This is a genomic window from Enterobacter sp. 237C8 (genome assembly GCF_034106865.1).
In the GTDB taxonomy this organism is placed as follows: Bacteria; Pseudomonadota; Gammaproteobacteria; order Enterobacterales; family Enterobacteriaceae; genus Enterobacter; species Enterobacter asburiae_B.
Genome location: NZ_JAWNDF010000001.1, coordinates 1,943,786 through 2,000,207, shown reverse-complemented (window position 1 = coordinate 2,000,207; position 56,422 = coordinate 1,943,786). Strand labels below are relative to the sequence as shown.

57 protein-coding genes, 3 tRNA genes and 1 pseudogene (2 of these 61 cut by a window edge) are annotated in these 56,422 nt (G+C 55.0%); 31 read left to right on the top strand and 30 right to left on the bottom strand.

Annotated features, from left to right (window positions below):
* The 3 genes from USF70_RS09695 to USF70_RS09685 form a co-directional block, all read left to right on the top strand.
* Positions 1-57: the 3' portion of a DUF2256 domain-containing protein gene (locus tag USF70_RS09695; protein WP_071789391.1), read on the top strand. The gene continues 90 nt to the left of window position 1, outside the view; 57 of the gene's 147 nt are visible here — the last part of the coding sequence; its start codon lies beyond the left edge, outside the window; its stop codon occupies positions 55-57.
* Positions 54-1,583 carry a cryptochrome/photolyase family protein gene (locus USF70_RS09690; RefSeq protein ID WP_320735574.1) on the top strand — a complete coding sequence of 510 codons (1,530 nt, stop codon included), beginning with the start codon at positions 54-56 and terminating at the stop codon, positions 1,581-1,583. The genes USF70_RS09695 and USF70_RS09690 overlap by 4 nt, the downstream gene beginning before the upstream one ends.
* A 92-nt stretch (positions 1,584-1,675) precedes the next feature.
* Positions 1,676-2,575: a LysR family transcriptional regulator gene (locus USF70_RS09685; protein WP_045142985.1), complete on the top strand. Its 900-nt coding sequence runs from the start codon at positions 1,676-1,678 to the stop codon at positions 2,573-2,575.
* Here USF70_RS09685 and USF70_RS09680 read toward each other — a convergent pair.
* From USF70_RS09680 to USF70_RS09665, 4 genes are all read right to left on the bottom strand, one after another.
* The gene (locus USF70_RS09680; protein WP_320735573.1) at positions 2,550-3,338 is read right to left on the bottom strand and encodes a substrate-binding domain-containing protein; all 789 of its coding nucleotides are present in this window, start codon (positions 3,336-3,338) and stop codon (positions 2,550-2,552) included. The two genes, USF70_RS09685 and USF70_RS09680, sit on opposite strands and share 26 nt — an antisense overlap.
* The gene (locus USF70_RS09675) at positions 3,335-4,648 is read right to left on the bottom strand and encodes an MFS transporter (protein WP_045356692.1); all 1,314 of its coding nucleotides are present in this window, start codon (positions 4,646-4,648) and stop codon (positions 3,335-3,337) included. The genes USF70_RS09680 and USF70_RS09675 overlap by 4 nt, the downstream gene beginning before the upstream one ends.
* A gap of 282 nt (positions 4,649-4,930) precedes the next feature.
* Positions 4,931-6,580, bottom strand: a complete 1,650-nt coding sequence (gene fumA, locus USF70_RS09670; RefSeq protein ID WP_320735572.1) for a class I fumarate hydratase FumA — start codon at positions 6,578-6,580, stop codon at positions 4,931-4,933.
* A 55-nt stretch (positions 6,581-6,635) separates the two neighbouring features.
* Positions 6,636-8,144 carry an anion permease gene (locus tag USF70_RS09665; protein WP_072196639.1) on the bottom strand — a complete coding sequence of 503 codons (1,509 nt, stop codon included), beginning with the start codon at positions 8,142-8,144 and terminating at the stop codon, positions 6,636-6,638.
* A gap of 603 nt (positions 8,145-8,747) precedes the next feature.
* On the opposite strand from USF70_RS09665, the gene USF70_RS09660 reads away from it, so the two are divergent.
* Positions 8,748-11,528: a flavocytochrome c gene (locus tag USF70_RS09660; protein WP_320735571.1), complete on the top strand. Its 2,781-nt coding sequence runs from the start codon at positions 8,748-8,750 to the stop codon at positions 11,526-11,528.
* A gap of 94 nt (positions 11,529-11,622) precedes the next feature.
* Positions 11,623-12,585, top strand: coding sequence for an FAD:protein FMN transferase (locus USF70_RS09655; protein WP_320735570.1), 963 nt, complete (start codon positions 11,623-11,625; stop codon positions 12,583-12,585).
* Here the strand turns inward: USF70_RS09655 and dcuR are convergent.
* Entirely contained in the window at positions 12,566-13,285 is a 720-nt protein-coding gene (gene dcuR, locus USF70_RS09650) for a two-component system response regulator DcuR (protein ID WP_087822818.1), read from the bottom strand. The two genes, USF70_RS09655 and dcuR, sit on opposite strands and share 20 nt — an antisense overlap.
* Positions 13,282-14,898: a sensor histidine kinase gene (locus USF70_RS09645; RefSeq protein ID WP_064672756.1), complete on the bottom strand. Its 1,617-nt coding sequence runs from the start codon at positions 14,896-14,898 to the stop codon at positions 13,282-13,284. The genes dcuR and USF70_RS09645 overlap by 4 nt, the downstream gene beginning before the upstream one ends.
* A gap of 164 nt (positions 14,899-15,062) precedes the next feature.
* On the opposite strand from USF70_RS09645, the gene USF70_RS09640 reads away from it, so the two are divergent.
* Positions 15,063-15,926 (top strand): N-acetylmuramic acid 6-phosphate etherase, encoded by an 864-nt coding sequence (locus USF70_RS09640; RefSeq protein WP_320735569.1) that lies wholly within the window; start codon positions 15,063-15,065, stop codon positions 15,924-15,926.
* A gap of 52 nt (positions 15,927-15,978) precedes the next feature.
* Here USF70_RS09640 and ompC read toward each other — a convergent pair whose 3' ends face one another.
* A complete protein-coding gene (ompC, locus tag USF70_RS09635; protein WP_320735568.1) occupies positions 15,979-17,145 on the bottom strand; it encodes a porin OmpC in 1,167 nt (388 codons plus the stop codon).
* 284 nt (positions 17,146-17,429) lie between these two features.
* Here ompC and USF70_RS09630 point away from each other — a divergent pair, with 284 nt between their 5' ends.
* The 3 genes from USF70_RS09630 to USF70_RS09620 all read left to right on the top strand — a co-directional run bounded on the left by USF70_RS09630 (position 17,430) and on the right by USF70_RS09620 (position 20,080).
* The gene (locus tag USF70_RS09630; protein ID WP_320735567.1) at positions 17,430-18,131 is read left to right on the top strand and encodes a phosphohydrolase; all 702 of its coding nucleotides are present in this window, start codon (positions 17,430-17,432) and stop codon (positions 18,129-18,131) included.
* 61 nt (positions 18,132-18,192) lie between these two features.
* Positions 18,193-19,608 carry a DNA cytosine methyltransferase gene (locus USF70_RS09625; RefSeq protein ID WP_039263788.1) on the top strand — a complete coding sequence of 472 codons (1,416 nt, stop codon included), beginning with the start codon at positions 18,193-18,195 and terminating at the stop codon, positions 19,606-19,608.
* Positions 19,589-20,080, top strand: coding sequence for a very short patch repair endonuclease (locus tag USF70_RS09620; RefSeq protein ID WP_039263787.1), 492 nt, complete (start codon positions 19,589-19,591; stop codon positions 20,078-20,080). The genes USF70_RS09625 and USF70_RS09620 overlap by 20 nt, the downstream gene beginning before the upstream one ends.
* Here the strand turns inward: USF70_RS09620 and yedA are convergent.
* Positions 20,052-20,966, bottom strand: coding sequence for a drug/metabolite exporter YedA (gene yedA, locus USF70_RS09615; RefSeq protein ID WP_033145907.1), 915 nt, complete (start codon positions 20,964-20,966; stop codon positions 20,052-20,054). The genes USF70_RS09620 and yedA overlap by 29 nt on opposite strands.
* A gap of 178 nt (positions 20,967-21,144) precedes the next feature.
* Here yedA and USF70_RS09610 point away from each other — a divergent pair, with 178 nt between their 5' ends.
* The 3 genes from USF70_RS09610 (at position 21,145) to dgcQ (ending at position 24,079) form a co-directional block, all read left to right on the top strand.
* The gene (locus USF70_RS09610) at positions 21,145-22,056 is read left to right on the top strand and encodes a DUF808 domain-containing protein (RefSeq protein WP_032658668.1); all 912 of its coding nucleotides are present in this window, start codon (positions 21,145-21,147) and stop codon (positions 22,054-22,056) included.
* 78 nt (positions 22,057-22,134) lie between these two features.
* Positions 22,135-22,317 (top strand): YodC family protein, encoded by a 183-nt coding sequence (locus USF70_RS09605; protein WP_023312315.1) that lies wholly within the window; start codon positions 22,135-22,137, stop codon positions 22,315-22,317.
* A gap of 73 nt (positions 22,318-22,390) precedes the next feature.
* The gene (dgcQ, locus tag USF70_RS09600; RefSeq protein WP_064672749.1) at positions 22,391-24,079 is read left to right on the top strand and encodes a cellulose biosynthesis regulator diguanylate cyclase DgcQ; all 1,689 of its coding nucleotides are present in this window, start codon (positions 22,391-22,393) and stop codon (positions 24,077-24,079) included.
* Here the strand turns inward: dgcQ and USF70_RS09595 are convergent.
* Together USF70_RS09595 and yodD are read right to left on the bottom strand one after the other, a co-directional pair.
* Positions 24,076-24,876 carry a mannosyl-3-phosphoglycerate phosphatase-related protein gene (locus tag USF70_RS09595; protein ID WP_320735566.1) on the bottom strand — a complete coding sequence of 267 codons (801 nt, stop codon included), beginning with the start codon at positions 24,874-24,876 and terminating at the stop codon, positions 24,076-24,078. The genes dgcQ and USF70_RS09595 overlap by 4 nt on opposite strands.
* 301 nt (positions 24,877-25,177) lie before the next feature.
* Positions 25,178-25,405, bottom strand: a complete 228-nt coding sequence (gene yodD, locus USF70_RS09590) for a YodD family peroxide/acid resistance protein (protein ID WP_008500310.1) — start codon at positions 25,403-25,405, stop codon at positions 25,178-25,180.
* A gap of 129 nt (positions 25,406-25,534) precedes the next feature.
* Between yodD and dsrB the strand changes: the two genes are divergently transcribed.
* A complete protein-coding gene (gene dsrB / locus USF70_RS09585; protein WP_013097741.1) occupies positions 25,535-25,723 on the top strand; it encodes a protein DsrB in 189 nt (62 codons plus the stop codon).
* A gap of 101 nt (positions 25,724-25,824) precedes the next feature.
* On the opposite strand, the gene rcsA is transcribed toward dsrB, so the two are convergent.
* The 14 genes and pseudogenes from rcsA to fliF all read right to left on the bottom strand — a co-directional run bounded on the left by rcsA (position 25,825) and on the right by fliF (position 37,362).
* Positions 25,825-26,448, bottom strand: coding sequence for a transcriptional regulator RcsA (gene rcsA / locus USF70_RS09580; RefSeq protein WP_008500313.1), 624 nt, complete (start codon positions 26,446-26,448; stop codon positions 25,825-25,827).
* 287 nt (positions 26,449-26,735) lie between these two features.
* Positions 26,736-27,528: pseudogene (gene fliR, locus USF70_RS09575) on the bottom strand (flagellar biosynthetic protein FliR); the annotation flags it as partial.
* A 7-nt stretch (positions 27,529-27,535) separates the two neighbouring features.
* Positions 27,536-27,805, bottom strand: a complete 270-nt coding sequence (gene fliQ / locus USF70_RS09570) for a flagellar biosynthesis protein FliQ (RefSeq protein ID WP_008500315.1) — start codon at positions 27,803-27,805, stop codon at positions 27,536-27,538.
* 9 nt (positions 27,806-27,814) lie between these two features.
* Positions 27,815-28,552 (bottom strand): flagellar type III secretion system pore protein FliP, encoded by a 738-nt coding sequence (fliP, locus tag USF70_RS09565; protein ID WP_033145903.1) that lies wholly within the window; start codon positions 28,550-28,552, stop codon positions 27,815-27,817.
* A complete protein-coding gene (gene fliO / locus USF70_RS09560) occupies positions 28,552-28,926 on the bottom strand; it encodes a flagellar biosynthetic protein FliO (RefSeq protein ID WP_023312309.1) in 375 nt (124 codons plus the stop codon). Before fliO ends, fliP begins: the two co-directional genes overlap by 1 nt.
* A 2-nt stretch (positions 28,927-28,928) precedes the next feature.
* Positions 28,929-29,342 carry a flagellar motor switch protein FliN gene (gene fliN / locus USF70_RS09555; protein WP_023312308.1) on the bottom strand — a complete coding sequence of 138 codons (414 nt, stop codon included), beginning with the start codon at positions 29,340-29,342 and terminating at the stop codon, positions 28,929-28,931.
* Positions 29,339-30,343, bottom strand: a complete 1,005-nt coding sequence (fliM, locus tag USF70_RS09550) for a flagellar motor switch protein FliM (protein WP_023336184.1) — start codon at positions 30,341-30,343, stop codon at positions 29,339-29,341. Before fliM ends, fliN begins: the two co-directional genes overlap by 4 nt.
* A gap of 4 nt (positions 30,344-30,347) precedes the next feature.
* The gene (gene fliL, locus USF70_RS09545) at positions 30,348-30,818 is read right to left on the bottom strand and encodes a flagellar basal body-associated protein FliL (protein ID WP_023312306.1); all 471 of its coding nucleotides are present in this window, start codon (positions 30,816-30,818) and stop codon (positions 30,348-30,350) included.
* A gap of 106 nt (positions 30,819-30,924) precedes the next feature.
* A complete protein-coding gene (gene fliK / locus USF70_RS09540) occupies positions 30,925-32,160 on the bottom strand; it encodes a flagellar hook length control protein FliK (protein ID WP_320735565.1) in 1,236 nt (411 codons plus the stop codon).
* Positions 32,157-32,600: a flagellar export protein FliJ gene (gene fliJ, locus USF70_RS09535; RefSeq protein ID WP_023312304.1), complete on the bottom strand. Its 444-nt coding sequence runs from the start codon at positions 32,598-32,600 to the stop codon at positions 32,157-32,159. The genes fliK and fliJ overlap by 4 nt, the downstream gene beginning before the upstream one ends.
* A gap of 21 nt (positions 32,601-32,621) precedes the next feature.
* Complete coding sequence (gene fliI / locus USF70_RS09530) at positions 32,622-33,992, bottom strand: flagellar protein export ATPase FliI (protein WP_320735564.1); 1,371 nt, start codon at positions 33,990-33,992, stop codon at positions 32,622-32,624.
* Entirely contained in the window at positions 33,992-34,699 is a 708-nt protein-coding gene (gene fliH, locus USF70_RS09525; RefSeq protein ID WP_023312302.1) for a flagellar assembly protein FliH, read from the bottom strand. The genes fliI and fliH overlap by 1 nt, the downstream gene beginning before the upstream one ends.
* The gene (gene fliG / locus USF70_RS09520; protein WP_023312301.1) at positions 34,692-35,690 is read right to left on the bottom strand and encodes a flagellar motor switch protein FliG; all 999 of its coding nucleotides are present in this window, start codon (positions 35,688-35,690) and stop codon (positions 34,692-34,694) included. The genes fliH and fliG overlap by 8 nt, the downstream gene beginning before the upstream one ends.
* Complete coding sequence (gene fliF, locus USF70_RS09515; protein WP_101744601.1) at positions 35,683-37,362, bottom strand: flagellar basal-body MS-ring/collar protein FliF; 1,680 nt, start codon at positions 37,360-37,362, stop codon at positions 35,683-35,685. Before fliF ends, fliG begins: the two co-directional genes overlap by 8 nt.
* A gap of 228 nt (positions 37,363-37,590) precedes the next feature.
* Here fliF and fliE point away from each other — a divergent pair, with 228 nt between their 5' ends.
* The gene (fliE, locus tag USF70_RS09510; RefSeq protein ID WP_008500329.1) at positions 37,591-37,905 is read left to right on the top strand and encodes a flagellar hook-basal body complex protein FliE; all 315 of its coding nucleotides are present in this window, start codon (positions 37,591-37,593) and stop codon (positions 37,903-37,905) included.
* 74 nt (positions 37,906-37,979) lie between these two features.
* On the top strand, positions 37,980-38,393 hold the full coding sequence (yedD, locus tag USF70_RS09505; protein WP_047647421.1) for a lipoprotein YedD: 414 nt from the start codon (positions 37,980-37,982) through the stop codon (positions 38,391-38,393).
* 102 nt (positions 38,394-38,495) lie between these two features.
* Here yedD and amyA read toward each other — a convergent pair whose 3' ends face one another.
* Genes amyA through fliD form a run of 4 tightly spaced genes read right to left on the bottom strand, consistent with a single transcriptional unit; the run spans position 38,496 to position 42,265 of the window.
* Complete coding sequence (gene amyA, locus USF70_RS09500) at positions 38,496-39,983, bottom strand: alpha-amylase (RefSeq protein WP_064672953.1); 1,488 nt, start codon at positions 39,981-39,983, stop codon at positions 38,496-38,498.
* Positions 39,984-40,034: 51 nt separating this feature from the next.
* Positions 40,035-40,409, bottom strand: coding sequence for a flagella biosynthesis regulatory protein FliT (gene fliT, locus USF70_RS09495; RefSeq protein ID WP_033145899.1), 375 nt, complete (start codon positions 40,407-40,409; stop codon positions 40,035-40,037).
* 5 nt (positions 40,410-40,414) lie between these two features.
* The gene (gene fliS, locus USF70_RS09490) at positions 40,415-40,819 is read right to left on the bottom strand and encodes a flagellar export chaperone FliS (RefSeq protein ID WP_033145898.1); all 405 of its coding nucleotides are present in this window, start codon (positions 40,817-40,819) and stop codon (positions 40,415-40,417) included.
* Positions 40,820-40,840: 21 nt separating this feature from the next.
* Positions 40,841-42,265, bottom strand: a complete 1,425-nt coding sequence (gene fliD / locus USF70_RS09485; protein ID WP_167818547.1) for a flagellar filament capping protein FliD — start codon at positions 42,263-42,265, stop codon at positions 40,841-40,843.
* Between the two features lie 401 nt (positions 42,266-42,666).
* Between fliD and USF70_RS09480 the strand changes: the two genes are divergently transcribed.
* The 9 genes from USF70_RS09480 to sdiA all read left to right on the top strand — a co-directional run bounded on the left by USF70_RS09480 (position 42,667) and on the right by sdiA (position 50,577).
* Entirely contained in the window at positions 42,667-43,491 is an 825-nt protein-coding gene (locus tag USF70_RS09480; protein ID WP_033145896.1) for a flagellin, read from the top strand.
* A 62-nt stretch (positions 43,492-43,553) separates the two neighbouring features.
* On the top strand, positions 43,554-44,759 hold the full coding sequence (gene fliB / locus USF70_RS09475; protein ID WP_320735563.1) for a flagellin lysine-N-methylase: 1,206 nt from the start codon (positions 43,554-43,556) through the stop codon (positions 44,757-44,759).
* Positions 44,760-44,888: 129 nt separating this feature from the next.
* Positions 44,889-45,608, top strand: a complete 720-nt coding sequence (locus USF70_RS09470; protein ID WP_014170714.1) for an RNA polymerase sigma factor FliA — start codon at positions 44,889-44,891, stop codon at positions 45,606-45,608.
* A 54-nt stretch (positions 45,609-45,662) separates the two neighbouring features.
* A complete protein-coding gene (fliZ, locus tag USF70_RS09465) occupies positions 45,663-46,214 on the top strand; it encodes a flagella biosynthesis regulatory protein FliZ (protein WP_236903278.1) in 552 nt (183 codons plus the stop codon).
* 86 nt (positions 46,215-46,300) lie between these two features.
* A complete protein-coding gene (tcyJ, locus tag USF70_RS09460; protein WP_023336163.1) occupies positions 46,301-47,101 on the top strand; it encodes a cystine ABC transporter substrate-binding protein in 801 nt (266 codons plus the stop codon).
* 106 nt (positions 47,102-47,207) lie between these two features.
* Positions 47,208-48,194 carry a D-cysteine desulfhydrase gene (dcyD, locus tag USF70_RS09455; protein WP_047061119.1) on the top strand — a complete coding sequence of 329 codons (987 nt, stop codon included), beginning with the start codon at positions 47,208-47,210 and terminating at the stop codon, positions 48,192-48,194.
* A gap of 21 nt (positions 48,195-48,215) precedes the next feature.
* Positions 48,216-48,884, top strand: coding sequence for a cystine ABC transporter permease (tcyL, locus tag USF70_RS09450; protein ID WP_014884380.1), 669 nt, complete (start codon positions 48,216-48,218; stop codon positions 48,882-48,884).
* Complete coding sequence (gene tcyN / locus USF70_RS09445) at positions 48,881-49,633, top strand: L-cystine ABC transporter ATP-binding protein TcyN (RefSeq protein ID WP_047061118.1); 753 nt, start codon at positions 48,881-48,883, stop codon at positions 49,631-49,633. The genes tcyL and tcyN overlap by 4 nt, the downstream gene beginning before the upstream one ends.
* Positions 49,634-49,854: 221 nt before the next feature.
* Entirely contained in the window at positions 49,855-50,577 is a 723-nt protein-coding gene (gene sdiA, locus USF70_RS09440) for a transcriptional regulator SdiA (protein WP_320735562.1), read from the top strand.
* A 66-nt stretch (positions 50,578-50,643) separates the two neighbouring features.
* Here the strand turns inward: sdiA and USF70_RS09435 are convergent, their stop codons facing one another.
* Positions 50,644-50,868, bottom strand: coding sequence for a DUF2594 family protein (locus USF70_RS09435; RefSeq protein WP_008500345.1), 225 nt, complete (start codon positions 50,866-50,868; stop codon positions 50,644-50,646).
* Positions 50,869-51,334: 466 nt separating this feature from the next.
* On the opposite strand from USF70_RS09435, the gene uvrY reads away from it, so the two are divergent.
* The 7 genes from uvrY to USF70_RS09400 all read left to right on the top strand — a co-directional run bounded on the left by uvrY (position 51,335) and on the right by USF70_RS09400 (position 55,769).
* The gene (gene uvrY / locus USF70_RS09430; protein WP_013096026.1) at positions 51,335-51,991 is read left to right on the top strand and encodes a UvrY/SirA/GacA family response regulator transcription factor; all 657 of its coding nucleotides are present in this window, start codon (positions 51,335-51,337) and stop codon (positions 51,989-51,991) included.
* Positions 51,988-53,820 (top strand): excinuclease ABC subunit UvrC, encoded by a 1,833-nt coding sequence (gene uvrC / locus USF70_RS09425; RefSeq protein WP_320735561.1) that lies wholly within the window; start codon positions 51,988-51,990, stop codon positions 53,818-53,820. The genes uvrY and uvrC overlap by 4 nt, the downstream gene beginning before the upstream one ends.
* A gap of 56 nt (positions 53,821-53,876) precedes the next feature.
* On the top strand, positions 53,877-54,425 hold the full coding sequence (gene pgsA, locus USF70_RS09420; RefSeq protein WP_028019572.1) for a CDP-diacylglycerol--glycerol-3-phosphate 3-phosphatidyltransferase: 549 nt from the start codon (positions 53,877-53,879) through the stop codon (positions 54,423-54,425).
* Between the two features lie 152 nt (positions 54,426-54,577).
* Positions 54,578-54,653, top strand: a tRNA-Gly gene (locus USF70_RS09415).
* A gap of 46 nt (positions 54,654-54,699) precedes the next feature.
* Positions 54,700-54,773 (top strand) — tRNA-Cys (locus USF70_RS09410).
* Positions 54,774-54,785: 12 nt separating this feature from the next.
* A tRNA-Leu gene (locus tag USF70_RS09405) sits at positions 54,786-54,872 on the top strand.
* Between the two features lie 549 nt (positions 54,873-55,421).
* Entirely contained in the window at positions 55,422-55,769 is a 348-nt protein-coding gene (locus USF70_RS09400; protein ID WP_126327672.1) for a hypothetical protein, read from the top strand.
* A gap of 173 nt (positions 55,770-55,942) precedes the next feature.
* Here USF70_RS09400 and USF70_RS09395 read toward each other — a convergent pair whose 3' ends face one another.
* Positions 55,943-56,422: the 3' portion of an ABC transporter ATP-binding protein gene (locus tag USF70_RS09395; protein ID WP_033145889.1), read on the bottom strand. Its footprint extends 237 nt past the window's final position; only the last 480 of its 717 coding nucleotides appear in the window; its start codon lies beyond the right edge, outside the window; the stop codon is at positions 55,943-55,945.

Below are 56,422 nucleotides of genomic sequence, written 5' to 3'. Positions count from 1 at the left end.
AAATGCTGGGATGAGGTTAAATACTGTTCCGAGCGCTGTCGCAGGAGCCACCGTTGACCGAACTGCGCCTGATCCTGGGCGATCAGCTTAATCCGCACCACAGCTGGTTCGATGCCTGCAATCCAAATGTCATTTACGTGATGCTGGAGCTGCGGGCCGAAACCGCGTACGTGCTTCATCACGCTCAGAAAGTGATCGCCCTTTTTGCGGCCATGCGCGCGTTTGCCTCTGCGTTAAAGGAGAAGGGGCATCGGGTGAGGTATGTCCGGCTCTCTGACGACTCAAACCGCGGCGCGCTGGAAGACAATCTCAACGCGCTTGTCGCGCATTACGGCGCCAACAGGGTGATATGGCAGGAGCCCGACGAATGGCGCCTGGACACGCAGCTGCAGGCGTGGGCGAAAGCTGCGTCCGTCGAAACGGCCTGCGTCAGCAGCGAGCATTTCTTCACCACCCGTGAACAGGTGAGCGCGTTCTTTGCGACGCGCAAAAGCTGGCGAATGGAGTACTTTTACCGGGAAATGCGTCGTCAGCACGGCGTACTGTTAACCTCAGAAGGCGAGCCGGAAGGGGAAAAATGGAATTATGATGCTGAAAATCGCAAGCGCTGGTCCGGTGAGCCGCCCGCGCCGGAGGATTCGCGTCCGCGCCACGATTATTCAGCCTTATGGGCGGAGATCCAGCGCTGCGGCGTAAACACCTTCGGCGAACCGCAGGCCGGGAATTTTCGCTGGCCGCTCAACCGTTCGGAAGCTAAAGCCAGGCTGGATGAATTTATCGCTCACGTGCTCCCGCAGTTCGGCGCCTGGCAGGACGCGATGCACGCTGAGGAGCCTTTTCTGTTCCACTCGTTAATTTCATTCGCGCTGAACACCAAAATGCTTAATCCGCGGGAAGTGGTGGCTGCCGCCCAGCAGGCATGGCGTTCGGGCCATGCGCCGCTGCCAGCCGTTGAAGGGTTTATCCGACAAATTCTCGGCTGGCGGGAGTACGTGCGTGGGATCTACTGGTCGCAGATGCCGGGCTATCGGGAGCTGAATGCCTTAGACCAGCACGCCCCGCTGCCGGACTGGTTCTGGACCGGCAGGACGCAGATGCGCTGCCTGGCGAATGCGATTGGGCAGTCGCTCACCGAGGCTTACGCCCACCATATCCAGCGCCTGATGGTCATCGGGAACTTTAGCCTGCTCAGCGGCCTGTCGCCGCAGGCGGTTCATGAATGGTATCTGGGGGTCTATATTGATGCCTTTGAATGGGTGGAGCTGCCCAATACCCTCGGAATGAGCCAGTTTGGCGATGGCGGATTGCTGGCCAGTAAGCCCTACGTCTCGAGCGCGTCATACATTCATAAGATGAGTAACTACTGTCAGGGGTGCCGGTATCAACACAGCCAGCGTACCGGAGAGCTGGCGTGCCCCTTCAATGCCCTTTACTGGGATTTCTTTGCGCGCAACCAGGCGCGTCTGGGTAACAATCCCCGCCTGGGCATTGTCTTTAAACAGCTTGCGGACATGAAGGAAGGGGAGCGGCAGGCCATTGCCGATCGCGCCGGGTATATTCGCCTGCATCTCAACGAGCTCTGACGTATTTCACCACCGCGCCGGTTGCGGTGGGTCAATAAGACGCTATTATTTTTGACTTTGTTGCGTATTCCCTGACAGGACATCCAGACGCTATGCCCGTGAATTTTGACCTTAACGATCTTTATGCTTTCAGAGCGTTAGTGGAATACGGTAACTTCCGTGTCGCTGCTGAATCTATCTGCTTATCCCAGTCGGCGCTGAGCCGCAGGATTGAAAAGCTGGAAGCCGCGCTGGGAAACCGGCTGTTTGACCGTACCACCCGCCGCGTGTCCTTAACGTTATACGGGCAAAACTTTGCTGAACGCTCCGCGCAGCTGCTCGACAACGTTGAGTCAATGCTGGCGGATGTCGATAAGGTCAGTGAAGAGCGGACGGGGCTGATCACGGTTGCCACGGTGCCGTCCGCGGCCTGTTACTTTATGCCCGATGTGATCCGTCGTTTTCAGTCTCGCTATCCGCGGGTTCGCATTAAGCTCATCGACAGCAGCGCGGGGAATGTGATTGACGCCGTGGCCCGAAGCCAGGCTGATTTTGGTATCTGCTTCGCAGGAAACCTGCCGTCTGACATCGAATTTTTCCCGCTGGTGGAGGATGTCTATGTTGCGGCGTGCCGAAAGGATCACCCCCTGGCGCAGAAGAGTCACCTGACGTGGCAGGCCTTTTACCAGCAGGATTATATCTCCCTCGATAAAACGTCAGGCAACCGTAACCTGCTCGATCGGATGCTGGGGGATATCGTTCCCGAACGCCCCAGCGTCTGCGAAACGCGCCACGTTACCACGATGCTCGGTATGGTAGAGGCGGGGATCGGCATTGCTGCCGTTCCCGCCATGTCGATGCCGACGTCAGAGCACACGCTGCTGACGCATCTGCCGCTGGTGGCGCCGGAAGTGAAACGCACCGTGGGGCTTATCCGGCGCCGGGGGCGCATCCAGTCCTACATTGCGGCTGAACTGGAAAAGCAGATCACCGAGCAGTATCGCCGGACGTAACGGGGATCATCCCGGTCTTCTGGATGACGGCCCTGGAGGGCGGTGAGGCGAGATAGGTCAGCAGCGCTTTCCCCTCCGCGGGATGTTCTGCGTGACGGGTGACCGCACCCGCGAAGCGCGTGATGTACTGCAGATTATCCGGGATTTTCCCGATAAAGGTGACGCCCTGAACCGGCAGCAGCTCGCTGACCTGCTGGAAACCGACGGCGTATTTTCCTTTCGCCACTTCTGAGGCGACAGGGATACGCTGGACCATTGTCGCTTTACCCGCCACTTCTTTTTCAATCCCCATTTTTTTGAACAACGTCTGGCTGACGTACCTGCCGCTGGCGCTGTCAGAGTAGGCGATGGAGCTGGCCTGCAGCAGCGTTTTACGCAAAGCCGCCTCGCTGCTGATATCAGGGACATCCGCCCCTTTTTTTACCACCATGCCGACGGGGGAGTCCGCGAGTTCGGTTCGCGAACCCGGCTGGGTCTGGCCGGCTTTTTCGAGCTTCTCCAGCGCATCGCCCACCATAATCACCACGTCGGCTTTCTCGCCGCGCGCCAGTCGGTTTGGGATCGCCTGCGGCGTAGCGCCCATTGAGGGGCCGGGGATAATCACGATTTTATCCCCGGTCCGGCGTTCATAGTCCGGGGCCAGCTTTTCCAGGGCGGCCTTGAAGCCGCCGGAAATCATGACCTTCACGTCCTGGGCACAGGCATTAACGCTCAGGAGCGTCAGCACCAGCGCGCTGGCGGTAAAGCGATAGGTGCGTTTCATACTGCCCCCTGTGACTTGACGGTGTTTTGCAGCGATACCGCGCGGCGGCGGTAGAGGTAGAGCGTGGCCAGCAGGGCGCACACGGCAGCGAAACTCATCCAGTAGCCAGGCGAGGCTTTGTCACCGGTGTATTCAATCAGCGCGGTGGACATGACAGGGGTAAAGCCGCCAAAGACCGCCGTTGCCAGGCTGTAAGCCAGAGAGAACCCCGCCACGCGCACTTCAGCAGGCATAATCTCCGTCAGGGCCGGGATCATTGCGCCGTTGTACAGGCCGTAGAGGAAGGAGAGCCACAGCAGCACGATCAGCATCATGGAGAAGCTGGGCGCGCTCGCCAGCAGCGTCAGGGCAGGGTAGCTGGTCGCCAGCGCCAGCAGGGCCATGGCAATCAGCACCGGCTTGCGCCCGAAGCGATCCGACAGCGCGCCGCCCACCGGCAGCCAGATGAAGTTAGAAATCGCCACCAGCAGCGTGACCAGCAGGCTGTCCGAGGCGCTGAGCATCAGCACCTTTTTGCCAAACGTGGGGGCGTAGACGGTGATCAGGTAGAACGCGGTGGTGGTCATCGCCACCATCAGCATGCCTGCGACCACCACCTGCCAGTTGCCGAGCAGCGTTTTAAAGACCTGACGCATCTCCAGATGCTGGCGGCGCGCGCTGAACTCTTCCGTCTCCTCCAGCTTGCGGCGCAGGAAAAAGATAAACGGCACGATTAAGCAGCCGAACAGGAACGGGATGCGCCAGCCCCATTCGCGAATGGCGCTCTCCTCCATCAGGGCATTCAGGGCAAAGCCCATCGCCGCGGCGACCATAATGGCGACCTGCTGGCTGCCGGACTGCCAGCTGGTATAAAACCCTTTGCGGCCCGGCGTGGCGATTTCAGCCAGATAAACCGAGACGCCTCCAAGCTCCGCACCGGCGGAGAAGCCCTGCAGCAGACGGCCCGTCAGCACCAGCAGCGGCGCCCACAGACCGATGCTTTGATAAGAGGGGATAAGCACGATCAGGAACGTCCCCGCCGCCATGATGGAAAGAGTGACGATTAGCCCCTTTCTGCGACCTACCTTGTCGATATATGCGCCAAGCACAATGGCACCGATGGGGCGCATCAAAAAGCCCGCGCCGAAGACGGCGAAGGTCATCATCAGCGACGCAAATTCACTGCTCGCCGGGAAGAACGTGTGGGCGATGTAGGTGGCATAGAAGCCGAACAGAAAGAAATCGAACTGCTCAAGAAAATTGCCGGACGTCACGCGGAGTATGGCGCCCGCTTTCGAGCGTACGGTTGCAGGTGAGGTTGAGGAAAACATGGTTATCTCCAGTTTATTGTTGACGTTTTACGCGTCTGTTTTTGAAAACTGGATCAGGATGAGGAAATAGATAAGCGCAAATGCCGCATCGGCTGATGCACGTTTTGCATGAATAGCCTTCGCGGGATCAATACAATTAATGACAACAATAACTTAACAATTAATTGATTTTTTATTCACCACTTTTTGCTAAGTGGCTGATATCACGGTTTTGTGACATGACGCAGGCGCGTGTCTGTCTGCGACTGCCGGGCAGCGTTGCGCCACCCGGCCTGTCTCAACCTAGCGCTGTGAACAACCCGCGCACTGTTTGTTCTGGATCTGCTGGAAGAAATCGTTGCCTTTGTCATCCACCAGGATAAACGCCGGGAAGTTCTCGACTTCAATTTTCCAGATGGCCTCCATTCCCAGCTCCGGATACGCGACGCATTCCAGGCTCTTAATGCTGTTTTGCGCCAGCACCGCCGCAGGGCCGCCAATGCTGCCCAGGTAGAAGCCGCCGTGTTTATGGCAGGCGTCGGTCACCTGCTGGCTGCGGTTGCCTTTCGCCAGCATAATCATGCTCGCGCCGTGGGATTGCAGTAAGTCCACATACGAGTCCATACGTCCCGCCGTGGTCGGGCCGAGTGAGCCAGACGCGTAGCCTTCCGGCGTTTTGGCCGGGCCCGCGTAGTAAATCGGATGATCTTTGACGTACTGCGGCAGTTCTTCACCGTTGTCGAGCAGCTCTTTCAGCTTCGCGTGGGCGATATCGCGCGCCACAATGATGGTACCGTTCAGCGACAGGCGGGTAGAGACCGGGTGCGCGGAAAGCTGTGCCAGGATCTCATTCATCGGCTTGTCCAGATTGATGCTCACCACGTCGCCTTCGCCCTGCTGGCGCAGTGATTCAGGAATATACTGGCCCGGGTTGTGTTCCAGCTTCTCAATCCAGATCCCGTCGCGGTTGATCTTCGCTTTAATGTTGCGGTCTGCGGAGCAGGAGACGCCCATGCCGATTGGGCAGGAGGCGCCGTGGCGCGGCAGGCGGATCACGCGGATATCGTGGGCGAAGTATTTACCGCCGAACTGCGCGCCGAGGCCGAGGTTCTGCGCTTCCTGGAGCAGTTCCTGTTCGAGCTGAACGTCGCGGAACGCCTGGCCGTGTTCGTTACCTTCGGTTGGCAGCGCGTCGTAGTAGCGCGTGGAAGCGAGCTTCACGGTTTTCAGCGTGGCTTCCGCTGACGTTCCGCCAATCACAAACGCGATATGGTAAGGCGGGCAGGCCGCAGTGCCCAGGGTGCGCATCTTCTCAACCAGGTAGTTTTTCAGCTTCGCCGGGGTGATCAGCGCTTTGGTTTCCTGATAGAGGTAGGTTTTGTTGGCAGAACCGCCGCCTTTTGCCATGCACAGGAATTTGTATTCGTCCCCGTCCACGCTGTAGAGATCGATCTGCGCGGGCAGGTTGGTGCCGGTATTCACCTCTTTATACATGTCCAGCGCCGCATTCTGCGAGTAGCGCAGGTTATCTTCAATGTAGGTGTTATACACGCCCTGGCTTAGCGCCGCTTCGTCACCGCCGCCGGTCCAGACGCGCTGGCCTTTTTTACCCATGATGATCGCGGTGCCGGTATCCTGGCAGGTTGGCAGCACGCCTTTTGCGGCAATTTCAGAGTTACGCAGGAACTGCATGGCAACGTATTTGTCGTTCTGGCTGGCTTCCGGGTCGTTGAGAATGGCGGCAACCTGCTTCTGGTGAGAAGGACGCAGCATAAACGCGGCATCGTGGAAGGCCTGCTGCGCCAGCAGGGTCAGGGCTTCCGGCTCCACTTTCAGCACTTCCTGACCGTCGAATTCGGCAACGGAGACGTGCTCTTTGGTCAGCAGGTAGTATTCGGTGTCGTCATGGGAAAGAGGGAAGGGGTTCTGGTAGAAAAACGGTTTATTTGACATAGCGTATTGCTCCACAAAAATAAAACCGCCGGAGGAGAAGTCCGGCGGTCAGGAATCAGAACATCATGGACATCCACGGATAACCAATCAGCAGCAGGGCCGCCAGGAAGATGGCACCGAAGATGGTGCCGAGGCGCCAGTAGTCTTTGGTTGGCAGGTAGCCGCTACCGTAGTAAATCGGGCTTGGGCCAGTACCGTACGGGGTGATGATCCCCATGACGCCCAGCGAAGTTACCATCAGCAGAACGAACACTTCCATATTCATGCCCGGGATGGTGGAGGCGATGGTCAGCATCGCTGGCAGCAGCGCCGTGGTGTGCGCGGTGGTGCTGGCAAACAGGTAGTGCAGCAGGTAGAACGCCAGCAGCAGGACGACGGTCGCCACGCCCGGAGAGATACCGCTCATCAACAGACCGCCTTCTTTACCTAACCAGCTGATAAAGCCAGTAGAGGAGAGGCCATCCGCCAGTGCCACCAGGGTGGCGAACCAGACGAAGGTGTTCCATGCGGCCTTGTTACCGGTGATATCGTTCCATTCCAGCACGCCGGTCCACAGCATCAGACCGACGATGAGCAGGGCTGCCATGGCAGGCTCAATCCACGCGGCGGCGAAGATCCACATCAGCAGCGCACAGCACACGAACACCAGCAGCAGAATTTCATTGCGGGACAGTTTGCCGAGTTTTTCCAGCTCGCGGGTCGCCCACAGCGGCACTTCGTTATTCACTTTGACTTCAGGTGGGTAGAACCAGTAGGCCAGCAGCGGCATGGTCAGAATCAGCAGGATACCCAGCGGCAGGAAGGCGAGGAACCAGGTGCCCCAGGAGATATCAATCCCAACCGTACTTTTCACCAGCGCCAGGGCCAGCAGGTTTGGCGCGAGGGCGGAGAGGAACATTGAGCTGGTGATACAGGCCGCGGTGATCGCCACCCACATCAGGTATGAACCAATCTTACGCGCGCTTGGGTCGTTCGGTTTTGAACCGTACAGCGGCGGCAGGTTAGCGATAATCGGGTAGATAGTCCCGCCGCTGCGCGCGGTGTTGGACGGGGTGAACGGTGCCAGCAGCAGGTCAGCAAACGTGATGGCGTAACCGAGCGTCAGGCTGCGACGGCCGAGGTACTTCACCAGAATCAGCGCCAGACGGCGGCCGAAGCGGGTTTTGTCATAGCCAGCGGCGAACATAAAGGCACCGAAAATCAGCCAGACGGTAGAGTTGCCAAACCCGCTCACCGCCCACTTAAAGGAGGCGCCCGCCAGCTTGAATTTCGGGTCAGCCAGCTGATCGGGGCTGAACAGCACCCACTGGCTGCACAGGGCAATGGCGACCACGCCGGTCAGGCCGATCACCGCACCCGGCAGCGGTTCGAAGATCAGACCGACGATCACGCCGACAAAGATGGCGAAGTAGTGCCATGCGTAAGGCGGCAAGCCTTCAGGAACGGGAACAAACAGCAGCAGTACGGCGACGATGACGGGTAGCGCCATCATCAGCAATCGTTTTGCGTTTCCATTTGATGCCTGGTTCGCCACAGGGGGCGTTACAGCAGTTTTTGTATTCATAGTTTCACGTCTTAAGTTGTCAAAAATTCGGTCGCACTGAAAAAGCACTTTATTTAGTTTCTTTGATTTTTTTAGTTATTAAAGGTGCTTTCTTGTATTTTTAGTAATAGCGATTTAACGCGTTTTCGTGTGCGCTAAATTAAAAAATGATGATGTTTTTATATTGCGCTTTTGAATGCCATAACTATTGATCGCGATCAAAAAAATAGAATTGCAGCGTTATTTTTATGCTTTTATTAATAACCACTCTGGCGTATGTGGGTATTGCCTTATTTTGCGTGTTTTTTATCATTTCTTTAACAAAATAGATTTTGGTTCGATTGTAATGTATTGTTTTTATTAATTTTGTATGTGTTTAGGTGAATTGGTTTTACCATTCATATTTTAACGGTTTTTAAATTATTGTGAATGGCTGAATTACAATCGCTAACACCAATGTGTTATTTGTGTTATCGCAGGGATTAAATAGTTTTTTAACTAATGTAATAACTTTAGAAACTAAAAAAATCATTATATTAATATCATGACATCGGCAAATAACGACGAAATAAAAAATCAATCCGATAACGAATTCTTAATTTTTAAAAGTTTGGAGTTTCTATTATGAGCACTAACGAACGCATTCTTAGCCCCTTCACATTACCGAATGGCACTGAACTGAAAAACCGTTTGTTAATGGCCCCTATGACAACCTGTACCGGCTATTTTGACGGCACCGTCACCAGCGAGCTGGTGGAGTACTATCGGGCCCGTTCCGGCAGCATTGGCACCATCATTGTGGAGTGTTGCTTCGTCGACGATCTCGGTCTCGCCTTCCCGGGTGCCATCGGTATTGATAATGACGAGAAAATTGCCGGGCTGGCGAAAATCGCAGAGGCCATTAAATCCAAAGGATCTAAGGCGCTGCTGCAGATCTACCACGGCGGCCGCATGGTCGATCCAAAACTGATTGGTGGCCGTACCCCGGTTGGCCCGAGCGCCGTAGCCGCGCCGCGTGAAGGTGCCGCAACGCCTGTCGCCCTGACCGCAGAAGAAGTGGAAGGCATGATCGGCAAGTTTGGTGAGGCGGTGCGTCGCGCCATCCAGGCCGGTTTCGACGGCGTGGAAATCCACGGGGCGAATACCTATCTGATTCAGCAGTTCTACTCCCCGAATTCAAACCAGCGCGACGACGAGTGGGGCGGCAGCCGCGATAACCGCGCGAAGTTCCCGCTGGCCGTGCTGGACATTACCCACAAAATGGTGCGCCAGTACGCGGACGACGCGTTTATTATTGGCTACCGCTTCTCCCCTGAAGAGATGGAAGTCCCGGGCATCCGCTTTGACGACACCATGTATCTGCTGGAAAAACTGGCGGCGCGCGGCGTGGACTATCTGCACTTCTCCGTCGGCGCTACCCTGCGTCCTTCCATCGTCGACATCCAGGATCCCACCCCGCTTATCGAAAAATACTGCGCGATGCGTTCTGAAACGCTGGCGCAGGTTCCGGTCATGGGCGTGGGCGGCGTGGTGAATGCTTCTGATGTGAATGAAGCGCTGGACCACGGTTACGACCTGATTGCCGTTGGCCGCGCCACCATCGCTTATCCGGACTGGACAGACCGCATTGCGGCCGGGGAAAGCCTGGAGCTGTTTATGGACAGTACCCAGCGCGAGGCGTTGAGTATTCCTGAACCGCTGTGGCGCTTCTCGCTGGTGGAAGCGATGATCCGCGACATGAGCATGGGCGAATCCAAATTCAAACCGGGTACCTTTGCTGAGAAGGTGCAGGATGACGCTAACGAACTGGTGATTAACGTCAGCCTTGAAACCGACCGCATTGCGGACATCGAACTGGCCTCCGGCCCGAGCGAAGACGTTGAGTTTGTAACCAGCTTTGAAGAGATCCGTACCCGCATTCTGGACGCCAATACCCCGCACGTGGATGCCATCACCGGCGCAACCAGCCAGAGCGAGGCGGTGAAGAAAGCGGTCTCGAAAGCGATGCTGAAATCCAGCAAAGCGCTGGCCGCGGAAGAGGGCGTTGATCCGAACGAAACCCGCAGCGTGGACGTGGTCGTTGTCGGCAGCGGCGGCGCCGGTCTGGCGGCGGCGATTCAGGCTCACGACGAAGGCGCGAGCGTGCTGATTGTCGAGAAAATGCCGACCATCGGCGGGAACACCATTAAAGCCTCTGCCGGTATGAACGCCGCCGAAACCCGCTTCCAGCGCGTGAAGGGCATTCAGGACAGCAAAGAGCTGTTCTATCAGGAAAGCCTGAAAGGCGGCGGCAACAAGAACAACCCGGAACTGCTGCGTCGCTTCGTCGAGAACGCGCCGCAGGCAATTGAGTGGCTGGCCACGCGCGGCATCATGCTGAACGACATCACCACCACCGGCGGGATGAGCATCGACCGTACTCACCGTCCAAAAGACGGTTCGGCGGTGGGCGGCTATCTCATCAGCGGCCTGGTGCGTAACGTTAACAAACGCAACATCGAGGTGATGCTGGATACCTCCGTCAGCGACATCATCTTCGAGAACGGTGAAGTGACCGGCGTACGCCTGACTACCGAAGAGAACGAAACCGTCACCGTGGCAACCAAAAGCGTGATTGTCGCCACTGGCGGCTTCAGCGCCAACAGCCAGATGGTGGTGAAATACCGTCCTGATCTGGAAGGGTTCGTTACCACCAACCACAAAGGGGCAACCGGCGGCGGCATCGCGCTGCTGGAGCGCATCGGGGCGGGTACCGTGGATATGGGCGAAATTCAGATTCACCCAACCGTAGAGCAGAAAACCTCGTACCTGATTTCCGAATCCATTCGCGGCGGCGGGGCGATTCTGGTCAATCAGAAAGGGGAACGCTTCTACAACGAAATGTCGACCCGCGATAAGGTCTCGGCGTCAATCATCGCGCTGCCGGAGAAATACGCATACATCGTCTTTGACGAGCACGTACGTGCCAAAAACAAAGCCGCGGATGAGTACATCGCGAAAGGTTTCGTGACCAGCGCCAGCTCGCCAAAAGCCCTGGCTGAGGCGCTGGGTATGGATCACCACGCTTTTCTCGCGACGCTGGAACGTTACAACGGCTTCGTTGAAAAACAGCACGATGATGATTTTGGCCGTACCACCGCGCTGCGTGCGCCTATCAACGAAGGGCCGTTCTACGCCATTCAGATTGCACCGGGCGTGCACCACACCATGGGCGGCGTGACCATCAACACCGAAACCTGCGTGCTGGACAGCAACCACAACGTGCTGCCAGGGGCGTTTGCGGCCGGTGAAGTGGTAGGCGGGATCCACGGCGGTAACCGTATCGGCGGTAACGCAGTGGCAGATATCATTATTTTTGGTACGCTTGCAGGACATCAGGCGGCTATGCGTTCGAAAAAGCAGTAAGACCCCTGTGTTGTAGGCCGGATACGCCCAGCGCTATCCGGCATTTTCCCCGGCGGCGCGGTGCCTGCCGGGGCTACATCTGAGGAATACAGCCATGCCTGATAGCCATCGCGTTTACAGCTACTCCGCCGTCCTGATGGGCTCACCCATTCTCCTGAAACTCTTCTCCCACGACGAAGCCCTCGCGTCCCGCGTGTTTCGCCTGATCAAACAGTACGAAGATCTGCTCACCGTTAACCGCGCGCACTCGCAGGTGATGGACATCAACCATGCGGCTGGCCAGCATCCGGTTACCGTCAGCCGGCCGGTGTTTGAGCTTATCCGCTGTGCCAAAGCGGCAAGCCTGTTCAGGGACAGCGCCTTTAACCTGGCGATAGGTCCGCTGGTGAAGCGCTGGAAAATTGGCTTTCAGGGGGACAGCGTTCCGCCTGCCGATGAAATCGCGTCGCTGCTGGCGATAACCCGTCCTGAGGATGTCCTTCTTGATGAGGCCAGCAGCAGCGTATTCTTGACCAGAGCGAGGATGGAGATCGATCTGGGGGCCATTGCCAAAGGCTATATCGCCGACAGGGTGCGTGATTACCTGCATAAAGAGGGCGCTGAGCTGGGGCTGATCAACCTCGGCGGAAACATTCAGACGTTAGGCTCGCCGGAAGGGGGCTGGAGCGTGGGGCTGAAAAAACCGTTCGCCGGGGATGCGCTGATCGGCACGATGACCGTAGAGAACCTGTCCGTCGTGACGTCGGGAACCTACGAGCGCTACTTTGAGCAAAACGGCAGGCGCTATCACCATATTCTCGATCCGCGCACCGGGTATCCGCTGGACAACGAGCTGGACAGCGTGACGATTGTTTCGAAGGACTCTATCGACGGCGATATCTGGACCACGCTGATGTACGGCATGGGCGTAGAGAAGGGCTGCGCTGTGCTGCGCTCTCGTCCTGATATCGAAGCGATTTTTGTGACCAAAACAAAAGAAGTGGTGATTTCTTCGATGCACCACTTCCGCTTTACCCTACTGGATAACGACTACCGCGTTACTGACAGTATTGCTTGAGCAGGCCGGTCTGCTCCGGCTGGAGACGATAGCGATACACCGGACGTCCGGTGGCACCGTAGTGAATGCTGGTGAACAGAATGTTGATTTGCGCGAGCCAAATCAGGTATTTACGGCAGGACACGCGGGAGATATTGACCGCGTTGGCCAGGTCATCGGTAGAAAACTCCGTCTCCGGGTGAGCGTCAATCCACTGGCAAATCGTGCGCAGCGTTTGCGGCGTTAACCCCTTCGGCAGCTTTTTACTGTCCGCCAGTTCCGGCGCCCCGCCGTGGATCAGCCGGTCGACGTCGGCCTGCTCATAATACTGGTGCGAACCCATCAGGCTATGCTTTGCCTTCCAGCCGTTCAGCGCCTCTTCAAAGCGCGGGAACTGGAACGGCTTGATCAGATAATCCACCACGCCGTAGTGGATGGAGGTCTGGATCGTGGCGGCGTCGGCAGCCGACGAGATCATAATCACATCGATTGGGCGACCGGATGCGCGAATAACGGGCAGCAGATCCAGCCCGTTATCCTGCTGCATATAGACATCCAGCAGCACCAGATCGACAGGCTGCCCGGGGTTATTAATGATGGCCTCGGCCTGGTTTAGCGTGGAGGCGACGCCGCAGCAGCTAAAACCATCAACACGGTTGACATACAGACGGTTGAGGTCGGCTACCATGGCGTCATCATCGACAATTAATACATTTATCACGCGATATTCCTCTCGCTATCCCAGGGGATGTGAACAAAAAATTGGGTAAATACGCCTGGCTCAGACTCGACGCTGATATCGCCGCCGAGGTTCTGAATTTGCTGGCGAGCAAGGAACAGCCCAACGCCGCGGTTTTCACCTTTTGTTGAGAAGCCCTTTGTAAAAATAGCCTCCAGCTGAGCGGGTTCAATGCCGGGGCCATCGTCGCTGACTTCGCAGCTGAGCCAGCCATTCTGATAATGCAGCAGCAGGCCGATCTCACCTTCCTGCTGTCCTTCCATCGCGTCGAGCGCGTTTTCAATGAGGTTACCCAGCACGGTGATCAGCACCGCGACCTGCTCTTCGCTCGCGGTATCCGGTATCTGGCATTCATCCGCCAGCGTCAGGGTGACGCCCGCTTCTTTCGCCCGATTGATTTTACCCAGCAGGAACCCGGCAATAACCGGGGATTTTACCTTGCTCTGTATCGTACCGATATCCGTCTGGTAATTATGTGCCGTCTGGATGATGTACTCTTCCAGCTTGTCGTAGCGCTTCATGTGCAGCAGGCCCAGGATCACATGCAGTTTATTCATAAACTCGTGCGTGTGGCTGCGCAGGGCGTCGACGTAGTTGACCATGCCATCAATACGCTGCATCAGCTGGCTGATTTCCGTTTTATCACGGAAGGTGGTGATGGCGCCGATTACCCGATCCTGACTTTTAACGGGCACCATGTTGCACAGCAATAGACGCCCGTTACAGCTGATCTCCTGATCCTGGCGCGCGACGCCCGTCTTGGAGACTTCGCGCAGGCTGGCCAGCAGGGGCGCGCTGGCGTTTTCGGTCTGCTTGCCGGAAGGGAGAAGCAATATTTCTCTGGCGGTCTGGTTGATCATCGTCACGCGCCCGTGAATATCGACGGCCAGCACCCCCTCGCGAAGCGACTGCAACATCGCCTGACGCTGTTCGAATAGGGCGGAAATTTCGTAAGGTTCGAGCCCGAACAGGATGCGTTTCAGTACCCGCACCAGACCCCAAATCGCCATGGAGCTCATAAAAATACTGAATAAAATGGTCCAGACGGCGTTGAGCCGCCCGCGAGCGATCTGCTCTTCAACCTTTTTCAGGGAGATACCTACCGCCACCACGCCGATCTGCTCGTGCTGGCCGTCGTAGACTGGGGTGAAGACGCGAAGCGCTTCGGCGAGCGCACCCCGGTTTACCGATACGTTCTCTTTGCCTTCAAGCGCGGGAGTTAAATCGTCACCGATAAAATGCAGCCCCAGCAGCGCCTCGTTCGGGTGAGAGTAGCGGATCCCGCGCATATCGGTGACCACGGTGAACAGCAGATCGTTTCGTTTCGTCACCGCCTGGGCGATGGGCTGAATAATATTCTCCTGCGGTGCCTGCATCAGGCCGCGCTGGATCTCCGGGCTGTTGGCCAGCGTTCTGGCAATACCCAGAGCCGTATCTTTTACATCATCGCGGGTCGCCCGGGTGATTTGTACGGAGTAGAGCGCAAAAACCACCAGCAGCACAGAGGCAATAATCGCGCACACCATCAGCGTGACCAGGGTGTTCAGCTTCATGGGGCGCTTGCGCGTCGGAAGGAAAGGCTGCAAATCGCTCATCAACACTCCGCGATGATTAAGAAAGGGGTAATTATCGCCGATGACGCGCTTTTCTTAAAGCCATGTAAAGGCGTGGATTTGGTCCTCTTTTCGTGACCCCCCTCGCAGGTCATCTATATAAAACACTTTATAGTGTGTGGGTACTCATAATAAGGAGGCTGTTTATGAGCGTTATGCTTACCGGTTCGGTCAAGGAAAGACGGCACGCCAGCACGATGAATATTGATAGATTGTCCACGCTGGACATGCTGAAAGTCATTCACCAGGATGATGCACTCATTTCTGCTGCGATTACCCCCTGTTTAAATATTATTGCCCGCGTGGTGGACAACGCCGCCGCGACGCTCAGCCACGGCGGTCGCCTGATTGTCGTTGGCGCGGGGCCGTCAGGGCGCGTAGCGCAACAGATTGCCGATGAATATGCGCCGGGCAAAACCCCTGTGATGGCCGTTACGGCACAAGAAGGGGAAGGGAGCTACGAGCGCGGCGTTGCCGATCTGCAGGCCATCAAGTTTGGTGAACACGATATGATGCTGGCCGTGACCGTCAGCGGAAAAACGCCGTGGGTCTGGGGGGCAATGCGCCATGCGTGGTCGCTGGGTTCACCGGTCGCTATTGTTACCGGTGATGCGCAAAGCGAAGCCGCGCAGCTGGCGAGCATGGTTATTGCTCCGGAGCTGGGGGCCGACGTCGTCGCAGGCTATATCAACACCAAAGCGGGGATCGCGCAAAAAATGATCCTCTCGATGATTGCCACCGGGCTGGCCGTCCGAACCGGACGGGTTTACAGCAACCTGCGCGTGGATCTTGAGGCAAGCACGAACAAATGGGCTGAACGGCAAATCGCCATTGTGATGGAAGCGGGGGGATGCACACGGGCCGAGGCAAAAGCCGCGCTTGAGAGCTGTAACCATAACTGTAAAACGGCGGTGTTGATGGTGCTGACGGGGCTGGATGCGTGGAAAGCCCATGAACTGCTGGCGCAAAATAACGGGTTTATTCGCGTGGCGCTGCAGGAAGCGCCGTAAGATCTTCAGATAGTAAAAAGGCCGCAATTGCGGCCTTTGGTATTTTGGGGAATTAGAACTGGTAGGTCATGCCTACGCCAACGATGTCATCAGTTGAGATGCCATTGGCTTCGTAGAAGCTTTCATCGTTGTCCAGCAGGTTGATTTTATAATCAACGTAAGTCGAGAAGTTTTTGTTGAAGCTGTAGGTCATACCGAGATCGATATAGTTCACCAGATCCTGATCAACATAGTCGTAATTATTACCTGGGTTGTAATCATTGCCGCCAATGTCTTTACCTTTGGAGTAAACCCATGCCAGAGACGGACGCAGGCCGAAGTCGAACAGGTACTGCGCGACGGCTTCAAAGTTCTGAGTCTGGTTGGCGATACCAACATTACCATATGGCGTCATGTTGCGGGTTTCCGCATACATCATGGCCAGGTAAACACCTTGCGCATCATATTTTGCGCCAATGGTCCAGGCTTCAGCGCGTTCGCCACCTGCATACGGGCTGTAGCGGTTGTAGTTACCTGCACCGTATGCAACCTGTTTGTTCGTGCGGTCGGAAGATGAATATGCCGCACCCAGGCTCAGACCGAAGTCAAAATCATAGGTGGTAGACATACCAAAGCCGTCGCCGTTCTGGAAACGAACATTGTCATGGCCATTTTTCGTGCCTTCCTGACCTTCTGTTGCATCCTGACCTTCATTCGCACCCTGATACTGCAGCGCGAAATTCAGACCCTCAGCCAGACCGAAGAAATCCTGGTTACGATAGGTTACCAGACCGTTAGCACGACCGTTCATAAAGTTATCGGTCCAGGTGTAAGAGTCACCGCCAAATACAGGCAGCATATCGGTCCAGGCTTCAACGTCGTACACGACGCCGTAATTACGGCCATAATCAAATGAACTGTATTCACCATATTTCAGGCCAGCATACGCCAGGCGGTTAAACGATTTGTCACCCGCGCCCTCGGTATTATTAGCGAAGGTTTTATATTCCCACTGGCCGTAACCGATCAGATCGTTAGCGATCTGGGTTTCGCCTTTGAAACCAATCTGCACATAGGTTTCGTCGCCGTCGTCGCCAGGGTTGTCAGAGAAGGTATGACGCGCGTCGACTTTGCCGTACAGGTCAACTTTGTTGCCGTTTTTGTTGTACATTTCAGCCGCATTGGCTGCGCCTGCCATTAATAACGCGGGTACCACAATTGCCAGAACTTTTCTTTTCATTATATATTCCCTTCAAACATAATTTATATGAATATATGTAATCACCCTCCGCAATTACAGGCTTGATACTATTCCAGGAAGTGTTATTTAGTTTCAAAAATAAATGTAATTAAATCCTATGAAATATTGCCAAACATTTCTATTAATCTCTTTATTTTTCTGCTGAATTAATTCATTGAATTTATACGGTGTAATTATTATTAAGTATTTCGTGGCTCTATTTTTAAATTGATTTAATTCGGCTATGTTATAATTGATTCTCTTTTAAACAACAGGATATGACGATGGAACTTGCCCGGTGGCAGCAGCGATTTGAGCGCTGGCTTGAGGAAAACCACAGCACCGACGATACCGCACATGATATTTCGCATTTTCGTCGGGTCTGGATGACGGCGCAAAAAATCATGGCTGATCAGGCGGTGGAGCCGCTGGTGATCCTGACCGCATGCTATTTCCACGATATTGTCAGCCTGCCGAAAAACCATCCCGAACGCGGCCGGTCATCCCAGATGGCAGCGCGCAGGACGTGTGACATTCTGCGCCGCGACTTCCCTGAGTTTCCGCCAGAGCATATTGCCGCCGTTGCGCACGCGATTGAGGCGCACAGCTTCAGCGCCGGGATTGCGCCACAGAGCATGGAAGCCAAAATTGTGCAGGACGCAGACCGGCTGGAAGCGTTAGGCGCGATCGGCCTGGCGCGCGTCTTTGCCGTCTCGGGCGCGCTGGGCGTGCCGCTTTTTGATGCAGACGATCCCTTTGCCGATGCGCGTATCCTTGATGACCGTGCGTTTGCCCTCGACCATTTTCAGACCAAGCTGCTGCGATTGCCTGATACAATGCAAACGGAAATGGGCCGCGAGCTGGCACGTCACAATGCCGATTTCCTGATCCAGTTTATGGCGAAACTCAGTGCCGAATTACACGGCGACTGCATCGGGCTGGATAGCCAGGTGTTGAGCCGCTTCCGTCGCAGTTTGCGCAACTGAACTGTGGTAATCTGTTTCCAGTCTTTACTCTCCGGTTAAAAGAATGCAGGAAAATCGATCAGTGACAGAGCCCGCGCCCGAGCAGGCTGAGAAATCAACGGCAACGGTGCAGGCGTTGCTGCGCCAGCTGTTGGATATCTATGATGCTAAAACGCTGGCCAATCTGCTGGTGGCGCACGGCGAGAGCCACTGGAGCCCGGCGATCCTTAAGCGTCTGCTGACCAGCGAACGCGCAGGGCGTCGCTTGAGCGAAGGCGAGTTTCGTTATCTGCAAAACCTGCTTCCGCGTCCTCCTGCCGCGCACCCGAACTACGCCTTCCGCTTTATCGATCTGTTCGCCGGTATCGGCGGCATCCGGCACGGTTTTGAAGCTATCGGCGGACAGTGCGTGTTTACCAGCGAGTGGAACAAACATGCCGTCCGGACCTACAAGGCCAACTGGTACTGCGATCCGCACGAGCACCAGTTCAACGCGGATATCCGCGATGTCACCCTGAGCCATAAAAGCGGCGTGAGCGATGAACACGCCGCCGAGCACATTCGCCAGACGATCCCGGCGCATGACGTGCTGCTGGCCGGCTTCCCGTGTCAGCCCTTCTCGCTGGCCGGTGTCTCCAAAAAGAATGCCCTTGGACGTGCCCACGGCTTTGCCTGCGATACCCAGGGAACGCTGTTTTTTGATGTGGCGCGCATTATTGACGCCCGTCGCCCGGCCATCTTTGTGCTGGAAAACGTCAAAAATCTAAAGAGCCACGACGGCGGAAAAACCTTCCGCATTATTATGCAGACCCTGGATGAGCTGGGTTATGACGTGGCCGACTCGCAGGACATGGGCGCGGACGATCCTAAAATCATTGATGGGAAACATTTCCTGCCCCAGCATCGCGAACGTATCGTGCTGGTGGGTTTCCGCCGCGACCTCAATCTCAAGGGGGATTTCACCCTTCGTGATATTCCGTCTTTGTATCCCGAGCGTCGTCCTACCGTTGCCGATCTGCTGGAACCTGTCGTTGACGCGAAATTTATCCTTACCCCGGTGCTGTGGAAATACCTCTACCGCTATGCCAAGAAACATCAGGCGAAGGGCAACGGCTTCGGTTTTGGGATGGTAAACCCCAACGATCCGCACAGCGTGACCCGTACGTTGTCCGCTCGCTACTATAAGGATGGGGCAGAGATCCTGATCGACAGAGGCTGGGACAAGGCGCTGGGTGAAAAAGATTTCGACGATCCGCACAACCAGCGTCACCGTCCGCGACGCTTAACGCCGCGGGAATGCGCCCGGTTGATGGGATTTGAGACCCCGCAGGGTTACCGCTTCCGCATTCCGGTTTCGGATACCCAGGCGTACCGCCAGTTTGGTAATTCGGTGGTGGTTCCCGCGTTCGCCGCCGTGGCAAAACTGCTGGCCTCGCGCATCAGACAGGCGGTGGCACTCCGTCAGGGTGAGGCCGTCAATGACGGATGTTCACGATAAGGCCACGCGCAGCAAAAATATGCGTGCCATCGGCACGCGTAACACCGCCATCGAAAAGCGCCTGGCCGGGCTGCTGACGCAGGCGGGGTTTGATTTCCGCGTGCAGGATCCCGCGCTTGCGGGTCGCCCGGATTTCGTCATCGACGCCTGGCAGTGCATCATCTTTACCCACGGCTGTTTCTGGCATCACCACGACTGCTACCTGTTTAAGGTCCCCGCGACGCGCACCGATTTCTGGCTGGATAAAATTGGCAAGAACGTCGAGCGCGACAGACGGGATCTCACCGCGCTGATTGCGCAGGGCTGGCGGGTGCTGATCGTCTGGGAGTGTGCGCTGAGAGGCAGATTAAAACTGAACGATACCGATCTGACCGAGCGGCTGGAGGAGTGGATCTGCGGCGGCGGCCAGACCGCGCAGATCGACACGCAGGGTATTCACCTGCTTACGGTTTCTCCACCTCGCAAGGCGTGACCACCGGTTTTGCGGGCAGTAAATATTTGCCCAGAGTGACCAGCACGACGGCAAAAACAATCACCCCTAATGCCAGCCATTCAACGGAAGAGAGCGTTTCTCCCCCCAATCCCGTCCCGAGCAGCACGGCCACGACCGGGTTGACGTAGGCATAGCTGGTGGCAACTGCCGGCGAGACATTGCGGATCAGGAACATATAGGCGTTAATGGCGATGATGGAACCAAACAGCGCCAGGTAGCCTACCGCCAGAAAGCCCGACAGCGGCGGCAGGGTCGTCAGCTTTTCTCCCGTCAGCGTGGAGGCGAGCAGCAGTACAATCCCGGCGGCGAGCATCTCAATCGCGCCCGCCATCATGCCGGTCGGCAGTTCGATACGCGAACCGTAGACGGAACCAAACGCCCAGCTCATCGAGCCAATCAGGATGATGATTGCGCCCCACGGATTCCCGCTCAGGTTACCGCCGCTGTTCAGCAGAATGATGCCGGCAAGGCCAATACCAATCCCCAGCCATTCCAGCTTGCGGGTGCGGATACCAAAAAGGCGGCTAAAGCAGAGGGTAAACAGCGGTACGGTGGCAACGACCACGGCGGCGATCCCGGACGGTACGTTCTGGTGCTCGGCAATCGTTACAAACCCATTTCCCACCGCCAGCAGCAGCAGGCCGATTAGGGCGGCATTCAGCATCGGGCGCAGCGGGGGAAGCTTATGCCCGCGCAGCAGCAGGAAGGCCAGCAGCAGCACGCCAGCCGAGAGAAAGCGGATGCCCGCCATCATCAGTGGCGGCCAGCTTTCCACGCCGATGCGAATGACAAAGTAGGTTGAGCCCCAGATGATGTACAGTGAAAAGAGTGCCCCAATGAGCGGTAGCAATTGCCGGAAACGCATAATCCCTCACGACGAAATAAAAAGGTCGCTGATAGTAAACGCGAAAACTATCTCGCTGGCGAGCCCTTTAATTGTGTGGCAGATGTGAATTTTTTGTTGACGTGAGGTGGGTGTTTCCGGGTTTGCGCTTTTGCTCCATACTATTCACCTAATTACCAAAAAATGAAGGATTAAGATTTTGGCAGGAAGTAGCTTATTAACATTGCTGGATGATATTGCGACCTTACTGGATGACATTTCAGTGATGGGGAAACTGGCGGCGAAAAAAACCGCAGGCGTGCTGGGAGATGATTTATCGCTTAACGCCCAGCAGGTGAGTGGGGTAAGGGCTAACCGTGAACTGCCGGTGGTGTGGGGCGTGGCAAAAGGCTCCTTCCTGAATAAGGTGATTCTGGTCCCGCTGGCGCTGCTGATCAGCGCGTTTATTCCCTGGGCCATCACGCCGCTGCTGATGATTGGCGGGGCGTTTCTCTGCTTCGAGGGCGTAGAGAAGGTCCTGCACTCCTTTAGCGCGCGCAAGCAGAGCGATACGCCGGAGATGCGCCAGCAGCGTCTTGAAGCGCTGGCCGCTCAGGATCCGAAAACCTTCGAGCGCGATAAGGTCAAAGGCGCTATTCGGACCGACTTTATCCTGTCCGCAGAGATTGTCGCCATTACGCTGGGCATCGTGTCTGACGCGCCGCTCCTGAATCAGGTTCTGATCCTCTCCGGTATCGCCATTCTGGTCACCGTCGGCGTCTACGGCCTGGTGGGACTGATCGTCAAGCTGGATGATATCGGCTACTGGCTGGAGGAGAAATCGAGCGCGGTGGCAAGAGGCATCGGCAAAAGCCTGCTGGTGCTGGCTCCGTGGCTGATGAAGAGTTTGTCGGTGGTGGGCACGCTGGCGATGTTCCTCGTGGGCGGCGGGATCGTGGTGCACGGTATCGCGCCGCTGCACCATGCTATCGAACATTTTTCCTCGGCGCAGGGGGCCGTTGTCGCGGCGATTCTGCCCACGCTGCTGAATCTGGTGCTGGGCTTCATCATTGGCGCTATCGTGGTCGCGGCGGTGAAGCTGGTTGAAAAAATTCGCGGCACGTCGCACTAATTGTTACCCGTTATGGGATGCAAAAAGACCATTCCTCGTCTAAATTGAAACAGTTTCACCCTGATACAGGAGGCAGGTATGGTCTTTTTGGTCAGTGATGAAGTTAAGCCTAAGAAGGGCGGCCCACGTATGATTGTCACCGGGTATTCCAGCGGAATGGTGGAATGTCGGTGGCACGATGGCTATGGCATCAAGCGGGAAGCATTTCGTGAAGATGAGCTTCAGCCGGGGGACGGGCAGCACCAGCGGGACAAGGCTTAATCACATAACGCCCGGCTTTGCCGGGCGTTTTTATCTCCAGTACCGGGTGTAAGGCAGCGATCAGGGAGTGTGTGTGCAGCGCGATACCTTTGTTGTAAGACAATCTTTTTTGCAATGGCTGCATAAGCGTAGCAATCCGGGGTTGATTGTTAATCTCTGTTTTCTGGTTGTTCTGGTATTTTCGACTCTACTGACCTGGCGTGAAGTGGTGGTACTGGAAGAAGCGTACATCTCCAGCCAGCGTAACCATCTGGATACGGTCGCCAGTTCGCTGGACAGGCAGCTGCAGAACAGCGTCGACAGGATGCTGTTGTTCCGTCAGGGCATGCATGATGCGATCCAGACGCCGCTGGCATTTGATGTACTTCAGAATGCGGTGTCACGCTTTAGCTCAGTCCGCATGCTCCCCACCTGGCAGCTTGCCGTTGATAAAAAACGCACCCTTCCCATTAACGGTGTCTCGGATGCCTTCGTCGAGAAAACCACGTTTCTGAATCGTGACGCCGAACGCCTCAGCCACGAGATTTCTGCCACGCTCGAAGTGGGGTATCTGCTCAGGCTGGCGTCGTCGAGAGCGCAAACGGAAGCGCGCGTGATCTACGTCTCCCGCGCCGGGTTTTTCATTTCCACCGATACGCCGGACCAGGCGGGCGACATTACCTCCCGCTATTACCATCTTGTCACGCAGTCCTGGTTTACCCAGCAGTCAGAGCGGAACAATCGCGCTCGCGCGGTGCGCTGGTTCATCTCCACCCCCTCATCCTGGACCAATGATGAACGAATGATCACCGCCAGCGTCCCCATCTATTTCGATCATTACTGGTATGGCGTCGTGGCGATGGATTTTACGTTGGGCACCATGCAGCGCCTGCTGGCCGATGCGACGGAAGACCGAACGGAAGGGGAGTATCAGCTGTACGATACCCGGCTCAATATGATCGCCACCTCTGCCCATACGGAAAACGCGGTTAACCATTTTGACGAACGCGAAACGGCGCAGATTGCGCAGGCGATTGAGCACGCCACCGGCGGCGGGATCCGCCTCGGAAGCCGTTTTGTGAGCTGGGAACGACTCGATCACTTCGACGGCGTTGTCCTGCGGATCCACACCCTGCACGAAGGGGTACAGGACGACTTCGGCAGCATCAGTATCGTGCTGGCGCTGATGTGGGCGCTCTTTACCGCCATGCTGTTGATCTCGTGGCTGGTGATCCGTCGCATGGTGAGTAACATGTACACGCTTCAGCACTCGCTCCAGTGGCAGGCCTGGCATGATCCGCTTACCCGGCTGAATAATCGCGGCGCGCTGTTCGACCGCGCAAAATTGCTGGCGGAAACCTGTCGCCAGCAGTCGCTGCCGTTCTCGGTGATTCAGATCGATCTCGACCATTTTAAAAATATCAACGACCGCTTCGGCCATCAGGCCGGGGATAAAGTGCTCTCCCACACGGCAGGGCTGATTGCCAGCGCGTTACGCAAGAATGATGTGGCAGGGCGCGTAGGCGGGGAAGAGTTTTGCGTCGTCCTGCCGGGGATCGGTCTGGAGGAGGCGAGAAGCGTCGCGGACCGTATTCGCTGCCGGATCAACAGTAAGGAGATCCTGGTGAAGAAGAGCACGACCCTGCGCGTCAGCGCGTCGCTGGGGGTCAGCAGCGCGGATGAAGCGGGTAACTACGAGTTTGAACAGCTGCAGTCCGTGGCGGACGTCCGGCTGTATCAGGCCAAACAGAGCGGGCGTAACCGGGTCGTCTGGCGGGATTAGGAGAGGAAGTGATCCAGCCCCTCCTGCCAGCCCGCCGGGCCGGGCTGCCGGGTGTGATAAACCCGGGCAGGGTTATCGTCCCGTAGCGTGATGCCCTGGCGGTTAATGCCCTTAATCACCACCGCGAAGTCAACGCTGTCGAGCAGCGGCGCATCATTGGGACCGTCGCCGAGCCCCAGCGTGGTGGGTTCAATCTCTTCCAGCTCGCGGTATTGCTCAATCAGCCAGTTCACCGCAACGTCTTTGCCGCAGCGGGCGTCCAGAACATGCCAGAAGCGTGCGCCCTGCAGGCATTTCAGGCCGACATTCACCAGCTCCTCTTCAAACTGGACCAGTTTCTCGTCGGTATCGCGCCAGATGAGCGTGACGGACGCTTCATGCTTGCGGGCAAGCGCCGAACGGTAGCGCGTCAGGCCGGTCCACTCGCTGATAACGTGCTCATCCACGTCGTCAAAGGTAGTGAATTTATAGCCCGTCAGCAGGCGAATTTGTTCGATTCGCGGGCGAATATCCCGGTGCGTCATCCCCCTTATCTGGCGCTGAACCTTATCCCAGCGCACGTCAGGCTGAATCACCGCGCCGTTCTCGGCAATAAAAGGCAAGCCTTCCAGCCCCAGATCCAGCTGGAGATCGAGCATCTCTGCCGCGGTCTTGCTGCTGCAAAGAATAACCGGAACCTGATTATCCAGCAGCCTGTCCAGCCAGGGCATGGCGGGTTGCCACTCATAGGTGTGAATATCCAGCAGTGAACCATCCAGGTCAGAGAAAATCAGCAATGTATCCCGCAGTGAAGGCATAGCGACTCCTGGTAACAGATGCGTCTCGCTCTAAGAAAATTCCTAAAAAATAATGAAGGCGAAAACCGGAGAAAAGAGGAATGCTCCTGGCAAACCCGCATTCGGCGTGTGTTATTGCTCATAACAAAAAGCATTATGTTAAAAATATTATATTCATCGTAAGAATATATGCTTGTCAGCCAAATTCGTTGGGGATAGTGTGGCATGTACATCAGATTTCCTGGTGTAACGAATTTTCAAGTGCTTCTTGCATAAGCAAGTTTTGATCCCGGTCATCCCCATGGCCGGGATTTTTTTCGCCCTACCGATTGGCTTCAGACACGCTAAAATCGTGAATATCAAGCTCGAAGGCCTCCGCCAGCTCGCGATAGGTGTGATAATCCCTTCCGTTGACAATGACGCGGTCCGAATTGTCGTCCGACCGGCGGACTTCTGACTCACTGATCTCATTGATGGCGGCCAGCAGGGCATCGACATCCACCTCGACTTCGCGCTTGATGGTGTCGCTGTACTCTTTATCGGTCTTCATTACGGGGTTCCTCTTTCAGCCGTGTCCAACGGTAAGTATAGACTGTGTATAAAAACGCCAATCACGCCGGGCGGCGATGTGCGTTTTTGCGTTTTGTTCTACACTGGCTCAAAACCAGAGGAGGAATGTATGAAGGTCAACGATCGGGTAACCGTTAAAACGGACGGTGGGCCGCGCCGCCCGGGTGTGGTGCTGGCAATTGAAGAGTTTAGCGAAGGCACAATGTACCTGGTATCGCTTGAAGACTACCCGCTCGGCATCTGGTTTTTTAACGAACTGGGGCATCCGGACGGCATTTTTGTCGAGAAGGCGGAGTAACACGGCGTCGGGTAGCACAGCGCGTGCCCGACAACCTTTCCAGAAGCAAAAATCTCTGGCCAGGCCAGAGATCAAAGGTAGGGTGCACAGGTCTTAAGCGACTAACGCATGTTGACGAAAATCCCGTTCGTCACATTATCGGTCAGGCGTACCACGTGGTAGATCACTTGCTTATTATGCGTTTTAATTTTCCTTTTAATATTTCCTTTGTGTGACGAAACGGTTTTCGCTTTAATATTCATCTGGTCAGAGATCTGAATAGTTCCTTGTCCCGCCATCCACATTCGCAGCATACTTGATTCAGTCCTGCTTAATGATAGGGTGGGTAAGTTAACCGCTCCTACATTTTTAACTTCTTTATTCAAATAATCACCCAGAATGTCATCCAGCGACTCGGGTTTAATCGATTTAGAACTGATCAATAAATTTTTACGGACCAACAAATACTCATCGAAATGGATATTCGCGATCGCCATAAAAACAATAAACAGGGTTTTTGGATGCTGATTAATGATTTGCTTAATGTGCTGACTGTTGGCTGGATCGTGAATGAAACAGTCCTCATTAATAAACACCACGCCTGGTTTTAGTTCGTCACAAGCGGCTGCGAGTTCGTCAACGGTGTGTGCATCGTTGATGTCTCTCTTTCTTACCCCTCTGCTTGCCAGGTACCCGGTTAACCCTAGCCGGGTGTAGCTGCATAAATCCATAATGATCGTTGACATGGCATACCCTCACTCAATGCGTAACGATAATTCACCATCTGCCTGAGAGCTCAAAACAGCCATACGGGATGGAAAAAAATAATAAACCTGTGAGCATGACAAAGACTTTCAGGCGGACTCACTATCCCGTAAAGTTACGTATAATTTGCCAGGAATCTTCTTAAAGTAAAGTAAATATTAAGTATTGTGAGATGGTTAGAAACAATTAAACCGCGTCAGATATATCCTGGAAGATGTTTTACGCGTTTTATTTTAGGAATATCCTCAGAAAGACAATAGCAACAGTGAGGGCTATTATTTACGTGGCAGCTCGCTGACAATATCCGCTAACAGGTTGAATATCTCGCCGAATAAATGTTCACAGAAGGGAGCGATAAGTGGCATCAGTAATGACATTAATAAAATCCCAACCGTCAGCGTCAGCGGAAAACCAATGACAAACACCGAAAGCTGCGGCGCCATTCGGTTGAGTAAACCTAACGCCAGGTTGACGGTCAGCAGCAGGGTGATGATCGGCAGCGCCAGCATCAGCCCGTTGAGGAAAATCAGCCCCGCAGCGCGGGTAAGCGCGAGGAAAGCGTTGCTGTTCACCGGATTTTCGCCAATCGGCAGCGTATGGAACGTATCCACCAGCATGGAGATAAGCCAGAGATGGCCGTTGAACGACAGGAACAGCAGCATGGCGAGCAGATCGATAATACGCGCCAGCACGGGCATGTTGAGATGACTGCCAGGGTCAACAAACGTGGCGAACGATAGCCCCATCTGCAGGCCGATCAGTTCCCCTGCGGTACGCACCGCGGCAAAGGCGAGCTGCATGGTAAAGCCGACGGCGACGCCAATCATCACCTGCTGCAGGGCCACCCACACCGCGTTCGCCGAGAAGATCGGAATATCCACGGGGGGAAGAGAGGGCGCGACGATAATGGAGATGATGATGCCCAGCCCCACCTTGACGCGCTTGGGTATCGATTTCTCACTGAGAATCGGGGCGGTGGATATCAGCGCCATGATGCGCAGCATCGGCCAGAAATAGACGCCGAGCCACTGAACCCACTGGTCGCTGGTGAAGTGCAGCATCGTCAGGTCAGCCGATGATGTACGGCAGATTGGTAAACAGGTTGCGCATATAGTCCAGCAACAGGTTCAGCATCCACGGCCCGGCCACGATAATCGCCACGAACACGGCAATGATTTTCGGGATGAACGACAGCGTCATTTCGTTAATCTGCGTGGCGGCCTGCAGGATACTGATAATCAGACCGGTAACCAGCGCGACAAGCAGCAGCGGCGCGGCAACGGCAATTGCGATTTTCATCGCTTCCGTGCCCATCATCATGACCGATTCGGGTGTCATTGCCGTTCCTTAACTGTAGAAACTCTGCGCCAGCGAACTGACCAGCAGCTGCCAGCCGTCGACCAGTACAAAGAGCATGATCTTAAAGGGCAGGGCAATGGTCGCGGGCGGCACCATCATCATCCCGAGCGCCATCAGGACGCTGGCGATCACCAGGTCGATAATCAGGAACGGAATAAAGATGGTAAAGCCAATCTGGAACGCGGTTTTCAGCTCGCTGGTGACATAGGCAGGCAGAAGAATACGCATTGGCACCGCTTCCGGTCCCTGCATCTCGCCGGTGTTGGACAGGCGGGCAAAGAGGGCAAGGTCGGCTTCGCGCGTCTGGCGTAGCATAAATTCCCGCAGCGGCTGCGCGCCTTTATCCAGCGCCTCCTGCATGGAGATTTTGTCTTCGCTGAACGGCTGGTAAGCGTCGGTATAAATCTTGTCGATAACCGGCGACATAATGAAAAAGGTCAAAAACAGCGCCAGCCCCAGCAGAACCTGGTTTGGCGGCGCGGAAGGGGTTCCCAGCGCGTTTCGCAGCAGACCAAAGACGATGATGATGCGGGTGAAGCTGGTCATCATCAGCAGGATGGCCGGAATAAACGTCAGCGAGGTGATGAACACCAGCGTCTGCACCGGAAGCGACCAGCTTTGTCCGCCGCCCGCGAGAGGGGTGGAGACCAGACCGGGCAGCTGTGCATAGACCGCGGGAGCAAACAGGCCAACGCCCGCAAGCGTCAGGGATAACAAACGGCGCATCAGGATCTCCCGGAACGCTTAAGCAAACTCTTCATGACGGACTGAAAATCCGCAGGGGCGTCTGCGCGCTCGTCCACCACAACAGGGGCGGGCGGCAGCTTATGTAATACGCTGATGTTTGAGGCCGTGACGCCCAGGACCAGGCGCGCATCGTCTACCTCGACGATGACCACGCGCTCGCGTGGTCCCAGCGTGGTGCTGGCGCTGACCTTCAGGCCGCGAGCACCGGCGGTTTTACCCGCCAGGCCAAAGCGCTTCGCCAGCCAGGCGGCGATAAGAATAAAGGCAATAATACCGAACAATGCCCCGCTCACCTGGAGCAGAGGCGAGCCGGGAACGGCAGAAGGCTGTGATATTGTTGCCTGGGTTTTCATGCTTAACGGCTCAGACGACGCATACGTTCAGACGGGGTAATGATGTCGGTGATGCGTACGCCGTATTTATCGGCAACCACCACCACTTCACCCTGGGCAATCAGATAACCGTTGATCAGAATATCCAGCGGCTCGCCGGCCAGACCGTCAAGGGCCACCACGGAACCCTGCGTCAGGCGCAGCAGCTCTTTAATGGTCATGCGGGTGCGTCCCAGCTCAACGGTCAGCTTAACCGGGATATCCATAATCAGGTCGATGTCCTGCAGCGTGCCGCTGACGTCACCGCCGCCGAGCTGCTGGAATACGGCATCCGCTGCACTTTTGGCCGGGGGTGCTTTTTGCTCGTTTAACGCGTCAGCCCACAGATCGTCCAGTGCTCCGCTGTTCTCATCGGACGGATTGTTCATGTCACTCATTTGGGCTGTTCCTCATTCAGCGAATTCAAAATCGGGTTGATCAAGTGCTCAACGCGTAACGCATACTGACCGTTAATCGTGCCGTACTGGCTTGTCAGCACGGGGACACCATCCACATGGGCAATAATGCGGTCGGGTTTTTCTATCGGCAAAACATCGCCGGGTTGTAATTTCAGGATCTGAGATAACCGCAGCGGGATATCGGCGAAGCTCGCCACCAGCTCAAGCTGCGAATGCTGGACCTGGCGGACCAGGTTTTCACGCCAGTTCTGGTCTTCGTTGCGGGAGTTCTCCAGCGGCGGGTTCACCAGCAGCTCGCGCAGCGGTTCGATCATGCTGAACGGCAGGCAGATGTTGAACTCGCCGGTCAGGTTACCGATCTCCACGTGGAACGGCGTGTTAACGACGATATCGTTCGGGGAGGTGGTGATATTGGTAAATTTCACCTGCATCTCAGAACGGACGTACTCCACTTCCAGCGGGTTAATCGCTTTCCACGCGTCGCTGTAAGATTCCAGCGCCAGCTTCAGCATGCGGTTAATGACGCGCTGTTCGGTATGGGTGAATTCACGACCTTCTACTTTGGTCGGGAAACGCCCGTCGCCGCCGAACAGGTTATCCACCGCGATGAACACCAGGCTTGGCGAAAACACCACCAGACCGGTGCCGCGCAGCGGCTTCAGATGAATCAGGTTAAGGTTGGTTGGCACCGGCAGGTTGCGGGCAAACTCATGATACGGCTGAATGCGGATCGCACCCACCGTAATATCCGGGCTACGACGCAGCAGGTTAAACAGCCCCATACGGAACTGACGTGCAAAACGTTCGTTAATGATCTCCAGCGCCTGCAGACGTTCACGTACCACGCGACGCTGGGTATTCGGGTCATAGGGACGAATATCGCTATCGCCGCCAATACCCGGTTTAGGATCATCATTGTTATCGCTGTCGCCGTTGAGCAGCGCATCGATTTCTGCCTGAGAAAGAATACTGTCGCCCATGTCGTTACCGCAGAATGAATGCTGTATACAGAACGTCAGTGACTTCCTGCTTAGGTTGGCCGTTTACCAGCGGGGTCGCCAGCGTTTGTTTAATGGCGTCGACCAGCTTTTGCTTACCCACATCGGTAGCCAGCGCCGAAGCGTCCTGACGAGAGAACAGCAGCAGAAGGCGGCTACGCACTTCAGGAAGGTAATCGTTCAGACGTGAACGGGTGGCTTCATCTTTCAGGCGCAGCGTAATGCCAACGTAAAGCACGCGATCCGCATCACCCAGGTTGACGGTGAAGGTATCCAGCGGGAAGAACACTGGAGCCGGCGGAGGAGGTGCTTCAGCTTTGGCTGCAGCGGTGGTCGGTTCCTGCTGCATACGCCAGTAACTATAGCCCGCGGTAGCGCAGGCGGCGAGCGTGATCAACACCAGCAGCGGGATCCAGATGGAACGCTTACTTTTTTTGGTGATAGCGGAGTCAGTCATCTGATACGAGCTTCCTGTTTCGGTACAGCTTAATAAAGTGATTATCCCGTGTCCTGCTGTCGTCAAAGCGTGGAAAAGACGGGGATAATCACGCTACCTCTGGCGTTTAGGCGAAGATGTCTACGGCACTGTTACCGCGCGCTGCGGACTGCAGGGCGGCAGGAACAGGCAGTAGCTCATCGCTCTCTTCATTAAAACCGCCGGTGTTGCCGGAACGCGAAGCCTGGTGCTGCTGCTGGGACGAGGACTGCTGCTGCCCGGCGAAGCTCTCGCTGCTGACGCTGCTCTGCGCAAGCTGAATGCCGTTTTCCGCCAGTGAGGTCCGCAGTACCGGCAGCGCGGCTTCCAGTGCCGCACGAACATGGCTGTGCGCAGAGACCATCTGCAGCTGGGCCTGGTTATCATCCAGCTTAAGCGAAATTTGCACCTGACCCAGATCTTCCGGGTGCAGGCGCAGCTCTGCCGTCTGCTGGCCCTGCTTAGTGAACAGGGTGATGTGCTGGCTCAGGGACTGCTGCCATTCGTGGGTCCCCAGAGGCTGGCTTAATACCGGCGCGCTGGCGACGGTGGCGGCCGTCTGACTGGTCGCATGGCTGGACATAATCGGTGCCAGAGTAGCTGTTGGTGATGATGATGATGAGGACGAACTGGCGAGCTCCTGCTTCTCTGCCGCCGCGGCTACGGCCGGTGTAGCAGGCGCGTTGCCCTGCAGGGCCGGCTCGTGATTTTTCACCTGGTTCTGATAAGGCGTAGCACTCTGCGCTTTATCGTGGCTTCCCGCAGACGCGTTCAGGGACGATTGGCCCGCACCGTTTGAAAGCGTCGCGGAATTCCGCGTTGAGGTGGCGGAAACGCCCTCGCTGCCTGCCGCGCGAGAGGCGGTAGTTTGCTGCTGGTGCGGCAGCATCGCCATCAGGGCGCTTAATCCGGCCAGCTCTTCTTCGCTCAGCTCGCTTTTACCGTCATCTTTGCTGTTCGCCGCATTGAGCGTCTTCAGCGCGTCGCCCTTGGACAGCGGCACCAGCCCGGAAACCAGCGTATCAAGCGACGTGACGGGCGACGTTTCATCGCCGTTCAGCGCGGTCTGGCGCGAAAGCAGGTCGGCAATTTTGGCCTGCAGGGTGGTATCCCCTTTGGCGTCCTGAGCCACTTTTGACAGCTTACTGCCGGCGGCTTTCAGATCAGCCAGGGTCAGCGGCGCATCTTTGCCCTTGCCCGTTGCGTCCGAGAGGGCGCCCGCCAGCAGAGAGAGAAAGTCCTGTGCACCGTCGGTGCCTTTCCCCGTTTGCGTGCCGCCTGACAGGTCGCTGTCGCTCATCAGCAGTTGTTGCAGTGTGATCATTCCGGTTTCCTCATTGATGCGCGCTGGGCAAACTCATCCATTTTCTTCTGATCCAGACGGTTTTCCGCCAGGGTCGTTGCCGCGATCTGTCTGTCCTGTAAAGTCTGCCAGGCCTGCAGTCGCTGCTTCTTCTCGCGCCAGAAATTCAGCGCGGTATCGACTTTCTGGGTCCACTGGTTAAGCTGCTGGCGATGCTGATCTATCGCCTTCTCCAGCGTCTGGATAAACTGCTGATAGTTAATCCAGCGCTGGCTGCCAATGCCCTGTGTCATATCGGTATTGAGGTTGGTGCGATATTCATGCTGATAGTCGATCAACATCTTCAACTGTTCTTCAGCCTGCTGGCACCCGCGTCGCATTGCGCCTAGCTGCAATGCGGCATCATCAACTTCTTTTTCAGCCAGATCTTTCAGCGTTGATAACGCGCTGTTTTGCGCCATGACCTTCGCCCTCCACCTGTGTTACACCTGCGGGAAAATCAGCTCCAGTGCCTGAATTGAATCTTCCCAGTCGGCGCGTTCAAAAATGCCTTGTTGCAAAAATGCCTCCAGCTGCGGCCACAGGCTAATCGCCTTGTCGAGCATCGGGTCGCTGCCTTTGGCATACGCCCCCACGCTGACCAGATCGCGGTTGCGCTGGAAGCTGGAAAGCAGTTGTTTGAAGTTACGCACGCGGGCGTAGTGCTTCTCGGTTATCAGCGCCGTCATTGCGCGGCTGATAGAGGCTTCAATATCGATGGCCGGGTAGTGCCCGGCTTCGGCCAGACGGCGCGACAGCACAATATGACCGTCAAGGATCGCGCGCGCGGAGTCGGCAATCGGGTCCTGCTGGTCATCGCCTTCCGTCAGTACCGTATAGAACGCGGTGATGGAGCCGCCGCCGCTGATACCGTTCCCCGCGCGTTCCACCAGCGCAGGGAGTTTGGCGAATACCGAAGGCGGGTAGCCTTTGGTCGCCGGTGGCTCACCGATGGCCAGCGCGATTTCACGCTGCGCCATCGCGTAACGGGTCAGGGAATCCATGATCAGCAGCACATGCTTGCCGCGGTCACGAAAATCTTCGGCGATACGGGTGGCATACGCGGCACCCTGCATGCGCAGCAGCGGCGACACGTCTGCCGGTGCGGCGATCACCACCGAGCGGGCGCGGCCTTCCGCACCCAGAATATTTTCAATAAAGTCTTTTACTTCACGACCACGTTCGCCGATCAGCCCCACGACGATCACGTCGGCCTGGGTATAGCGCGCCATCATGCCGAGCAGGACGGATTTACCTACGCCTGAGCCGGCGAACAGGCCCATACGTTGTCCACGTCCCACGGTCAGCAGGGCGTTAATCGGGCGCACGCCGGTATCCAGCACATGCTCGATAGGGGTACGCTGCAGGGGGTTGAACGGTTGGGTGATCAGCGCGCCGGTTTCGGTGGTGTCCGGGGAGGGCAGTCCGTCGAGCGGTTTCCCGCTGCCGTCCAGCACGCGGCCCAGCAGGGCAGGACCGAGCGGCAGCTGTTTCCCGCTTTGAAGCCCATCGCCAGAAATGTTTTTGGCATACACGCGCGCGCCGGGCAGAATGCCTTCCACCTCTTCAAGCGGCATCAGGAACAGGCGCTGGCCGTTAAATCCGACCACTTCGCTTTCAACTTCACGCGTTTCCAGACCATCCTGACGCTCAATGACGCAGGTCGCGCCCAGCGGAAGCTGCAGGCCGGTGGCTTCGAGAACCAGGCCGGTGGCGCGCGTCAGTCGCCCATAACGACGAACAGATGGCAGTTGCACCATCTTCGTCTCAAAGTTGTCGAGCGTGGTGAGCCAGCGGGTGAGGCGCGCGGTCATCAGACGACTCCCGGTGCCGCCAGGCGGCACAGTTCCTGCCAGCGGGTGGCGACGCTGGCATCCAGGTCACCTTCATCGGCAGAGACTTTGCAGCCGCCGTGATGTAGCGACGGGTCGCCGCGCAGACGCCAGCCGTGCAGGTTAAGCGTCGCGCCCAGGCTCTCTTCAACGCGCTGCAGGTCGTCCGGATGGACGCGCAGCTGAGGTTTCCCGCTGAACAGCGGCTCCTGCTGAAGCAGACCCTGAATTTGTTTGATAAGCGCGGTGTTATCCACCACGGGCGTCTGGCCGATGACCTGACGCGCGGCTTCCAGCGCCATCTGCATCAGTCGCGAGGCAATCACGCTGTCCAGCGCGTCAAGGGTGTGCTGGAACTCGCTGACCAGCTGCTGCATGCGGGCATGGATCGGCGCCTGCTGCTGGCGCGCCTGATCGATACCGTGCTCTAACCCTTTCGCCAGACCTTCCTGATACCCCTGCTCGTGGCCTTTCTGGCGGCCTTCGTTCAGACCGGCGTTATAGCCCTGCTCGTGCGCCTGCATTTGCAGCTGCGCCAGCATCTGGGCCTGCTGCTCCTCTTCGGTCAGCTCGGGCTGCTCGACGTCAGGGTCAAGCTCTTCGGTTGCGATGACGGCCGGCGTGAACTCGGAGAGGGGAGGCGCCAGATCGTCCGGCGTCCAGCGCTTCCAGGGCAGCTCATTAGACATAGGTGTCGTCTCCGCTGCCAATCACCATCTCGCCGGTTTCCGCCAGACGACGAACAATAAGCAGAATGGCTTTCTGTTCGTTTTCCACCTGAGACAGACGAACCGGGCCGCGGTTGGCAAGGTCGTCGCGCAGGATATCGGCCGCACGCTGAGACATGTTGCGCAGGAACTTCTCGCGCAGCGGCTGCTCGGCGCCTTTGAGGGCGATAAGCAGCGACTCGGAATCCACCTCCTGGAGCAGGCGCTGGATGCTGCGGTCGTCCACTTCGACGAGGTTTTCGAACAGGAACATCTCGTCGATGATTTTCTGTGCCAGCTCGCCGTCGAATTCGCGAACCGCCGTAATGACGGCCTCTTCCTGCTGCGTTTTCATCAGGTTGATGATTTCCGCCGCCGTTCTCACGCCGCCCATTTTGCTGCGCTTGAGGTTCTGACCGTCGAGCAGGTTGTTCAGCACTTCGGTCAGCTCCGCCAGCGCGGCCGGCTGGACGCCGCCGAAGGTCGCGATACGCAGCATCACATCGTGACGCAGACGCTCTTCGAACAGGGCCAGAATATCGGCCGCCTGACCACGTTTGAGGTGGACAAGGATGGTGGCGATAATCTGCGGGTGCTCGTCGCGGATAAGGTCGGCGGCGCTCTGCGGCTCCATAAAGTTGAGCGTTTCGATACCGCTGGCGGTATCGCGCGTTTCCAGAATGTCTTCCAGCAGGCTGGAGGCACGCTCTTCGCCCAGCGCCTTGACCAGCACGGAGCGGAGGTAGTCGTTGGCGTTGATGTTGAGCGCGGCAAACTGTTCAGCTTCCTGTTCAAACTCTGCCAGCACTTCGGTCAGCTGCTTGTTGGAGATCTGACGCACGTTTGCCATGGCCGCACTGAGAATTTGCACTTCTCGCTGGGAGAGGTGTTTAAACACCTCTGCCGCACGATCTTCGCCAATGGTCATCAGCAGGATGACGCTTTTATCGGTGCCCGTAAGCGTATTACTCATGTTCGTTACCCATCCACTGGCGGATGACCAGCGCCACGACGCGCGGATCGTTATCTGACATTTCGCGAATGCGCTGGCTCATGACCTCAGCGCCCATGCGCTGGTTAGCACGACGCTGCTGTATCTGTTCATCTTTGCTGAGGCGCACTTCAACCGCTTCTTCCGTTTCCTGACGCGTGTTCATCTGTTCGCGAGCCGCTTTTTCGGCTTCAGCACGGCGCTGGAGCTGCGGACGAACGCCCTTACGCCACAGCAGCCACGCGACAATCAGCACCAGCAGCCAGCGTCCTGCGGACATCAGCTGGTCGATAAACGCCTGCTGTTGCCAGAACGGCAGTTCACCGCCGGTCTCATCAACCGAGTTGAACGGTGAGTTCACCACGTTGAGGGTATCGCCGCGCTTCTCGGAGTAACCCATCGCTTCACGGGTCAGGTTTTCAATCTGCTTCATCTGCTCGGCAGTCAACGGCAGCGGTTTGCCGTCCGCCAGCGTTTTGTAGTTCACCACTACCGCAACGGAAAGACGCTGAATATCGCCCACGTTCAGTTTAGTGTGGCGAATCGTCCGATCCACTTCGTAGTTCGTGGTTTCGTTACGGCTGCTGGTGCGCGGACCGGCGTTACTGGTCGTTGAGGTGGTCTGCTGATTATTTTGCTGACCGTTCTGCTGATTGGCCGGCGGCGTAGAAATCGGTGCCGCGTTAGCCGGGGCAGGCTGGTTAGACAGCGCGCCCGGCACGCCGCCCGGGTAGGCACCGCCGACCTGCTCGTTCGAATTGATCTGGCGTGAACGCATCACCGCCTGAGCCGCATCGCCGTTCGGGCTGTACTGCTCTTCAGTTTGTTCTTTGTTCGCGAAGTCGATCTGTGCAGTTACCTGCGCGTGCACGTTGCTGTTACCCACGACCGGGCCGAGGATGGCTTCAATACGGCGCTGGAGTCGGCTTTCGACATCGGCGGCATACTTCAGCTGCGCATCATTCAGATCGCGACCGGCGGTATTGGACTGCGTCAGCAGGTGACCGCTTTGGTCAACCAGCGTCACGTTACCCGGCGGCAGACCGGCGACGGCGCTGGAAACGAGATGCGTCACCGCGCTGATTTGCCCTTCGTCCAGCGCGCGGCCGGGTTCAAGGTTCACGGTAACGGAAGCCGAAGGTGATTTCTGTTCGCGGACAAATAAAGAAGGTTTAGGCATCGCCAGGTGCACGCGGGCACTCTTCACCGGGCCTAATGTTTCAATGGTGCGGGCCAGTTCACCTTCCAGCGCACGCTGGTAGTTCACCTGCTCGCTGAACTGGCTGATACCGAATTTTTCCTGATCCAGCAGCTCAAAGCCAACCGCACCGCCCTTCGGCAGCCCCTGCTGAGCCAGACGCAGACGCAGTTCGTGCACCTTATCAGCCGGGACCTCCAGCGCACCGCCATTATCGGCAAAGCGATAAGGGATGTTCATCTGGGTAAGCTGGGTGACGATGGCACCGCCATCCTGATCGGAAAGGTTGCTGTAGAGCGTCCGGTAATCAGGGCTTTTCGCCCACAGGACCATCGCTACAAGGATCGCAATTGCGGCAGCGCCTGCCACGATCAACGGGATTTTAGGATTCGCGCGAAGGCGGTTCATCCACTCGAGTGATTTATTCTGCGGCGCTGTCGATGCTGTTGCACTCATTGCGCACCTCTTAAATCCTGGTGGTTTACGTTATTCGTGTAGAGAAACAAAACTGACTCCCGGGTCGGCAAACACGACAAAAGTTCCATATTGATGGCCCTGCCATTATTTGATGATTCGTGATTTTCTATGCGTCAAATAACCTGGTTTTTTCATGCTATTTACCGCCATTATCTTATTGACAAGCTGTTAGTCTTGACCGCGTAAAAAACCATCCAGGGGAGAGTCATGGCTATACAGGGCATTGAAGGGGTAATCAGTCAGTTGCAGGCAACGGCGATGACGGCCCGTAATCAGAATGTGGCAGATCAGCAGCCGAGCATCAGCTTCGCGGGGCAACTGCATGCCGCTCTTGACCGTATCAGTGATACCCAGACCGCAGCACGCACTCAGGCAGAAAAGTTCACCCTCGGTGAGCCGGGCGTGGCGCTGAATGATGTGATGACCGATTTGCAAAAAGCCTCGGTTTCCCTGCAGATGGGGATCCAGGTGCGTAACAAGCTGGTGTCTGCGTATCAGGAAGTCATGGGGATGCAGGTTTAAGACCTCTCGATCTTCGCTGGCAGCCGCAGCGCTTTAATGCCACAATATTTTTTTCTTCGAATGCAGGAAAGATGATGAAAAAAATAGCAATTGCTGGCGCGCTGCTGGCACTGACCGGGTGCGTTCAGGTCGATAACTATAACGACGTGATCAAGCATCCTGTCCCGGCGCATCTGGCGGGATACTGGCAGTCGAAAGGGCCGCAGAGCAACATGGTCAGCCCGAAGGCGATTGCCACGCTGGTGGTGACGGAAGAGGGCGATACGCTGGACTGCCGTCAGTGGCAGCGCGTGATTGCCGTGCCGGGTAAAATCATGCTGCGTTCAGACAGTTATTACAACGTGACGCGTAAGCTGGATATCTATCCGCTGGAGCGCGATGGCTCGACGCTGGAGTATGACGGGCTGGAGCTGCAGAAAGTCGACCGTCCAACGGCTGAGTGTGCTGATTACCTGAGCAAGAATCCGCTCGAGAGTAAACTACCCTAAGGGTAAACGCAAAACGGCAACCTCGTTGCCGTTTTTGGTGTTTGCGCCCTCTCCCTGTGGGAGAGGGACGGGGTGAGGGCATCAGGCCGCACGTTTCCCGTTCTACAGCGCATCCTCTATCACCCAAACGCTGACGCTTCCCCCATTACAGGTAAACGTCCCTTCGCCATCCGCCGCCGTGGTGATGGTTTCTTCGCGATTGCCGAGAAAATCCCGCCACGTTTTGTTGCCGTAGTTTTCCCCAAGACAAATCACTTTTTCACCATCATCCCCGTTCGACATCACCACCACGCAGCCGGGATCGTCATCGGTGCCGCTGCGGCTGAAAGCGATGCAGTTAGGATGGTCGAAAAACAGCGTTTGCACGCCGTGGGCAAAACGCTGGCGCGCGAGGATCAGCTCGTGAAGCTGCACAATGACCGGCATATCAATATGGTACGTTTCACCGTCGCCTCCCGCGTCGTCATAGCTGGCGCCGAAGAGATCCGGATAAAAGACGCTCGGCACGCCATTTTCCCGCAGCAGGATCAGCGCGTACGCCAGCGGTTTAAACCAGGCTTCGACCGGTGCTTCCAGCGCCTGCAAAGGCTGGGTGTCGTGGTTCGCGACGAGGGTGACCGCATGAAACGGATCGGCTTCCACCAGGGTACCGGTGAAGATTTGGCTCATGTCGTAATCCCGGCCCTGACGTGACGCCTCGTGGAATTTCATCTGCAGAGGGGCATCAAAGAGCATGGTTTTGCCTTCGACCTGGTCAATATAGGCCTGAAGTTTATCCACCTCATGGGACCAGTATTCCGCCACGATAAACAGCGGCTGGTCGGCGACTTCCTGGACGTGCTCAATCCACTCTTTGTAAAACCAGGCGGGAATATGCTTGACGGCGTCCAGACGAAAACCGTCGCAGCGCGTCTGTTCCATGACCCAGCGGGCCCAGTATTTGATCTCCTCGGTCACGGCGTGATTGCGAAAGTCGATATTTTCGCCCATCAGGTAATCGAAGTTGCCCATCTCATCATCAACCTGATCGTTCCAGCCTTCGCCGGTGTAGTCGTTGACGATTTTAAAGATGCCATCTTCATCGGGGTTTTCAATATGGTCGACGCCGCTGAAGCATTTGTAGTCCCAGATAAACTGTGAGTACTGCCCGGCCCGGGCTGGGAAGGTGTAGCGAGTCCAGGCTTCGCATTCAATGACCTCGTCATCGATTTGCGTGCGGTCCTGTTCGTTCACGCGCTGAACGCGCACGGGCTCTTTTTCATCGGCGCCCATTTTGTGGTTGACCACCACGTCCAGCAGCACGGCAATGTCGTTGCTTTTAAGGGCATCAATAGCCTCCAGCAGCTGCGCCTTGTCGCCGTATTTCGTGGCGATACTGCCTTTCTGGTCAAACTCGCCAAGATCGAACAGGTCATAGGTGTCATAGCCGACAGAATACCCGCCGGATGCCCCTTTACAGGCGGGCGGCAGCCAGATCATGTTGATGCCGATTTCGTTAAGATTGGGAGCTAACGCCGTGACCTCTCGCCACAATTCACCGCCAGCAGGGTAGTACCAGTGAAAACATTGTAACAGGGTGGGGTTTTTCATCATCCTTGCTCCAGAAGCCATTGGCAGACTTCTGGAGTATGGATGAAGAAATCATAGTTGTGTGTCGCGGGTCAAACTTTCTGGATAAAGAATATTCCCTGACAGCTTTCCATAGGTAGACGTGATGGATTGCTGTTTGCCGGTTTGATCAATCAGATTACGCAGTTCGTCCATGCGGACCTTCAGCAGTGCCTTTAGCGCATTCTCGTTTTCAAGGATCATTTCCAGCAGCGCACGCGCTTGCTCAACCTGAGCCGGAGGGCATGACATGATGGGCGTTTGAGATATCTTTTCCACCAGTTGAACATAATGCATTTCCTGCTCGATAAGCGCATCCCATTGACCAGAATGTGCGAGATTTAGCATAGCAATGCTCTGAGCATGTAACGCCTGCCAATGGCTAAGCGCTGCGCTGGGATTATTCATCAAAATTATCCTGAAATAGAGGACGCATTGGGGCCGATTTGCTTCCACGCATCCGCAATGTTGTTTAATAAACCCTCGACTTCAACAATTGCGTCTACGTCGTTACTGACATTCGCCAGCAACAAACGTCGAACCATATATTCGTACAAGGAGGCAAGATTACCGGACAACTCGCTCTCAACCTCCATGTTCAGTCCTGCTTTTAAACCGTTGTCGATGATATTGATGGCTTTCGTTAACGCTTCGCCTTTCTCACGAATTTGTCCGGCTTCCATGAACAAACGCGCGCGAACAAGGGCGCTATGCGCCCCGTCGAACAACATGACAATCAGCTGGTGTGGACTGGCATTCATGACTGCGCTTTCGACTCCTATCTGCTGATAGGATTGAACACCAGAGGTCTTATACATATCCACTCCTGAAGGCTACGACTATTTTTGTGAGAACTGTTGGGTCAGGTAGTTGGCTGTATTGGTCATTTTGGTGACTAATACGTCCAGACTGGTGAACTGGGTTTTGTAACGCGCCATGGTGGCATCAATAGTGGCTTCCATAGCATCGTAACGCTCACCCAGAGTTTTTAGCGTTTTGTTGATCCCGTCTTTCGCGTTCTGGATCACCCCGGCGCTGCCGGTACTGGTGCTGAGCATGGTGGTCAGCGTGTTGTTCATCTGAGTGGCCATACCGGTTTTCTTGCCGTCACCGACAAAATACTGCTGTACGGCGTTCGGATTCTCGGTCAGCGCTTTTTTCAGCTTATCGGTATCGACTTTCAGGTTACCGACGGTACCGTCAGAACCTTTTACCGGGTCCTGGGTAATTCCCAGCTGGGCCATGATCTGTACCGAGCCGCTCTGCACTTCGGTCAGCAGGCCGCGCAGCTGAGACTGGATCCCGCGCACGTTTGCATCACCAACAAGTGCCCCGTTGCTGGCTGACTGGCTGCCGGCGCCTGCATCAACCGGAACATACTTCGTCAGGCTGTTAATGGTGGACTGCAGCGAGTTATACGCCGTGACCCAGTCGGTGATCGCCTTCTGGTTAGCATCCGTTGCGCGAGTCACCTCCAATGTTTCATCTGCCTTGCTTTCTGCTTTCAGCGAGAAAGTCACGCCAGGCAGGGCATCGGTAATGGTATTCGTCTGGCGCTCAATCGAAATGCTGTTCACTACCACAATTGCGTTTTGAGCTCCGGTGTTAACCGTCAGTGCGCCCGTTTTTGTGGTTGAGTTGAAACCAATTGCGTTTTGCAGCTTATCGTCGCCAGTGACGCTGATCGTCATTTCACCATCCGTACCGGTGGTTTTAGATGACAGCATCAGGCGGTAATCACCGTCTTTCGCTTTAATGACGCTGGCGGTGACGTTGCCGTTCGCTTTATTAATGGCGCTCGCAATCCCGGCCAGAGACGTATCGCCATCCGCCAGGGTGACCTCTAAAGGCGTTTTCGTGCCCGGCTGGGTGATGGTGATTTTGCGCGTCGTACCTGTCGTATCGCCCAGCAAATCCGTGTTGTTTGCATAGGAGCCGGTAGTCAGTGCCTGTGCTTTTGCAACCTGGTTGACGTTGACAACAAAGGAACCCACGGACGCGTCAGCCGTTGTCGTGGCGGTAAAGGCCGTGTTGGTGCTGCTAACGGACGTTGAGTTCCAGGTGGTTGCTTTACCCAGCGCAGCGGTCGCAGTCTGCAGCGATGTCATGGCGCTCTGCAGTTTGCCGTAAGCGCTTAACTGTGCGTTATACGTTGATTGCTGGGAAGTAATCGTCGTCAGCTTGGTTCTTTCTGCTGCATCCAACTGATTATATAAATCCCCGAGTCCTGCAGAACCTATCCCGAGGTTACTGATAGTAGCCATGCATATTTTCCTTAAAATACGAAAGTAGTTCAGGACTCTTATCGGCCTCTCAACGTAAAAGTTTACGATGGTGAGAAAAAAATAATCCAAAGAATAGGCACGTCCTGGCGGGGTAAATGAAAGGATTGCACTTTAGGGTCATTATCCGTGTATTGAAAACACGAATAAGTGTGTGCCTTTTTTGTCATCTCTTTGCGCGTTAAAAAAGCATAAATAATAACGCTCTGATGGACCTCAATTGATTTATTAAAAATAAAATAATTAAAAATCAATGTTTTACAATTTTTTCAAAATTGATTCTAAAGTCTTTTGGGGACCCGTCGATAACCTTGTTGACGGTGAGAGACGCTGTGAGTGTTAGGCACCGGACCTAAAACCCAATTTTTGAAGGAAACAAAATTATGGCAGTTATCAATACTAACCTGTTGTCCCTGACCACTCAGAACAACCTGAACAAATCTCAGTCTTCTCTGGGCACTGCTATCGAGCGTCTGTCCTCCGGTCTGCGTATTAACAGCGCGAAAGACGATGCTGCTGGCCAGGCGATTGCAAACCGCATGACCGCTCAGATTAAAGGCATGAACCAGGCTGCGCGTAACGCCAACGACGGTATCTCCATGGCGCAGACTGCTGAAGGTTCTCTGAACGAAATCAACAACAACTTGCAGCGCGTTCGTGAACTGGCTGTTCAGGCAAGCAACGGCACCAACAGCACCTCTGACCTGGCCTCTCTGCAGGATGAAGTTACCGCGCGTCTGAATGAAATCAACCGTGTTGCAGGCAAAACTGATTTCAACGGCATCAAACTGCTGGACGGCACTGCAGGTACTGCTGGTGTGGTTAAAATTCAGGTTGGCGTGAACGACGGCGACACCATCGATCTGGACCTGAGCGGTGCAAAAGCTGACACCACGACTCTGGGTGTTGCTGCTATCGACCTGAAAACTATGACCGCTACCGACCTGGGCACCATCGACGCAGCTATCGCTAAAGTTGATAAAGCACGTTCTGGTCTGGGTGCTGTGCAGAACCGTTTCACTTCTGCAATCAACAACCTGAACAACACCTCAACTAACCTGTCTGCTGCTCAGTCCCGTATCCAGGACGCTGACTACGCAACTGAAGTTTCCAACATGTCCCGCGCGCAGATCCTGCAGCAGGCTGGTACTTCTGTTCTGTCTCAGGCAAACCAGGTTCCACAGACCGTTCTGTCTCTGCTGCGTTAATTTTACGCGTGAAACCCCGCTTCGGCGGGGTTTTTTTATCTCTGCTATTTGAGAATCCGCCTGTGAAACAAATCAGTGTCACTCAACCAAAGCTGGTCGCAGATTTTTCATGTGTCGGTGGGGAATGCCGTGAACATTGTTGTCAGGGCTGGACCATCGCGTTTGATAAATCCTCCGTTAATCGCTATCTGAACAGTAAAAATGCCGCTATTCGTCAGACGGCGAAAACGGCGATAAAAGTCACCAAAAAAAACTATGACCACTGGGGTGAAGTGATTTTCCATACGGAAAGTAAAAACTGCCCGTTTATGGATACGGAAAAACTCTGTTCTGTTCATAGCGCCATGGGCATCCAGGCCTTAAGCCCAACCTGTACGTCGTTTCCGCGGACAAACCGGGTCTATAAAAATGAAATCGAAAAATCGCTGAACCTCTCGTGTCCGGAAGTGACCCGACTTCTGTTGAACGATCGGGAGTCTATGTCGTTGATGGAATCTGTCATTGTTCAGCAGGACGTCAATAATGCGCCGATGATTGATTTGAAGGCAAAGGTCATCAATCTCTTCTGCCAGAATATTTTCAGCGTTGAGGGCGTCAGCGTTGAAGAACAGGTTTACGCCGTGGTGAAATTCCTCATGGTGGCGGAAAAGCTCGATAATCTCGAAGAGAATATTAGCACGCTCGAAACGGTCTATTTCTCGCTGGTTAACGGACTGGTGAGCGGTAAAATCAAAACGGAATTAGGCGGATTTAATCAGAACTACAGCCTGAAATTCGCGTTAATTTCGCTCATCCAGAGCTACTTCACGAAGAAAGTGACAGCCCGCGGCGGTGCGGTATTAAACCGTTATTTTACCCAGCTTTATCAACAATTTGAGTCTGCGGGTGACACCGTCCCGGCAGAGAAGGTCATGGAGAACATCGAGTCCGTCTGGCGCGATGTGGCGGGCAGTTACCTGGCGACCCATGACCATTTATTCAAGAACTTTTTTAAATACAAACTCTGGGAGCAGGGCTTCCCGCAGAACAATGGCCGCAGCATGTTGAATAACCTTTATTTAATCGTTGCGGAGTTCTATTTCCTTAAAACGTTACTTGCCGGTCAGGCGATCGTGGCGGGGAAAATTGAACAAGATAATATTATTGATGTTATTTACAGCTTCCACTCCCTTAGCCAGCATAATCAGGAAGCGGGAAAGCTCTTTCATCAACATATAGATAGCGTCAAACTGGGCGACGATCTTTCATTGTTACAACTGTTAATTTAGCCAGAAAAGTTGCCCCTGTTGTGGGCAACCTCAGAATAACCTCACTTTATCCCCCTTTTTCATCCAATTGAACGCCCTGCAGAATCGGATAATCATGCCGATAACTCAACTAACGCAGGGCTGTTTATCGTGAATTCACTCTATACCGCTGAAGGTGTAATGGATAAACACTCGCTGTGGCAGCGTTATGTCCCGCTGGTGCGTCACGAAGCATTGCGCCTCCAGGTGCGCTTGCCGGCGAGCGTGGAACTCGACGATCTGCTACAGGCGGGCGGTATCGGGTTATTGAATGCAGTTGACCGATACGACGCTCTGCAAGGAACGGCATTTACGACTTACGCAGTTCAGCGTATTCGTGGTGCGATGCTGGACGAGCTGCGCAGCCGCGACTGGGTGCCGCGCAGTGTTCGCCGCAACGCGCGCGAAGTGGCGCATGCGATGGGGCAGCTGGAACAGGAACTGGGACGTAACGCAACGGAAACCGAAGTGGCGGAACGTCTTGGCATTGCTGTTGAAGAGTATCGTCAGATGTTGCTCGATACCAATAATAGCCAACTCTTCTCTTATGACGAGTGGCGCGAAGAGCATGGCGATAGCATCGAGCTGGTGACGGACGAGCACCAGCAGGAAAACCCGTTACACCATTTAATGGAAGGGAATTTACGCCAGCGCGTCATGGAGGCTATTGAAGCTCTGCCTGAACGCGAACAGCTGGTATTGACCCTTTATTACCAGGAAGAGCTTAACCTCAAAGAGATTGGCGCTGTTCTGGAGGTGGGAGAGTCGCGGGTGAGCCAGCTGCACAGCCAGGCCATTAAACGCTTACGAACCAAGCTGGGTAAGTTATAGGTGATTGATTCACCTTAAAAATGCCGCACAACGTATTGACAACCAGGAGTTATCATGACGGTGCAGCAATCTAAAAGACGGCCTTTAAGCCGCTACCTGAAAGACTTTAAACACAGCCAGACGCATTGCGCCCACTGTAACAAGTTACTCGATCGTATCACGCTGGTTCGCCGGGGCGAAATCGTCAATAAGATTGCGATTTCGCGTCTCGACACGTTGATGGACGAAGCAGCATGGCTCGAAGAGCAAAAAGAGTGGGTGGCGCTTTGCCGTTTCTGTGGGGATCTCCACTGCAAAGAGCAAAGCGACTTCTTCGATATTATCGGCTTCAAGCAGTTCCTGTTTGAACAAACGGAGATGAGCCACGGTACCGTTCGCGAATATGTCGTTCGCCTGCGCCGCCTTGGGCAACATCTGACCGTAAACAATATTTCTCGCGATCTGCTGAAAACCGGTTATCTGGATGAAAATCTGGAGCCGTGGCTGCCTGCGACCAGCACCAACAACTACCGAATTGCGCTGCGCAAGTATGCGCAATACAAGGTACAAATGCCGGGTGCCCTAAAGCAGAAAGCCCACGCCGGAACAACTTCTGATATATATTAAAAAAGAATAAGATGTAGCGCAGTCGCCTTTGACGTTGCAGGCGATTTCTCTACACTACGTAAAAATTCCACTATATCGGGGTATTTATGAAATTTGCACTTCTGGGTCGTCAGGCGCTGATGGGTGTTATGGCCGTTGCGCTGGTTGCGGGTATGAGCGTGAAAACGTTCGCCGCAGAAAACCTGCTGAATAAAGTAAAAGAGCGCGGTACGCTGCTGGTCGGGCTGGAAGGAACCTATCCTCCGTTCAGCTTCCAGGGCGATGACGGTAAGCTGACCGGTTTTGAAGTGGAGTTTGCTGAAGAGCTGGCGAAGCACCTCGGCGTTAAAGCGTCACTGAAACCGACCAAATGGGACGGTATGCTGGCGTCGCTGGATTCCAAACGTATTGATGTGGTGATTAATCAGGTGACCATTTCTGACGAGCGTAAGAAGAAATATGATTTCTCTACGCCGTACACCGTGTCCGGTATTCAGGCGCTGGTGAAGAAAGGCAACGAAGGCGGAATTAAAACTGCCGCGGACCTGAAAGGGAAGAAAGTCGGTGTCGGTCTGGGTACCAACTACGAAGAGTGGCTGCGCCAGAACGTGCAGGGCGTGGATATCCGTACCTATGATGATGACCCGACGAAATACCAGGATCTGCGCGTGGGCCGTATCGATGCCATTCTGGTTGACCGCCTGGCCGCGCTGGATCTGGTGAAGAAAACCAACAATACCCTGGCGGTAGCGGGTGATGCGTTCTCTCGTCAGGAATCAGGCGTTGCCGTTCGTAAAGGTAACGAAGACCTGGTCAAAGCGATTGATTCCGCGATTGCTGACATGCAAAAAGACGGCAGCCTGAAGGCGCTCTCCGAGAAGTGGTTCGGTGCAGACGTCACGAAATAAGCTTCTGCCGTAAAAAAAGGCGCTTTTAAAAGCGCCTTTTTTATTTCTTTCGCGTCTGCGTGCATAATGAAAAATATCACATTTTGTCAGAGTTACCGGAGAACCCATGTCACTACAGAATTTAACGCGCTTTCCCCGCCTGGAGTTCATCGGCGCGCCGACGCCGCTGGAGTACCTGCCGCGATTTTCTGATTATTTAGGGCGCGATATTTTTATCAAGCGTGACGACGTGACGCCGATGGCGATGGGGGGCAATAAGCTGCGCAAGCTGGAGTTTCTGGCGGCTGATGCACTGCGCGAAGGCGCGGATACGCTCATTACCGCCGGGGCTGTCCAGTCCAACCACGTTCGTCAGACGGCGGCAGTGGCGGCAAAGCTCGGGCTCCACTGCGTGGCGTTGCTGGAAAACCCGATTGGCACGCGGGCAGAAAACTATCTGACCAACGGCAACCGCCTGCTGCTGGATCTGTTTAACGTGCAGGTCGAAATGGTGGATGCGTTGACCGACCCGACCGCCCAGCTCGACGAGCTGGCGACGCGTCTGGAAGCGCAGGGGTTCCGCCCCTACGTTGTCCCCGTCGGCGGTTCGAACGCGCTGGGCGCGCTGGGGTATGTGGAAAGTGCGCTGGAAATCGCGCAGCAGTGCGAGGGCGCGGTGAGCCTTTCCTCCGTGGTTGTCGCGTCCGGCAGCGCGGGCACGCACGCCGGGCTGGCGGTGGGGCTCGAACAACTGCTGCCGGACGTCGAGCTGATTGGCGTGACGGTATCCCGCAGCGTCGCGGAGCAGAAGCCGAAAGTGGTCACTTTACAGCAGGCGGTAGCCGCGCAGCTGGAGCTGAAGGCCAGGGCCGATATTCTGCTCTGGGACGACTATTTTGCGCCGGGTTACGGCACGCCTAACGAAGAGGGCATGGAGGCGGTGAAGCTGCTGGCGCGCCTCGAGGGGATACTGCTCGATCCGGTCTATACCGGCAAAGCGATGGCCGGACTGATTGACGGCATTGCGCAGAAACGCTTTAAGGATGAAGGGCCGATTTTATTTGTCCATACCGGCGGGGCGCCTGCGCTGTTTGCCTACCATCCTCACGTCTAAAAATCAGGTCGAAAAATAATAATGCAAGAAAGTATTCAACTGGTTATTGATTCTCTGCCGTATCTGCTGAAAGGTGCGGTATTTACGTTACAGCTCAGTATCGGCGGGATGTTCTTCGGGCTGGTGCTGGGATTTGTGCTGGCATTAATGCGCATGTCACCCATCCTGCCGGTACGCTGGCTGGCGCGCTTTTATATCTCCGTCTTTCGCGGCACGCCGCTTATCGCCCAGCTCTTTATGATTTACTACGGCTTGCCGCAGTTTGGTATCGAGCTGGACCCGATCCCCGCGGCGATGATTGGTCTGTCGCTCAATACCGCGGCGTACACCTCTGAAACCCTGCGAGCGGCGATCTCCTCCATTGACAAAGGGCAGTGGGAGGCGGCGGCCAGTATCGGGATGACGCCATGGCAGACGCTGCGTCGGGCCATTCTGCCGCAGGCTGCGCGCGTGGCGCTTCCACCGCTCAGCAACAGCTTCATTAGCCTGGTGAAAGATACGTCCCTGGCGGCAACGATTCAGGTACCGGAACTGTTCCGTCAGGCGCAGCTCATTACTTCGCGCACGCTTGAAGTCTTTACCATGTATCTGGCCGCCTCGCTGATTTACTGGGTGATGGCGACGGTGCTGTCTGCTCTGCAAAACTACTTCGAAAACCAGCTTAACCGCCAGGAGCGTGATCCAAAATGAGTGCTATCGACGTCAAAAACCTGGTGAAAAAATTCCACGGTCAAACGGTGCTCCACGGGATAGATCTTGAAGTCGAGCAGGGTGAAGTGGTGGCGATTATCGGACCAAGCGGTTCGGGAAAAACGACGCTGCTGCGCAGTATTAACCTGCTTGAACAGCCGGAAGGCGGCACTATTCGGGTAGGGGAGATAACGATTGATACCGGGAAATCCATTAGCCAGCAGAAAGGGTTAATTCGCCGCCTGCGCCAGCATGTCGGCTTCGTTTTCCAGAGCTTTAATCTCTTCCCGCACCGTACGGTGCTGGAGAACATTATTGAAGGACCGGTCATTGTAAAAGGTGAATCGAAAGAGGACGCGACGGCGCGCGCACGCGAACTGCTCGCTAAAGTCGGGCTCGCGGGGAAAGAGACCAGCTATCCGCGCCGTCTGTCTGGCGGGCAACAGCAGCGCGTGGCGATAGCGCGCGCGCTGGCTATGCGCCCTGACGTGATCCTTTTTGATGAACCGACCTCTGCGCTCGATCCGGAACTGGTGGGTGAGGTGCTTAACACCATTCGCCAGCTGGCGCAGGAAAAACGGACGATGGTGATCGTGACGCATGAAATGAGCTTTGCACGCGATGTAGCTGACAGAGCCATCTTCATGGATCAGGGGCGGATTGTGGAGCAGGGGCCGGCGAAAAGCCTGTTCGCTAATCCTCAGCAGCCGCGAACCCGTCAGTTCCTTGAAAAATTCCTGATGCAGTAGCATTTTTGCACTAATTTGCTCCAGAAATTTAGGCTGGAGCAAATTATTCTCCCTTCGGGGGCAGTCGTTTGTTTTTTTATTCCATCCGGCCCGGATAAACCTTATCAATAGTAAAGTTAATTGTGCTAATGCCGATATTTTGTAGTTAGAAAAAAGTTTTATGTGTTAGGTTATATTCACCATAATAATGATTATCTTTTCAGAGGCTTCATTTAGTAAGTATGAAGGATTCAGACTTTTTCACCTGGCGACGGGATTGCTCCCTCCGGTTTCAGGAATTGACCTGTGTCGACGAGGTATATCAGGAATTACAGCGACAAACTCAGACGCTTGAATTCGATTGTTACTCGCTCTGCGTGCGCCATCCCGTGCCGTTTACCCGGCCTAAGATCTCTGTGCATACCACTTACCCAAAGCAGTGGATGGCGCAATATCAATCCGCGAACTATTTCGCGATTGATCCCGTCTTAAAACCGGAGAATTTCATTCAGGGTCATTTACCCTGGTCAGACGCATTATTCGCTGACGCGCAGGAATTATGGCACAGCGCGCAGGACCACGGTTTACGCGAGGGAATAACGCAGTGTCTGATGTTGCCTAATCATGCGCTCGGCTTCCTGTCTGTTTCCCGTACTAGTGTACTGGCAGGGCCTTTTGCCCGTGAGGAAATAGAACTGCGGCTGCAAATGCTGGTGCAAATGGCCTTAACATCTCTGGTGCGTTTTGAAGATGAGATGGTCATGCCACCTGAAATGAAATTCAGCAAACGCGAGCGCGAAATTCTGAAATGGACTGCGGAAGGGAAGACGTCAGCGGAAATAGCGATCATTCTCTCTATCTCAGAGAATACCGTTAACTTCCATCAGAAAAATATGCAGAAGAAATTCAATGCGCCTAACAAAACCCAGATTGCGTGCTACGCGGCGGCAACGGGACTGATCTGACGGGATAATACGTTCTGCGTGACAGACGAGCAAACGGCTGAATGCACTGCATCCAGCCGTTTTTTGTTACTGGCGGTAGGCTTGTTTGATTTGCTTAACGGTGTTAGCAAATACCGCAGATTCAGCCTGGTCTTCCATCTCCGCGATTTGTTTTTCCATTTTAATGATCACACGACCGGCATCCGCCTGGCCCATCGCCTGCAGCATCAGCGTCAGCAGTGCTTTCAGGCAGTTTACTTCCTGTGCCAGTTCCTGGTTATTCTCCGCAGTGGCAAATTCAGGTGTGCTCATTTATTTTCCTCATTATTTAACGGCGCTAAAGCGCGACGACGAAAGTCAAGGCGGCGGAGTATACCACAAGCTGCAGCAAAAAATGCAGCGGTTGTTTTTCGTACTTTTACGTTGATGTTTAATTGCGTAAACAGAACGTACCGGTAAACTAAACCGCCGTGAAAGGCTATTAATTGTTTATGCCCGGTTCGCTTGCCGTTAATTATTGTTACAAAAATTTGAGAACTGTTTTTTTGCAGGAAAAGCCTGCAAGTTTTTTGTAACTTTTTGAATACAGATGCTTAAAAAAAGCTGCAAAAGCGCGGAATGCATGGTCTCTCTTTCCACGGACTGTACAGCCTAATTTCCAAAAACGAGAGCAAAATCGAATAGCCGGTTTTTTAACGTTTTAATCTTGCGAGGAAAACCGTTAATATAAACCAAATTATCACTCAGTAGCGTTATCCCTATTCTGGAGACATTTCCTTTGATCAACGTCCTTCTTGTTGATGACCACGAACTGGTGCGCGCAGGGATACGACGCATTCTTGAAGATATTAAAGGTATTAAAGTTGCCGGTGAGGCGTGCTGTGGCGAAGATGCGGTAAAATGGTGCCGCACAAACTCGGCCGATGTGGTACTGATGGATATGAACATGCCCGGTATCGGTGGCCTTGAAGCAACACGCAAAATCGCGCGTACCTTTGTTGATACCAAAGTCATCATGCTGACCGTGCATACCGAAAACCCACTGCCCGCGAAAGTGATGCAGGCGGGCGCAGCGGGCTACCTGAGTAAAGGTGCTGCGCCGCAGGAAGTCGTCAATGCAATCCGTTCCGTGTTTGCCGGACAGCGCTACATAGCTTCCGACATTGCCCAGCAGATGGCGCTGAGTCAGATCGAGCCCGAAAAAACCGAATCACCGTTTGCCAGTTTGTCCGAGCGTGAATTGCAGATTATGCTGATGATCACCAAAGGTCAGAAGGTGAATGAGATCTCGGAACAGCTGAATCTCAGCCCGAAAACGGTGAACAGCTATCGTTACCGGATGTTCAGTAAACTGAACATCCATGGTGACGTCGAACTGACGCACCTGGCCATCCGGCACGGTTTGTGTAATGCGGAGACGTTGTTAAGTCAGTGAGTGATGTGTTCGATTCAAAAGCATTTCTGAAAACCGTAACCAGCCAGCCTGGCGTCTATCGCATGTATGACGCTGGCGGTACGGTTATCTACGTGGGGAAGGCAAAAGATCTTAAAAAACGCCTCTCCAGCTATTTTCGCAGTAACCTGGCGTCCCGAAAGACCGAAGCGCTGGTCTCACTCATTCAGAATATTGATGTCACCGTCACGCACACCGAGACAGAAGCGCTGCTGCTTGAGCACAACTATATTAAGCTCTACCAGCCGCGCTATAACGTCCTGTTGCGTGATGATAAGTCCTACCCGTTTATTTTTCTGAGCGGCGATACCCATCCGCGCCTCGCCATGCACCGCGGTGCAAAACACGCCAAGGGCGAATACTTCGGGCCGTTCCCTAACGGCTATGCCGTGCGAGAAACGCTGGCGCTGCTGCAAAAAATCTTCCCTATCCGCCAGTGTGAAAACAGCGTTTACCGTAACCGCTCGCGCCCGTGCCTGCAGTACCAGATTGGACGCTGCCTGGGGCCTTGCGTGGAAGGGCTGGTAAGTGAAGAAGAGTATGCCCAGCAGGTGGATTATGTGCGCCTGTTCTTAGCCGGAAAAGACGATCAGGTCTTAACGCAGCTGATCGCGCGGATGGAAAAAGCCAGCGGCGCACTCGAGTTCGAAGAGGCCGCGCGTATCCGCGACCAAATCCAGGCGGTGCGCAGAGTCACTGAGAAACAGTTTGTCTCGAATACCGGTGAAGATCTCGACGTCATCGGTGTAGCCTTTGACGCCGGGATGGCCTGCGTGCACGTGCTGTTTATTCGCCAGGGCAAAGTGCTCGGCAGCCGCAGCTATTTCCCGAAAGTACCCGGCGGTACTGAACTGGGTGAAGTGGTGGAAACCTTTGTCGGCCAGTTCTACCTGCAGGGGAGCCAGATGCGCACGCTGCCTTCTGAGATCCTGCTCGATTTTAATCTTGACGATAAAACCCTGCTGGCCGATTCGCTCTCTGAACTGGCGGGCCGTCGGGTGAATGTACAAACTAAACCGCGCGGCGATCGCGCGCGTTATCTTAAGCTGGCGCGAACCAACGCGGCGACGGCACTCACCACTAAGCTGTCGCAGCAGTCGACGGTCAACCAGCGTTTAACGGCCCTGGCGACGCTGCTGAAGCTTCCGGAAGTGAAACGGATGGAGTGTTTCGACATCAGTCACACGATGGGGGAACAGACGGTGGCGTCGTGCGTGGTGTTTGATGCGAATGGCCCACTGCGCGCCGAGTATCGCCGCTATAACATCACCGGGATCACGCCGGGCGATGACTATGCGGCCATGAATCAGGTGCTGCGTCGTCGCTATGGTAAAGCCATCGAAGAGAGCAAAATCCCGGATGTGATCCTGATTGACGGCGGGAAAGGGCAGCTCGGCCAGGCGAAAGCGGTATTTGAGTCGCTTGATGTCAGCTGGGATAAAAACCATCCGCTGCTGCTGGGCGTCGCAAAAGGGGCCGATCGTAAGGCCGGTCTGGAGACATTGTTCTTCGAGCCGGAAGGCGAGGGCTTCAGCCTGCCGCCGGACTCCCCGGCGCTGCACGTCATCCAGCATATTCGCGATGAATCACACGATCATGCTATCAGCGGTCACCGCAAAAAACGGGCGAAGGTGAAAAATACCAGTAGCCTGGAAACGATCGAAGGCGTGGGGCCAAAACGTCGCCAGATGCTGCTGAAATATATGGGCGGATTGCAAGGATTACTCAACGCCAGCATGGAGGAAATTGCAAAAGTGCCGGGTATTTCGCAAGGGCTGGCAGAAAAGATCTACTACTCGTTGAAACATTGAGGGCTCTGTAGCAACATAGAGCTAAATTTTACTGACAACAAACAGTTACCGTCATTATGCAATTTAATATCCCTACGTTGCTCACTCTCTTTCGTGTTGTACTCATCCCGTTCTTTGTACTGGCATTTTACCTGCCGGTCGTCTGGGCACCTTTCGCCTGCGCATTGATCTTCCTGATCGCAGCGGTCACCGACTGGTTTGATGGCTATCTGGCGCGCCGCTGGAATCAAAGCACGCGTTTCGGCGCCTTCCTCGATCCGGTGGCAGACAAAGTGATGGTTGCTATCGCCATGGTGCTGGTAGCCGAGCACTATCATACCTGGTGGGTGACGCTGCCCGCAGCAACCATGATCGGCCGCGAGATCATTATCTCTGCGCTGCGCGAATGGATGGCGGAACTGGGCAAACGCAGCAGCGTGGCGGTCTCGTGGATTGGTAAAGTCAAAACGACGGCGCAGATGGCGGCGCTGGTCTGGATGCTCTGGCGTCCGAACGCCTGGGTTGAATGGGCGGGAATTGGTCTGCTGTGGGTGGCGGCAGTGCTGACGCTGTGGTCCATGCTGCAATATTTGAACGCTGCGCGCGGGGATTTGCTTGATCAGTGATCGTTTCGCCGTAATTTTCAGCAAACGATCCGGGGATGCAAAAAATAACGTTGACTCATAACGTCATATCAGTAGAATGCAACGCATCGAACGGCGGCACAGCAAGCCGGACGATAATGAAATCAAGTGGTTAGATGTTTACTTGATGACATGCGGGAATAGCTCAGTTGGTAGAGCACGACCTTGCCAAGGTCGGGGTCGCGAGTTCGAGTCTCGTTTCCCGCTCCAGATTAAAGACATGCGCAGTAGCGGGTGTCAGTTTTAAAAGTTTTACGGCGCGTTAGCAAAGCGGTTATGTAGCGGATTGCAAATCCGTCTAGTCCGGTTCGACTCCGGAACGCGCCTCCACTTTCTTCCCGAGCCCGGATGGTGGAATCGGTAGACACAAGGGATTTAAAATCCCTCGGCGTTCGCGCTGTGTGGGTTCAAGTCCCACTCCGGGTACCATGGGAAACAAAGAATAATCAAAGCAATAAGCAGTGTCGTGAAACCACCGAAAGGTGGTTTTTTTGTGCCTGTAATTTCTGTTCACTTTTTTCGTCAGCTTGACTCGCCACAGGAAAAGGACAATCCTGTCCCGTACACTCTACATCAGCCATTTTTCCTTTTTTATTAAATAGATAGTCATGTTTAAAGACGGTTGTGTTTTAGCCGAGTATCTTCAAGTTTCGAATGAAACACGGTTCGCATAAATTGATGCAAATCAAACTGATTTAAGTTAATGCATTTCTAATATTAATTAATTCGCGCAAAAAAATAATAGTGATGTATCTTAGCCGTAGCGAGAAGACGTTTAATTTGATAATTGCTGGTGGCGATTCGCTATATTGTCGGATCAAACCGTCAGTCTTATGTTCACGGGGTTAAGTCCTGGCAAGGAATGTCTTTACCAGAAACACACCTATTTCAGTTAACAAAATGTATATTTTACAATAACAAGAAGCCGTATCCCTGTCGGGAAAGACTCTAGATTTTAAAAGAATTGGATAATTAAAAATGAAAAAAATAATGATAGCTGCTTTTTTATCAGTAGTGATGACGGGATGTGCTAATAATCCTAACGCCTCTGACTATGAATTATGTCAGGCTATGAGCGGTGACACGTTCACCAGCGGGTCGGAAGCGGCTCAAATGATGCAAGCCAGAATACAGGCGGGCACTTCTACGGTCAGTGCGGCAGATTGTGCGGCTATTGCACAAAGTACGGCAGCAGGATGGCAACAAAAGGCGGCTAACCTGAATGCAGCTAGCGCTGCATATAATCAAAGTATTCAACCTAAACCTACCCTGGAAACTAATTGTAATCCGACTATAAACGGCGGTTTTACCTGTACGCAGCAATAATGAGTCCTTATAGCTTAACTTTGTGATAAAACGCGTTATTCACAATCCTCATCGTTCGCGCTATATGGGTGCAAGTCCCATCCGGGTTCCATGATAAACAAAGAATAATCAAAGCAATAAGCAGTGTCGTGAAACCACCGAAAGGTGGTTTTTTTGTGCCTGATATCAGCCAGTCAAACCCCGCCCAAATACGCCTTCCTCACCTCCTGATTTCCCAGCAGCTCCTCGCCGCTGCCGCTCAGCCGGATCTGCCCGTTAACCATCACATACCCGCGGTCGGAAAGCTTCAGCGCGTGATGCGCATTCTGCTCCACCAGAAAGATGGTCATGCCGTTGCGGGCCAGCTCGCGCAGCGTCTGGAAGATCTGTTTCACCACAATCGGCGCCAGCCCGAGGCTCGGTTCATCCAGCAGCAGCAGCTTCGGACGGCTCATCAGCGCCCGGGCGATCGCCAGCATCTGCTGTTCCCCGCCGGACATGGTCATCGCGCGCTGCTTGCGCCGCTCTTTAAGGCGGGGGAAGAGGTCGAACATGGTTTGCATATCCTCAGCGGCAAACTGGCTGCCAATGGGGATGGTCCCCATCAGCAGGTTCTCTTCAACGGTCATATCCGGGAAGATTCGTCTGCCTTCCGGCGCCTGCGCAATGCCGCC

Coding starts and splice junctions, on each gene's coding strand:
- dsrB (WP_013097741.1), top strand. CDS start 25,535: ATGAAGGTCAACGATCGGGTAACCGTTAAAACGGACGGTGGGCCGCGC.
- USF70_RS09645 (WP_064672756.1), bottom strand. CDS start 14,898: ATGAGCGATTTGCAGCCTTTCCTTCCGACGCGCAAGCGCCCCATGAAG.
- fliP (WP_033145903.1), bottom strand. CDS start 28,552: ATGCGCCGTTTGTTATCCCTGACGCTTGCGGGCGTTGGCCTGTTTGCT.
- fliN (WP_023312308.1), bottom strand. CDS start 29,342: ATGAGTGACATGAACAATCCGTCCGATGAGAACAGCGGAGCACTGGAC.
- fliK (WP_320735565.1), bottom strand. CDS start 32,160: ATGATCACACTGCAACAACTGCTGATGAGCGACAGCGACCTGTCAGGC.
- fliD (WP_167818547.1), bottom strand. CDS start 42,265: ATGGCTACTATCAGTAACCTCGGGATAGGTTCTGCAGGACTCGGGGAT.
- USF70_RS09620 (WP_039263787.1), top strand. CDS start 19,589: ATGACGGATGTTCACGATAAGGCCACGCGCAGCAAAAATATGCGTGCC.
- fliO (WP_023312309.1), bottom strand. CDS start 28,926: ATGAAAACCCAGGCAACAATATCACAGCCTTCTGCCGTTCCCGGCTCG.
- fliJ (WP_023312304.1), bottom strand. CDS start 32,600: ATGGCGCAAAACAGCGCGTTATCAACGCTGAAAGATCTGGCTGAAAAA.
- fliI (WP_320735564.1), bottom strand. CDS start 33,992: ATGACCGCGCGCCTCACCCGCTGGCTCACCACGCTCGACAACTTTGAG.
- fliS (WP_033145898.1), bottom strand. CDS start 40,819: ATGTATAAGACCTCTGGTGTTCAATCCTATCAGCAGATAGGAGTCGAA.
- USF70_RS09595 (WP_320735566.1), bottom strand. CDS start 24,876: ATGCCTTCACTGCGGGATACATTGCTGATTTTCTCTGACCTGGATGGT.
- fliM (WP_023336184.1), bottom strand. CDS start 30,343: ATGGGCGACAGTATTCTTTCTCAGGCAGAAATCGATGCGCTGCTCAAC.
- USF70_RS09480 (WP_033145896.1), top strand. CDS start 42,667: ATGGCAGTTATCAATACTAACCTGTTGTCCCTGACCACTCAGAACAAC.
- fliZ (WP_236903278.1), top strand. CDS start 45,663: ATGACGGTGCAGCAATCTAAAAGACGGCCTTTAAGCCGCTACCTGAAA.
- USF70_RS09630 (WP_320735567.1), top strand. CDS start 17,430: ATGGAACTTGCCCGGTGGCAGCAGCGATTTGAGCGCTGGCTTGAGGAA.
- fumA (WP_320735572.1), bottom strand. CDS start 6,580: ATGTCAAATAAACCGTTTTTCTACCAGAACCCCTTCCCTCTTTCCCAT.
- amyA (WP_064672953.1), bottom strand. CDS start 39,983: ATGAAAAACCCCACCCTGTTACAATGTTTTCACTGGTACTACCCTGCT.
- fliE (WP_008500329.1), top strand. CDS start 37,591: ATGGCTATACAGGGCATTGAAGGGGTAATCAGTCAGTTGCAGGCAACG.
- fliQ (WP_008500315.1), bottom strand. CDS start 27,805: ATGACACCCGAATCGGTCATGATGATGGGCACGGAAGCGATGAAAATC.
- USF70_RS09680 (WP_320735573.1), bottom strand. CDS start 3,338: ATGAAACGCACCTATCGCTTTACCGCCAGCGCGCTGGTGCTGACGCTC.
- USF70_RS09675 (WP_045356692.1), bottom strand. CDS start 4,648: ATGTTTTCCTCAACCTCACCTGCAACCGTACGCTCGAAAGCGGGCGCC.
- tcyN (WP_047061118.1), top strand. CDS start 48,881: ATGAGTGCTATCGACGTCAAAAACCTGGTGAAAAAATTCCACGGTCAA.
- USF70_RS09660 (WP_320735571.1), top strand. CDS start 8,748: ATGAGCACTAACGAACGCATTCTTAGCCCCTTCACATTACCGAATGGC.
- fliL (WP_023312306.1), bottom strand. CDS start 30,818: ATGACTGACTCCGCTATCACCAAAAAAAGTAAGCGTTCCATCTGGATC.
- pgsA (WP_028019572.1), top strand. CDS start 53,877: ATGCAATTTAATATCCCTACGTTGCTCACTCTCTTTCGTGTTGTACTC.
- sdiA (WP_320735562.1), top strand. CDS start 49,855: ATGAAGGATTCAGACTTTTTCACCTGGCGACGGGATTGCTCCCTCCGG.
- USF70_RS09400 (WP_126327672.1), top strand. CDS start 55,422: ATGAAAAAAATAATGATAGCTGCTTTTTTATCAGTAGTGATGACGGGA.
- USF70_RS09605 (WP_023312315.1), top strand. CDS start 22,135: ATGGTCTTTTTGGTCAGTGATGAAGTTAAGCCTAAGAAGGGCGGCCCA.
- USF70_RS09655 (WP_320735570.1), top strand. CDS start 11,623: ATGCCTGATAGCCATCGCGTTTACAGCTACTCCGCCGTCCTGATGGGC.
- fliH (WP_023312302.1), bottom strand. CDS start 34,699: ATGTCTAATGAGCTGCCCTGGAAGCGCTGGACGCCGGACGATCTGGCG.
- rcsA (WP_008500313.1), bottom strand. CDS start 26,448: ATGTCAACGATCATTATGGATTTATGCAGCTACACCCGGCTAGGGTTA.
- tcyJ (WP_023336163.1), top strand. CDS start 46,301: ATGAAATTTGCACTTCTGGGTCGTCAGGCGCTGATGGGTGTTATGGCC.
- ompC (WP_320735568.1), bottom strand. CDS start 17,145: ATGAAAAGAAAAGTTCTGGCAATTGTGGTACCCGCGTTATTAATGGCA.
- USF70_RS09685 (WP_045142985.1), top strand. CDS start 1,676: ATGCCCGTGAATTTTGACCTTAACGATCTTTATGCTTTCAGAGCGTTA.
- USF70_RS09435 (WP_008500345.1), bottom strand. CDS start 50,868: ATGAGCACACCTGAATTTGCCACTGCGGAGAATAACCAGGAACTGGCA.
- USF70_RS09640 (WP_320735569.1), top strand. CDS start 15,063: ATGAGCGTTATGCTTACCGGTTCGGTCAAGGAAAGACGGCACGCCAGC.
- USF70_RS09665 (WP_072196639.1), bottom strand. CDS start 8,144: ATGAATACAAAAACTGCTGTAACGCCCCCTGTGGCGAACCAGGCATCA.
- yedA (WP_033145907.1), bottom strand. CDS start 20,966: ATGCGTTTCCGGCAATTGCTACCGCTCATTGGGGCACTCTTTTCACTG.
- fliT (WP_033145899.1), bottom strand. CDS start 40,409: ATGAATAATCCCAGCGCAGCGCTTAGCCATTGGCAGGCGTTACATGCT.
- yedD (WP_047647421.1), top strand. CDS start 37,980: ATGAAAAAAATAGCAATTGCTGGCGCGCTGCTGGCACTGACCGGGTGC.
- dcyD (WP_047061119.1), top strand. CDS start 47,208: ATGTCACTACAGAATTTAACGCGCTTTCCCCGCCTGGAGTTCATCGGC.
- fliF (WP_101744601.1), bottom strand. CDS start 37,362: ATGAGTGCAACAGCATCGACAGCGCCGCAGAATAAATCACTCGAGTGG.
- fliG (WP_023312301.1), bottom strand. CDS start 35,690: ATGAGTAATACGCTTACGGGCACCGATAAAAGCGTCATCCTGCTGATG.
- yodD (WP_008500310.1), bottom strand. CDS start 25,405: ATGAAGACCGATAAAGAGTACAGCGACACCATCAAGCGCGAAGTCGAG.
- tcyL (WP_014884380.1), top strand. CDS start 48,216: ATGCAAGAAAGTATTCAACTGGTTATTGATTCTCTGCCGTATCTGCTG.